Here is a 46,351-nt window from a genome sequence, read left to right on the forward strand (position 1 = left end):
TGAAACATCTGACGAGAATTTTCATTCTCTATTTTGGAAGTCACTTTCGTGATTTCCCACTCACTCGTTGTTCAGTTTTCAAAGATCAAGCTCGTTGTCAGCGCCGCTTACCGCGTCACCAGCAACTCTTATAATATATCACATTCATTCGAGTAATGCAAGCTTTATTTTGAAATCACTTATTTAAGTCATTTCTTATTAAGTTTGCCGCTCCAACAACGCTTATTTATAATACCCTATCTCTCTACCAAAAAGCAACCTTTTCCAAAATAAAAATAACCCGCTTAGTTACTAAGCGGGTTATCCTCAATGAAACTATGAATGCATCTGTGCTCTTAGTAGAACTTAGCTGCAGTATATTTACTTGCCACTTTAACCAGATCTGCTGTTTTGCTGTTCTTGGCAAGTCCAGCATCAACTGTAGTATCAATAGTTACCCATTTGCCATTAAGGAACACTTCATTCCAAGCGTGGTAAGACGTCACATAACTTGTGTTACCCATAACCAGTTTGGTAGGAATGCCTTCACTGCGAAGCATAGTAGCGAACAATGAAGCGTAATCGTAGCAGATCCCCTTCTTGGTAGCCAGGGTACTGTCGTTGTTAGGGATGTAATCTGTAGTTACACTGGAAGCCAGGGAATAATCATATTTCACATTGGCTACGATATAATTATAGATAGCCTTCACTTTGTCTTCATCTGATGTCAAACCTTGTGTAAGCTGTGTTGCTTTCAGAACTGCTTTATCGGAAGAACTCCATTTAACATTCTGTACGGAGCTCAGATATACGGCGTTGGCGTTGCTCAGGCTAAGATCTACTGTCTCGGAAGAGATTACTTTGTATTTGTTGCCGGTAGTGTTCTCAAGTACAGAAACCTTGTATGAACCGTTACCTTGTTGAAGCGGGAATGTTTCAGTTGGTTTGGAAGTGTATAAGTTGTAGGTGTAGCTGTTATTATCTTTGGTGATCATCAGCTTAATCTTCTTATCCTTAGGAACATTATAAGAAACTCCGATAACACCCTGATCAAGTTGACCTATGTTCAACCAGCTTGCATCTGCATTAGCAGCTTGAGCTGTACCTGTCTGCACCGACGTAACCACTACGAATAGTGTAACCAACATTAAATAGAACTTCTTCATTGGATAAAACCCCTTTCGGTAGCTGGCTGCCATCCTTACGGGAAGGCCCTTTAGCTTTGCGTCCCTACCTTTCGATAGGTTTGCCGTTATCGTATAAGCTTTATCTGTCCTTGCTTCTACCATAAAATGCTAGATTCACAATAAGAACAAACAAAAAAAGCCTCTTCATTCGGTAGCTGGCTGCCATCCTTACGGGAAGGCCCTCTAGCTTTGCGTCCCTACCTTTCGATAGGTTTGCCGTTTATCGTGTATTAGCTTTGTATAGTTATATCTTACCATATCTATTTCTATTATCAAGACCTAAATCACTAGATTTCCGCGAAAACAAATAAAAATTTTAAGTATTTTAAGTTTTTCCGTCATTATTCTACAAACATCACGATAACTTTGCGTGAATGATAAGTCTATGCGTTGGATTCACCAGCGGATCACAAGTAATGAGTGTTAGAATCTTGTCATCCTTATTCCCTTTCAATACGGATACATCGGTTGGTTCCACAATAGTCACATCATAAACTACATAATTGTATGCCTGCTTGCCGGTTGTAACGGAAATAGTGTCCCCGACTCCGACTTCATTCAATCTGTTGAACAGCCTTCCCGTAGTTCTTGATCTATGCGCTGCAATTGCAGCATTGCCAGCAGAGCCAAGCGGAGCCGTCTCCTTCATATGCGCAGCAGCATGCTTCATATTCGCCTTGGTGGCGCCTTCCAGCACAGGCAGCTTCAGATCTATTTTGTCGATTTCGATAATCGCCATCACCTTGCCTCCGACTTCAATCTCAGGCGCAGCAGAGGGTTCTGGCTCTTCCGCAGCCGACTCATCCGCCAGCAGCTGGGTTACTTCCGCATAAGGCTTACTTAGATCAGCACTGGCCGGAGCTGAGGCAGACGGAACGATTTCACTGTAGGCCTGTTCAGCCTCTTCCAGCAGCTTTTGCTGCTGACGGTCATTGTACCATTCGCTTCCTTTGGGATAGAGCATAATCAGTACCCCGGCAAGTATAATCAAATAGGATAATTTCCGCATGACAATCGCCTCCGTAATATAGAATAGATGTTACCCTCCCGGAAAAAATTAAGAAGCAATGCTTCTTAATTTTTAGAATACCCATTTCCGGCTTCCGAAGAAATTAATGATCACCGTAACAAATGTGACCAGCACTTTGGCGATCAGCACTTGAATACCAAGGGAATCGGTCAATATATGAATCAGCAGCACCGATATACCCAGCACCACCAGGTTCAGCACGATAAACCTAACCAGCTGCATCCGGTCGAAGCCCTCTTTATTACCTCTGTCCCGGTCGCGGAAGGTCACCTTTTTGTTCCAGAAGAAGCTGTTGGCCGTACCGGCGCTATAGGAAATAATCTGCGCAGGGGTGTTGATCATCCCAAAGGAATGCAGCAGTGTGAATACAGCAAAGTCAATCAGTGTATTCAGCAGGCCTACCGCATTGAATTTCAGGAACTGGATGAACCCCGCACTCCATCTCTTATCTGGCATAATCGCTTTCCTTCCGCGTGTCTTCTATTTCCGCATCCGGATAGCCTTTGGTCTCACGTACAATATAGAGCGGTCTGTCCTTCGACTCATCATAGATCCGTCCGATATACTCACCAATTACCCCCAGCAGCATCAGCACAATCCCGTTGAAGAGCAGATTCACGCCGACTATAGATGCCCATCCGGGTACAGTCCAGGAGGTAAAGACCTTTTGGAACAATACCAGGAACAGATAGATGAAGCTGGAAAAGGACAGAAAGAATCCGATATAGGATGCGATTTTGAGCGGTTTGTGGGAAAAGGAGGTGATGCCGTCGAGCGCAAACCGGATCATTTTTTTGAGCGGATATTTCGTTTCCCCGGCAAAGCGCTCCTCCCGCACATATTCTACCATGGTCTGCCGGAAGCCTACCCAGCTCACCAGACCCCGTACGTACCGGTTCTTCTCCTTCAGACCGCGCAGCACATCACAGACTTTACGGTCGATCAGCCGGAAGTCACCGGTATCGGTAGGGATTTCAACACTGGTCATACTGCTGAGCAGGCGGTAAAAGATCTTAGCGGTGACTTTCTTGAAGAAAGTCTCCCCGTGACGCTTCAACCGCTTAGCATACACGACTTCGTAGCCTTCTTTCCACTTCGCAATCATCTGCAGAATTACCTCAGGAGGATCCTGGAGGTCTGCGTCAATCACCACGACTGCCTGGCCTTCGGCATAATCCATACCAGCTGTAATCGCCACCTGGTGGCCGAAATTACGGGAGAAGTCGATCAGCTTGACATGCTCATCCCGGCTGCTGATCTCGCGCATGATCTCCGCCGTGCGGTCCCGGCTGCCGTCATTGACGAAAACCAGTTCATAGGAATCGCCGCAACCATCCATTACTTTTTTGAGCCGCTCATAGGTTATTTGAATGACTTCCTCCTCATTGAACATGGGGATAATTACACTGTATCTGGCTTTCACCTTAGTTCCTCCTATAAGTTTCTACGAGATACCCCGCAATAAAACTGTCTTCTGAAACATATGACTTCTTAAATAGTGCCCCTAGAATACCCAGGAAGGGAACCAGCGCAGTACAGTATTGATATAACTGCTGTTAACCTGCATTCCGGATAACACCGGATAGAACATTACAAACAGGATGGCTGCAGCAGCCACATAGGCATACCGCAGGTATTTGGTGTCGCCGAATCTGCTGTCAAGCAGCTTCAGGACATAGACAACCGACAGAATCATAAATGGCACCATCGCAAAATAATGGTACAGGAACGTCTCACGCGGCACAAGCATCCACGGAACATACTGTGAGAAGAACCCGATCCAGATCATGTACAGATTCTTGTCCCTGCGTTTCACGGTAAGCCACACGGCTGCCAGCATAGCGAAGATTCCGGTCCACCAGATGAGGGGATTCCCCATGGTCACGATACTGCTGGCCTTGCCTTCCGGCAATCCTTCACCGCCGCTGAAGAACCATACCGGACGTTTCATGAACGGCCACTCCCACCAGGAGGAGGCGAACGGATGCGTTGCTACAAGCTGGCTGTGATAGTTGTACATATTTTTCTGGGCATCAATCAATCCCTTAATGGTGAAGCCTTCCGCCGAAGCAGAGAGCGCCGGGACAAAGGACAGACTATAGATGATAACCGGGATCGCAATGAAGAATATGATGCAGCTGGCCAAAGTGATGATGGTGTTCTTCCAGAAGGATTGGTCCGCTGTCCGGCAGGCAGCTTTGAGCTCCTGACCGGTCAGCTTGCCTTCAGCCAGCAGACGGCCTGCGGCCTTATACTCCCTATACCGCTCAAACAGCGCCAGCGCCAGCATCACCGCAAGTCCTGCCCCACCGTAGAGAACAATCCACTTGGAGGCCACTCCGATTCCGAAGAACAGTCCGGACCAGAAAAGCGGAACCAGCGTTGTGCGCAGCGGCATACGGTAGAAGTTCATCGTATAATACCGCTGCATGAAATAGAACATCAGCATAATGAAGAATACGCCGTATACATCAATCGTCGAAATGCGCGTCTGGGTGAAATGCATGAAGTCCAGGGCGAACAGTCCGGCTGCTAATGCAGCATAGGTAGTCTTCCGGAACAGCCGCATCGCCATGATATAGATCAGCGGCAGCATTGCAATGCCGAACAGGGTGCCGATGATACGCCAGCCGAACGGATTGACGCCAAACAGCTCCATGCCGGCACCGATCAGCAGCTTGCCAAGCGGCGGGTGCGTATTCTCATAAGGAACAATATCATGATAATGTTCATAAGCCGTCCGTGCATGATAGATTTCATCAAAATACGTACTGTTCATGAAATTCGAGTTTTCCGGGATCATCGGCTGCTCATCGAACAGATTGGCCGGCGTCCCTCTTTTGGAGGCCGCAGCGGCATCCGGTGTAACACCGGCAATTGGCAGAGGCGTCTTCGGTGCCTCCTGGTCATAGAACGCCACTTCGTTCAGGGTGAAGCCCGGAGAGGTGACTGTCAGCTTGACGTATCTTGCCGATACGTTCAGCGGCTGGCTTTTCCATATGAAGACATTGCCGACATCCTCGCTCACATCAAGCGGGCTGCTCCAATTATCCGGCGTCTGGCTGAACTCCAGCTGAAACTTGCCTGTGCCGACACCGCCGAAGATATTTACCCGCTCCAGCTGGTGGGCCTGCCCCAGATCCACATAGAAGCTCTCGCCGCTGGCGGCAGGCTCCCACAGGGTCTCAGGCGACTTGGTATCCCCCAGATGATAAAGCGCAAGCGCTCCATAGAGTACCGTGATCGCGATCATCCAGATCCAGTCTCTGCGCTGCAGCTTCAGCGGGGAACGACGTTCTTGCTTGGCAAGGGGCTGAATCCCCTCTGCAAGCCGCATATCTGCTTCAAATGCAGCCTGCGTTGAAACAGGCTCTGGCAGGTGCTTTGTTGCTTTGCGGATATATACATCGTACCCAACATACAGCAGATATAACGCCAGAACTACGGTAGTAATCGCTGTAACCAGGACAATCCCGTCTGTCGGCGGATTGCTGCCGGTATTGAGATAGGCCAGCGTATAGCCTACATTAATATATTGAGTCAGCGAGAATCCGAGAAACAGTGTCAGGAACCGCCGGTCCTTGCTCTCAATGAAGGTGAATAGAGACAGGAGCAGAACTGGATACAGGTAGCGTTCATGCATTTTGGTGCCAAATACAAAGACAACGGTGATCAGCACCATGCCGAGGAAATACGATTTAGATAGATCCTTGCGGTCCTTGGTATTAAACGAATAATAAGCAGCAAGAGCTACTGCTACAAGTATGAAAATAAAGCCCCATATGCGGTAGGGTATGCCGAGCCAGGTGACATCAAGCGCCGACCACATCGGATCCGTCAAAGCATAAAGATTGAATGCATTAACCGTAGAATACGGATAAGAGGATAAAGTGCTCTTATATAAATCAATCACTCCGGCAAAACCGCCGTTATTCCAGAAGAACGGGGCTGCGAGCAGAGCAAATATCCCCAGTCCGTAGACAGCGCCCTGAGCAAGCTGCTTCCAGGCACGGTGATGATAGAAGGCAAAGAGCAGGACCGGTGTGAAAATCAGCGCCTGCGGTTTGATCAGTGTGGCAATGGCGAAAAAGATTGCTGCACGCACAAAGGTTCTATCCACTACTCCCATTATGCTGAGCAGCAGGAAGATAAGGAAGAAGGAGTCTGCTTGTCCCCACGCCGCAGAGTCCATCAGCACTGCCGGGTTAAACAGGAACAGCATCATCAGCCCGATCGCAAGTCCGGAGCCGATCTTGGCACGCGCGCCTTTGTAGATGATCCAGCCGAGCACGAGGTCGGAGATGATGGCCGGCAGCTTATATAGCACAGTCTCTGCGCCTGATCCGCCCGCAAAATTAAACAATCCGCGGAGCAGACTCAGCAGGTACAGCACATACAAGTAACCTGGGGGGTAATCCGCGAAATAGCCTTCTTCATAGAACTTGCCCGGACCAAGGTCAGTCAGACGATGGCTCCAAGCCATGAATGTATTCATATCATTCTGATAGCCCTGCGCAGTCAGGCCAATCCAGATCCGCAGAATGAACGCTACCCCAAACAGGACATACAGCCAGCGTGTATAGATCACGTCCTGCTGGTTCAGCAGGCGTTTACTGCTGAAGGCTCTGTGATATAAAAGAGCAAAGAACACACTGAATACTGCCGATATCAGCAGCAGCTTGGCAGGTGACACCTTATGCGGTGTTTCTGCCGGCTGGCTCCCGCCGCCCGCATCCGCCCCGGCCACCGGCGCCCCGCTGTCCAGCGATACAATGTTCGCGCCTTCCGGAGCTGCATCCAGCTGTTCTACGGACAGATCATCGAAATAGGCCTTGCCTTGAATCAGGTTGGCATATCCGCCCAGGGCAGCACCTATCCCGATCTCGGTCTGCTCTTTGCCGGTCTGGCCGATGAACTCGAGATACTGCCATTCGCCGGCTGTATCCTGGGTGGCGGGATAACCGCCGCCAATCCCGACCGGGAATATATTAGCACCCATTCCCCCGCCTGCTGTACTGACTATTTTGACATAACCCGAGATCTTATAGTAGCTGTCCGGCGAAACGGCAACCGTCTGTACCCACTTCAGGTGATTGGGTTCAAGGTTCTCAATGACTGCCGCTTTGCTGCCGGAGTGAACATCCTCGGACTGAACGGACAGCAGACCGGAGGCATCGCCCGAGATCCACATATCTTTGCTCCAGCTGGCAGGCGCACCGTCCTCCCCATCCTCAAAACCCGGATTCTGCAGTAAATTCCCCTCAGCATAAACGTTTGTTACAGGAAGAATAAATAATAAGAGCATCAGTATAACGGTTGCCGCCGCGCGTGTATTCTTGGTCATCGTTCTACCCTCACCTCGTCAATGTTAATCCAGCCGTTACCGCCGGTTATGAAAACTTCTGCCTGCATTCCCTGCTCCAGCGTGACCGCAGGAAGTGTAACCTGATGATAATCTTCCCCTGCCTGCAGTTCGGCTTCTGCCAGCACAGTGCCGGCTGCACGGATTCCGATCTTCCCGCCGCCGCTGCCGCCTGCACTAACCATGGCGGATAGCTTGTAGTCACCGGCTGCCGCGGCAAAAACCTGTGACACGCTTCTGTCAGCTCCCGCATCAAGATAAGCCAGCCTAGTTCCGGCGTAAGGCTTATTGTCAGCCACTCCCGTTCCCGCAGAGAATGTCCAGCCCGAAGTCCCTTCTTCAAATCCCCCGTTCCTAAATTCAGCAGCAGGAACCTCCGGAGCTGCCGGAAGCCCGTCCGCTTTGTCTTTAGTAAGCATTACGCTGTAGTTGGCGAAACGCTTAACTGTATATTCTGTACTTGCCGCAGGAAGCGGAGAGCTATTCCCAAAGATATATGCGGCATTTGCAGGCACCATGTTCAAATCATCAAATCTGTATCTCCCAAAGGAGGATACACGCTGGAAAGCTTCTCCCGGATTGGCATAAACGGCGGAATCCTGGAAGTCATGCGGATTGATCCGCTCATAGAACAGCACATAAATGTAGGGCATATTCACATTATTGGTAATATAGATTTCTCCCGGGCTGTGTTCGGAGGCATACTGCACCGCCTCGCCGAAAGAATCATAAAAATCCGGTCCGATCCGGCCGGGGAACTCACGGAAATAATCATTAGAGAACAGGGCAAAAAATATTGTAAACACTGCAGCGGCCAATACGGCAGCCCCCTTGACTCTCCCCGCAAGCCACACAAATCCGGCGCTTACCAGCATGATGAACGGATAAAAAATAATATTGATCCGGTTGATGTTTACACTTGTAATAAACGCCATCAGCACGGCAATCAGGAACCAGAGCAGCAAGACTCCATACCCTGCGTTCTCCCGCCGTCTGGTCCACCAAGAATGTATGAGGACAACCAGCCCCAGCAGCGCAAAGGGAAGCGCGATCGGGTACGCATAGCCGTAAGGAGAAATTGAATTCCATGGCAAGCCGTCAGTCCCGCTAAGCATAAGCTTGCTGAATGCACTGAAGTTATCCGCAGCTGCCCTCCCCAGCTGTCCGCTGAACACGGAGGAGATTTCCTCCACACGCGGCATCGTAAGCCTGGGAATAGTGAACAATGGAGTGGCTATGTCCTGCATGGAGTAACGGTTAATAACAATAAATAATAGTATAGGCAGGGCCATTACTGCAAACAGCAGGCTGTTCCACACAAGAGTCCTGAGCTTAAGTATCTTGCTATACAATAGAAGAATTGCCGTACCAAGTGCAAATAACGGGACAAAAAAGTAAGCTGTTCCATAGGCATACAGCGAGAGGGCCAGCATGCCGGTAAACGCATAAAACCATCTCGGATTGTCGAAGGATCTTAGCAGAAGGTACACAGCTATCAGAATCATCGTGGGAAACAGATTCGATTCCAGCGCCCACCTGGACATCATAATATGCCAGGGATTGATTGCAATAAAGAATATGGCAGCGATTCCTGCTCCGGATGAGGCGGACAGCCGTTTCATAATCAGGTAGAAGACAATCATGGCCAGTAAGCCCATGACCAGACTAAGTGCCCGCACAGACAGCGGCGTCAGGCCGAACAGCAGAATAAACGGCATGGACAAGTAGGCATACAGCGCATTCTGTCCGCTGCCCCAGGCGATAAGATGAACGGGCAGATGTACACCATTGCGGTCCATCCCGTAGTGAAGAATGGCGTAGGCATCATAGCCGATAGATGCTTCGTCCTGGTTCAGTCCCGGAGGAATAGAATTTATGTATATGATACGAACGATTGCCCCCAGCAGAAACAATAGGTACGGCCAGGGATTGTTACTGCAGGACTTGTAAGCTCTCGTAAGTAAGCCGGACAACGTTTATCACCTCTTCAACAATATAATCTAAATACTGGATGAAGAAAAGGGTAAAGCAGAGGTTAACCCCGGCTGCAGCCTCCTTATGAGGGATTCTCAAGTGAAACCTGTACATTTCTATAACAAGTAGAAACGGCTTTGCCGTCCTTTTATAAGGACGGTACCGTTTCAGCGAGAAATAGAAGGATAATTGATAGCGTGAAGCAAATAAATTCTTATATTTTTATAAAAAAACGGCCCCTTCATATTAATGAAGGAACCGTATACTTAAAAATGGATGTCGTTCGTTCTCTCTTAGCCTTGGCTGCCGATCAGAACATAACGCAGAATAATCAGAACAGCCAGTACCCACATCATCCAGTGGATATCATATTTCTTCTTGCCGGCCAGATTCGCTACGCAAGCCAGAATCACATAAGTGACAATCCCGAACGAAATACCGTTAGCGATGTTGTAAGTGAAAGGCATAATAACAAAGGTCAGGAATGCCGGGATCGCCAGGACCATGTCCTGGAAATCAATGTCACGGATGGATTGAGCCATCAGGACACCGACAATAATCAGTGCAGCGGCTGTTGCAGGGCCGGGAATAAGCGCTACAATCGGAGCCAGGAACAATGCGAGCAGGAAGCACACACCTGTAGTTACTGCAGTCAGACCCGTACGTCCGCCTTCAGCTACACCGGCAGCACTCTCAACATAAGCAGTGGTTGTGGAAGTACCCAGCATCGCACCACCGGCAACGGCTACTGCATCTACAAACATGGCGTTACCAACACGTCTTTTGCCTTCTTCAGCATCCTTCATGATTCCTGCACGTTCAGCAGTACCTACAAGTGTACCGAAGGTATCAAACAATTCTACAAACGTAAAGGTAGCAATTGCGGAAACGATACCGGTGTGCATAATGCCTTCCCAGTCGAATTCCCAGAAGTTGAGCTGCGTGAAGTCCGGAATCCAATGGGCTTGTGAATCATTAATAGAACTGAAATCTACAGCGCCCATCAGGATCGCAGCCAGCGTAGTACCCAGAATACCGAACAGGATTGCGCCGCGTACGCGCAGCACCATCAGGATGGAGATCAGCAGCAGGCCGATGATTACGAGCTGAACATCGGTGTTCTCCAAGCTGCCCATATGAATTACAGTCTCGAAGGAAAGAACATCCGTGAATTTATTAGCGGCAATGTCATTACCGGCTTCAACGCCGATCGTCATCAATCCGCTGTTCTTCAGACCGATAATAGTGATGAACATCCCGATACCGACCGTGATGGCATGCTTCAGGCTGTCAGGAATTGCGGTAAGCAATATTTGCCGGACCCGGGTAACGGTCAGCAGGATGAAGATGATACCGGAGATAAATACCGCAGTAAGACCCATTTGCCAGGTAAACTCATGTTCGGTGGTTGCCGAAGACAACACTACGGAAGCAAAATATGCATTAAGGCCCATACCAGGTGCCAGAGCTACCGGGAAGTTAATGAATAAGCCCATGGCAATTGTGAAAATACCTGCTGCAAGTGCTGTAGCCAGGAATACGGAATACCAGCCCATATCAATGCGGCCAAAGGCAGTCAGGGTATTGGGATTAACCGATAGGATATAAGCCATTGCCATAAACGTGGTCAAACCGGCCATGATCTCTGTGCGTACTGTGGTGCCGTTCTCTTTCAACTTGAAAAAGCGATTCAAATTGTTCTCCCCCTAAGGTGTATGTTATGCCATCACAGCAACAGAAAAGCCGGCATCTGGGAAGACACCGGCCCGAAAAAAGAGATTCTTGTCCGGCATATCCGGTGTTAACCGGACTTCCAGCTAAGCTGCTCTTCTTAATCGTAGCCAGGTCATTACGGTGACCTCGTAGAGACTTCCGGGCCAATCCCCGGAATTATACGAATATGTATTTGCTGTAGCGCTTTATCATTTTAGGTGTATATGACATGAGTTGTCAATGGTAAATACGAACATTAAGCGTAAGGTTCATACAATTGTTCGTAAATCGAACATTTTCATGACAAATTCCGCTTGGTACAGGGATGATCCGCCAAACCTCGCGGTATAAACGCGGACGGTACTGTACTCAAGCCAGGTTATACACGTATGGTGGAGCGCTAAGCCGGATAGCCGGGTGGCATCATTTTCTGTGTATAGCATTTGACTGTCCTTGTGTTTGTATGCGGAGCAGAAAAGAGAAGTTTCTCAAATAGAAACGGCATGCCCATATATCAACAAAAAAAGCCGGAAACGCCAAGGTAGGCGTTCCGGCTCCGGAATTTGATAGTCAGCTGTTACTGAGACCTACTCCCACTCAATCGTTGCAGGCGGCTTCGAAGTAATGTCGTACACGATGCGGTTCACGTTATCGACTTCGTTGACGATACGCACGGAGATTTTCTCCAGAATATCCCACGGAATACGTGCCCAGTCTGCGGTCATTCCATCTACGGAAGTTACAGCGCGGATACCTACGGTATAGGAATACGTACGCTCGTCACCCATAACGCCAACACTCTTCATGTTAGGCAATGCGGTGAAATACTGCCAGATTTCGCGGTCGAGACCGGCTTTGGCAATCTCTTCACGCAGGATAAAGTCCGAATCACGAACAATAGTCAGCTTCTCTTCGGTTACTTCACCCAGTACACGGATGGCCAGACCCGGACCCGGGAAAGGCTGACGCCAAACGATGGCATGCGGCATGCCGAGTTCCTCACCCAGCTTACGGACCTCATCTTTGAACAGGGTGTTCAGCGGCTCGATCAGACTGAATTTCATATCTTCAGGCAGCCCGCCTACATTATGGTGGGACTTAATCGTCTGAGCCGTTGCTGTACCGCTCTCCACGATATCTGTATACAGCGTGCCTTGCGCCAGGAATGAGAAATCACCCAGCTTGGCCGATTCTTCGTCGAAGCAATAAATGAATTCATTACCGATGATCTTACGTTTCTGTTCGGGATCGGAAACACCGGCCAGCTTGCCGAGGAAGCGGTCACGGGCATCGATTTTGACCACATGGATATCGAATTTGCCGACAAAAGTCTCCATAACGCTCTCCGCTTCACCTTTACGCAAAAGGCCATGGTCAATGAACATACAAGTCAACTGGTCGCCGATGGCACGGTGAATCAGCATAGCCACAACAGAGGAATCTACACCGCCGCTGAGTGCGCAGAGCACTTTTTTGTCGCCGACTTTGTCGCGGATATCCTTAATGGCATCGTCAATAAACGACTCCATCGTCCATTTGCCCTCGCAGCCGCAGACCTCATACAGGAAGTTCGAAATCATCTCATTCCCGTTCACAGAGTGGCGCACCTCAGGATGGAACTGTACGGCGAAGAATTTGCGTGCATCGTTGCTCATAGCTGCGATTGGAGCGCTCTCTGTCCCGGCATCCAGCTTAAAGCCTTCCGGAAGCTCCACGACATGGTCCCCGTGGCTCATCCATACGGTCTGATTGCTCTCAAGACCCGCTGCAAGCACGGACCCTGGCGAGAATTCCACATCCGCTTTGCCGTATTCCCGCTTGGATGCGCGCTCTACCTTGCCGCCCTGCTGCTGGGCCATCAGTTGCATCCCGTAACAGATTCCGAAGATCGGAAGTCCGAGTTCATAAATCGCCGGATCTACATGTGGTGCATCCTCAGCGTACACACTGCTTGGCCCGCCTGAGAAAACAATCCCTTTTGGCGACAGTGCCTTAATCTTCTCCATTGGTGTATTGTACGGCAGAAGCTCGCTGTATACCCCCAGGTCCCGAATTCTGCGCGCGATAAGCTGGTTATACTGTCCCCCGAAATCCAGAACAACGATAATTTCATTTGGCTTGTTCATTACTTGCCTCCCTTGATTATTGGATTCATTATACTCATGGTTAATTCTCAGCGTCAAGGAAAGGAGACGTCTCATGGACAAGGATTCTTCCTATATGTGGCGGGGGCTGGGCGATTCGGAAGAGCATGGAAAATCACGAATCCAGATCTTGGAACCGGTATCCGCTTCCACGTTTGCATAGTGAGGATAGGTGTGACGTTACCGCTGCTAACAAGTGATTTTCTCTTTCATGATTGCCGTCATATGCTGGACAAAACAGAGGGCTGGCCGGCGGGCGTACATCAGGAAAATTACTATGAACTAACTAATACGCCGAACTCACTAATACGCCGGAAAACCAACTAATACGCCGGAGCTATACTTTTGCAGCCCTCCAGGGTCACGATGTACTCTCCGGGGCGCCGCACAGCAGCAAAGTGAGCTCACTTAAGTTCCCCTGTAAAGAAAGGGCTAAATGTTGTAAGTATTACAACATGGATTCATGAATACTGAGCGATTTGTAACAATTGTTGTATGAAATGCAGGAATTGATGCGCTTAACCGCCTGATTACGGGGAAATGCTGCTTTTTATACAACAATTTCTGATTAGGCTCGTTATTATGAGGAGATTGTTGTATTTCGTGCAAGATTTCAGTTGGCATCCAAGTTCAGCTTAAATATTGATGTAAATGAAAGGCGCTCGCTGCATTAGCAGTGAACGCCTTTTCATCTTATCGGGTCAGACGGAATGTAATCGTCAAACATCTGGCAATGAACGCGGCAGCGTCATTGGCTTCCGCATCCTTGGCAGGAGCGCAGGAGCGCAAGGGCGGGACCGGTACGGATGCGCCGGGGCGCGGGGAATGCGGGACCGCGCCGGATGCGCCGGGGCGCGGCGATTGCGGGACCGCGCCGGATGCCCCAGGACGCGGGGGATTCGGGACCGCGCCGGATGCGCCGGGACGCGGGGGCTGCGGGTCCGCGCCGGATGCGCCCCGGCGCGGGGGATGCACGCGGGCGGCAAGCCCGCCCGCGCATCCGCTGTACGCCAGGGTTTCCCACTGGCGTACGAAGTCCCGGACGGCGGCGCGCAGCCGCCCGTCCTCAATGGCCAGGGAGTCTGCGTACTCCCTGGCGGTAACCCCGGGCAGCGGCGGCCCATACCGCGCCGCCAGCCCGTGCCAGGCCAGAGCGGCGGCGCGAAGCTGCCGCTCACGGCTTAATCTGCCGGCGCGGCGCACCGCCGGCAGCAGGGCCAGGCAACGCCGCCAGCGGATGGCGGCGGCCAGCCCCAGCGCCGCAGCGGCAAGCGGCGCCGGAGCTGTGCCGCCCGCCTGCGGCAGGGCGGCGGACAGAGCGTCCGCGAGCTGCGCAGCGGACATGCGGGCTCCCGGCGGCGCGGATGCAGCCGCCGGATTCGTCTCCGCCGCGCCTGCGGCAGCGGCGGAGGCAGCAGGCGTGGGGTCGAAGGGGACCCAGCCGGCGCCGGGGAAATAGACCTCGACCCAGGCGTGGGCATCGCCGCCGGTCACATTGTAGCGCTGCGGCATGGAGCCGGCCACAAGCGTCCCCGGGCCGTAGCCCTGGACGTAACGGGCCGGTATGCCGCTGCTGCGCAGCAGGACCGTCATCGCCGTGGCGAAATGCACGCAGTATCCCTGCCGGGTCCCGAAAAGGAAATCGTCGGCGAAGTCCGCACCGGGCGGCGGCACTCGGGTCTGCAGGGTGTAGGTGTAGCCGGTTTGCAAATAATCTGCAACCGCAGCAGCGGCATCATAACGGTTAGCCGCAGCAGCAGTAAGCTGCTCTGCCAGAAGCTTCAACCGCTCCGGCACGGCTGCGGGGAGCTGCAAATACAGATTGCTCACCCGCTCAGGATCAATCCCCTGCAGCTTGCGCAGCACAACCGGATCACTTTCCGGAAGCACGGACTTCACCGTATATTCCGTTAACTTGGCGGACCCGGAGACCTCCGGCAGCCGGAAGCTGCTCTTCTCGCCGTTCGCAAGGACATAACCAAGCTGGCTCCCATCAGCCAGCCGGATATTCTGTACATCGACTGCCGTGCCTGCGCTGAAGAGAGGAAGCCCGCCGGATGAAGGCTTGGCGAACTGAATCCGCTGAATGAGCGGCGCTGGCCCGGCCGCTTCCGGCTCCGCAACCGGGAGGCTCGTTAAATTAAGCGGTTCATAGGACACCCCGCTTCTGATCCAGCGGCGGCCGTCATAATAAGCTATGCTTTCTCCCTGCCAGTAGGACGGACGGGCAGCCGTTACGCTAAAGACGGCCTCTCTGCTGGGCGACAAGGGCATTCCCAGCTCCCCGTCTCCCGCACTGTAACCGGTGCTGGCCGCCTGAGGTCCGGCAGATTCTCCGGGCCTTTGCGTTTCCGCCCAATTCTCCAGCTTGTTTAGAACCGGCTGCAGTGTAATGGGAACCACTGGCCGGGCACCAAGTCCCTGCCCGCCTATCCAGGCTGCCACCGTCACGGCCACCGCTGTAGAGAACGCCCATATTCCCCAGCGGGCGTAAGGAAGAGCGTGGCTTCCTGTCCGCTCCTGCAGACGGAGCAGTCCGCTTAATGACCGCATCCAGAGAATCAGCCCCGCTGAGACCAGTACATCACCGGACGTATCGACAGCATAGACCATATCTAGCGCCAGCAGATATACCAGGGTTACACCTGTAAATAAGGTGATACTTCCCCTGTAAAGAGCCAGCTGCTGGACAGATGACACTAACAGGCCCCAGCCAAGCACCAGAATCAGCAGCCGGCTGTTCTCACTTAAGGCAGAAATCCGGCCTGACAGGAGCAGGAGGGCATCCTCACGGATATCTGCTGCATAGAGCCGCAGCCAAGCTGCCCCCTCCTGTGCCGCGCACAGGTAGAACCAGGTCAGGAAGATCAGGAGGAACTGCCCGCAGGCCTGCAGAAGGCGGGGAAGCTGAATGCATCCCCATAACAGCAGTCCGGCAGCCGAGAGCATCAGGAGCTTCAGAAGCTCGGCGGTATCCGCCGATGCGGCCAGCCGCTTGAGCGGCAGCAGCCACAGGGTGAACATCCCCATAATAGCCAAAGAGAACAGCCCGCGATAATACAGGGGACTGCTCTCCCTTTTATCGGCGAAGCTGTTCTCCGTACTTTCCGCTTCCGGCTGCCGGCTGCCCCCTGGAGAATTCATAGGGCCCCCTAAGTCTGCTGGCGTAACCCTAGTGGGATGTCGGTTGGCCCGGATATCCATAATACTCCGCCCCCTTGTACCCTTGTGCAGGAGAGACATCGTTCAGACAATGGATCCGCGCACCGAGCCGCATCAGACTTCCGGCTATAGTGCCCGATGTACGCTGCTTGCCGCCGGAACCCGGGCTATACTTAACAGCCGGATAACTCTCTATTGGCTCAGGGAATCCTTCCCTGGCCTCCTTGGTTCCGGTTGAACTCCGTACCGGATCTTCCGCCGGTCCTCCCCCCGGAGAGGGCTGATCCCAGACATAATACAGCTCGACCTTAATTCCCTGGACCAAAAAGCGGGCAAGCGTCCGGGCAGACTCTTCTTCAAGCCGGCCGGTAATGACAGACACCGTCATGCCGGGAATCCAGCCCCGCGAAGCATCCTCCAGCAGCCGGCTGAGACTCTGTGAGCCGGATGGGGATATTTCCGTCAGCAGGTCTTGTACCCTGCCGGGGATTTGACCCAGGCCTTCATGTCTGGCCATCCCTTCCGGCCAGCCGCCGCTGAAGAGCTGCAGGTAACTGCTGGAACGTTCGGCAGAGAGAAGCAGTCCCATTGCCGCCGACACCGCCCGTTCAAAAGCAGGCATAACCGTTCCGCGCTGCCCGCGCGGTACCAAGGCACCGTAAGGAACCTCATAATCCTCCGGAGAGTTCGCAAGCACGATACAGGTCATTTGCCCGGCTTCCCGTTCAGGTACTCTGCTCTGCAGGGTTCCCTTGCGTGCGCTGTTCTTCCAGTGAATCCGGCTAAGCGGATCACCGGGAGCATAGTCACGGATATCCGCTGCTTCTGCACTGCCCTGCTTCCCCCGTCCGGGAAGCATCCGGTCTCCCGGCATTACACGGTTATCCGGCAAGCTGCCGGCCAGATACAGCGCCTTCGGGAGCACCTTGAAGCTCTCCTTGCCGCCCGGCTGACAGCCGCCTGTGAACAAACCAGGCAGATCCCCCCAGGTGACACCGCAGCCGTAAAGCTGGTGGACCCCTCTGGGAACAGACTTCAGTTCATACGAATAAGTGAAGGAGCGCCGGAATCCGGGAAACAGCAGCTCCTGATGGCTGCCTTCACTCCAGTAATCGGCAACAACTATCCACGGAAGCGGGATCTTGGAGACAAAGCTGATCTGTACCTTAACGGTAACGGTATCCCCGGCCGACGGGCGTGCAGGAGTTATTGTGCGGAGAACGGCTACCCGCCGTGGACCGCAGAGATGCATAAGCAGCCCGCCGGACATTACAATTATGCCAGCCGTCAGAAGCAGCAGCAGTGATTCTCCGCCCCGCCACAGATATAACCCTAAGACTGCTGCGGTTAAAAGCAGCATCCGCGCCCACTCCTGTACAGTGCTGCGGACACGCCGGCGGGACAGGAACCCAGCCGCAGATTTTCCGGAACTATTCCGCTTTTCATGCTCATATTTGATCTGATCTATCAATGATGAAGAGGACAAGGATGACACCCTTCTTTCGGTCATAGACTAGCTCCCCCGCCTGCCCGCAATATCACTGGCTATTCGGCTTCCGGGAGCCTATTACTATCTATTCTTCCCATCAAAAAGGGTGCCCAGACATTCAGCGAATTCTTTTTAGCCCCGCCTCTCCCGGCTATTTATATCAACGGCTGACACATCGGTTCAAAGTGCCTTCACTCTGCGTTCTTCTACGTTTACACTGGCCGCAAGCGGCGGATGTCCTGTAGCTTCGAGCAAATCCCGCAGGGATACCCATAGGGAAGAACCAATGAGCTGTATCTCTGCAGTCTTGAGCTCCACCGCACCGTCCGGCTGGACGACTTCCATCTGCTGTTTCTTTGAATTTACAGTCACTGTCCGCCCATTCCAGCTTACCAGTCCGCTGCGGGTAGCCGTATCCCAGCCGACTTGCCCGCCCAGCCGCTCCACGGCGGTACGGAGAGGCACGAAATATTGCCCGTTTCTAAGGTTGTACTCTCCAGGCTTCAGGATGGTTTCCAGCCTGCCTACCTCCAGAGCAAGCGGTTTGCCGGGTGCAAACAGTTCAGCATTCGGAACAATATTCGCCGAGATCCAGGCTTTGGACGGCTTCACCCGCTGCAGTGCCGCTGCCTGAGCCGACACTCTGAACTGTACCGGCTCACTCTGCGCATTAAGTAAGCCGAATTCATAACCGGCGGCTTTGTAGCGTTCAATAATGGCGGGCAGCGCCTTGGCACTCTGCTCATGGCCCGACCCGTCATGCAGCAGCAGGACAACACTCCGGGAGTCCAGATCAGCAACCGAATGCTGCAGGATCTCTGCGGCGGGCACTCCCCGGCGGCTGGAGTCTCCGCTGTCTACAGTCCAGTCCATCACCTCATAGCCCGCCTGCTTCAGCAGATAAAAATAAGTATTGTCAAAATGGCCAAAGGTACCTCCCGGTGCACGGACCAGCTGCGGACGAACCCCTGTAATGCCTCTGACCGTTTCCTCTGTCTGTTTGATCTGACGCCAGAACTCCGTGAATCCGCTATAGAGATCATGATAATTATGGTTATAGGTATGATTGCCGATGGCATGCCCCTGCTCCCAGATGGCATTGACCAGCTCGGGGCGGCTGGCAGCTTGCTCCCCCAGCACGAAGAAGGTAGCCTTCACTCCCTGCTCCTGCAATATCTGGAGCACCCGGGGAGTAACCGCACTTGGCCCGTCATCGAATGTAAGGTAGACGACCCGTGTTGCCTTGCTGCTCTTGGCTTCCTGATTAGATGTGCCCGCAGCGGCGGATACTTTCTGTAGGGTAGAAGCCTGCGGATCGGTGGCAAGTGTATAAGCTGAACCCCCTGAACCGTGGGGCTGCAGCGGCTCTGCTTCAGCATTCTTGACTGCAGCCGGCGGCAAATCTTGCACCGGGACTTCCGGAGGATTATTCTTAGAGAGTAAAGATGCTGCACTGCCTGCTTCAGCCTGCAGGGAGAAGGTCCTCCATGAAGCCGGGGATTGCCCCTTGCCCCCAAGGGCTGACATACTTAGAAGCACTGCCATAACAAGCAACCCGCGGATCATAACCCGGCGGATAGGATTTTCCCGGCTTTCCTTCATCTTCTCTACCTCCAGCATTCTATTGGCGCTTTCACGCCATTTGGTAGATTGTATGAAGACAAGCTTCAGAATAGAATCAGGCGCGCCGCCTTCGGAGAGTGATGAATGTATGGAAATGCTGAAATGGATACAGGAATTGTTCGCCAGCTATGGATATAGCGTATTGTTCTTTGGGCTTTTGCTGGAATTCATTGCTCTTCCCTTTCCCGGAGAGACTACCATGGCCTTCGCCGGGTTTCTGTCCTATACCGGGAGGCTGGATTTCTTCACGCTGGTTATCGTAGCTTTTGCAGGGACCACAGTTGGCATGACCATTACTTATTTCATTGGGCTTAGGGCCGGGCTGCCCTTCATCCAGCGTTACGGCAAATGGTTCATGTTCTCTCCGGCCAAGCTGGAAAAGACCCAGCGCTGGTTCGAGCGGTACGGCAGCGTGCTGATCTCCATCGGTTACTTCGTCCCGGGCGTCCGCCATTTCACCGGCTACTTCGCCGGTATTATCGCACTGCCTTTCCGCAAATTCGCAATGTACGCCTATGGCGGCGCCTTGTTCTGGGTACTGTTATTCCTGGGTATCGGCAAAATCTTCGGACCGCAGTGGATGGGCATTTTCCACTTAATCGAAACCTACGCCCTCTGGATTGCCCTCTTCGCCGCAGCCATTGCTGCGCTGATTGTGATATACCGTTACCGGAATGCCATCCTTCTCCGGCTGTCCCGGCGCAAATCCGCTGCTGCGCTGGAGACGAAGGTCAAAGTCAAGGTCAAGGTCAAAGAAACCTCCAAGAGCCGCTGATTCTTTCAGATCATTAAGGCCGGGACTCCCTGTACCGCTTATTCCATTTGCTGCGCAGCAGGTAATAACCTCCCAGCAGCAGCGCAATCGCAGCAAAACCTGCCCCGCCCGCGAATCCCAGCATTCTGGGCTCCACATCATCAAGCATCCAGCCTGCCCCTAGCATGGACAGACCCAGCAAGGTTCCGCTTACTGCCGCCAGCAGGCCGAATACGGCCGGCTGCAGCGCAGGCGGCGTTTCTCTCATCACCAGCGTATCCAGACAGGCATTGCCAATCCCTCCGGCCAACGATAACAGAATGTACAGCAGAAATGCTGCAGCGAAATGACCGCTGCTGCTAATCATCATGAGCAGAATGCCCTCGAGCAGCAGACCGCCCAGTGCTACCGCTAAGAGCCTTTTGCGGAATAAACGCCCGGCAAAGAAACTCAGGCTGAGCCCGATGCCAAGTGCTGCGTAGAACGCCCCCACTCCGCTGTCTCCCGCATGAAATACCTGCACAGCATATACGCTGATCAGCACATTATCCCAGCCATTGATCACCGGCACCAGCAATTCATAACAGAGCACAATCTGCAGTGCCAGACTGCCTCCAAGGACTGTGCGCAGCGCCCGCCGCCGTGTCCTTTTGACAGACAAGCCTATGGTATGGTTTCCGCCTTCAGCATGCGGTGTTGACTCCCGGCCGGCGTCTCCGGCAAGTGCCTGCTTGGGATAATGAATCCCCCTTATCAGCAGTCCGGCCGCCAGGAACGACACAGCATTCATAACAAAGGCCATGTCCGGACCGAAATACAGCGAGACAATCCCTCCCGTAAAGGCGCCAAGAATCAGCACGCAGCCGTTCAAAAGCTGTTCCAGCCCGTTGATCCGCAGCAAATCCTCCGGCGCTGCCAGCAGCGGGATGGAAGATTTGCGCACCGGACTATAGATGGCTTCACCCGCTGCCATCACAAAGCTGCCGGCATACACCAGCCACAGCATATGCTCCCCGTCTACCCAGAGCAAGGACAAGGCTACCGGGACACGCAGGAAATCCACAGCCATCATGATTGTTGTGCGCGGCAGTCTGCCAGCCAGTAACCCTCCAAGCGGTGCCATGAACAGATAAGGCAGCACCCGCACGCCAAGCGATATCCCTACGGCCATACCCGACCCGGTCAAATGAAGAACCAGGGCCAGCATAGCAATACTGCTGAAACGGTCGCCGATACCATTGATTAACCCGGCTGCAAACAGCCTTTGATAGCCTTTATTGCATCCCGCAAGTGATCCTGCATTTGTGCTCATAATATTAGCCCCTCATTAAATTATATAAATATCTAATTAGATGATAATATAACATGCAATTTGGAGCAATGCTTTATTTCAGACAATTTGCTAAGCTTAGACCATTAACCTGAAAGAAAGCAGGTGCATTTCTGTGAAAATAGACCGTCTCCTCTCCATTGTCATCCTGCTGCTGAACCGCCCGCTGATTCAGGCCAAGGAGCTGGCCGATATGTTCGAAGTCTCCGTACGCACCATCTACCGCGATATAGACAGCATTAATACCGCAGGTATTCCCGTCGTCACATATCAGGGGGCCGGGGGCGGTATCGGCCTTATGCAAGGCTACCGGCTGGACCGCAATGTTCTGTCTGAGCGTGAGCTGGCCGATATCTTCGGCGCACTGCAAAGCGTCTCTTCTTATGGCGGTGAAGGGCACCAGCTGTTAATGGAGAAAATCAGCAGTGTGATCCCGCCTTCCCAGACTGCCGCCTTCCGCAGCAAAACCACCCAGATGATCGTTGATCTCTCCCCTTGGGGACTGATGGGCCCTTTGGAGGAGCGGATCAGCCTTCTTAAAGAGGCGCTGGAGGAAAATACCGTCATCGCCTTCGAATATATCTCGGCCGAAGGCCGGGCAAGCACGCGTACCGTTGAACCCTACACCCTTGTACTCAAAGGACAAAGCTGGTACTTATACGGCTTCTGCACAGAACGCCGGGATTTCCGGCTCTTCAAGCTGCTGCGGATGAAAGCGCTGGTGAAGGAGAAGCGGCATTATACCCGCCAGGATCTTCCGCTGAAGGAGCTGCCCTGGACGGACGGCTGGAAAGAACCGCAGCATATCCAGCCGATCCGGCTGCACTTTGCACCGGAAGGCAGGCATCTTGCGGAAGAGTATTTCGACTCTGAGGAGCTTCAGCAGGATAGCAGCGGCGGGTATACCCTTACCGTAAGTTATCCCGAGAACGATTGGCTGTACGGCTTCCTGCTAAGCTTCGGAACCGTGCTGGAGGTGCTTGAGCCGGAACATATCCGCCGGAGAATAGGCGAGCTGGCCGGAGGCGTTGCTGCCAAATACGCCTCCAGCCTCCCGCAGCCGCAGCCGGCACACCCTGCTGAATAAAGAAGGGAATGCTATCTTTTTTCCATAACCCGCACATGAACCTGAATCTATGCTGTCAGGTTTGCCGGCTTATACTGGACCGGAAAAGGCGGCAACACCGCCTGAACCAGAACCCTGAGGAGTGTGCACTATGGAAACGGCGTCAACGAAACAAACGGAGGGCTTGTTCTGCCAAAGCTGCGGAATGCCGGTTAACGAAACTGAGCTGCAGGGCAGCGACAAGGAAGGCAACAAAACGGAGGAGTATTGTATCTACTGTTATGAGCACGGTGAATTCAAGCAGCCGGACATCACTCTGCAGGAGATGACCGATCTCTGTGCCGGGTACTTGGTGGAGGAAGGAATGGATGAAGCTGCCGCCCGCCAGATGCTGGGGTATTCCCTGCCGCAGCTTAAGCGCTGGAGCACGGGAGCCGGGGTTAGCTGAGGCTGTAAACGGACAACAAAAGGACTACCCGGCAAAACCTTTACGGCTTTGCGGATAGTCCCTTTTTTAAAATAATAGCTTGTTCATTAAATTAAGCTCTTTGCGATTTCACCTTGTTAGGCTGCGGCTGTACTGCATCCTCTTCTTCCGTCTTCAGGAAATCCGGCTGCGGAGAAGTCTTTCTGATGAACAACGCCAGCACCAGGGCAAGAACTGTCACCCAGGTAGCTACAGTGAACGCATGAGTAATCCCGTTAATCGTTGCTTCCTGCGTAAGCTTAAGCATCGCCGCCTTATCGGTCTGCGATACCGCACCGCTTGTCAGTGCATCGGTAATGTTGCTCTTCGTACGGTTGGTCATCAGGCTGACGAACAGCGCCATACCCAGTGCACCGCCTACGGTCCGCAAGGTGTTGGACATTGCCGTACCGTGCGAAGCCAAACGCTGCGGCAGCTGATTCAGGCCGGCAGTTACGATTGGCATCATCAGCATGGACATCCCGAACATCCGCGCAGTATAAGTCAGGATCAGATGTGTATAGGTTGTGCTGTCGCTGATCTGGCTGAATTCCCAGGTCGTAATAGCTGTAATGGCAAGGCCGATAACCGCCAGCCATCTTGCACCGATTTTATCAAATATAATTCCGGTGATCGGAGACATAATACCCATCAGGATCGCACCCGGCAGCAGCATCAGTCCCGATTCCATAGGTGTAAATCCGCGGATCGTCTGCAGATAAATCGGCAGCAGGATCATACCTGCGTACATAGCCATAGTCACAATAATGTTAATTACTGTAGTGAGTGAATACATGTTGTAGCGGAAAATGCGGAATTCAAGCAGCGGCTTATCCGCTGTAAGCTCACGCCATACGAACAGCCCCAGGGAGACAATACCCAGGATCAGACAGAGGATAACCGTGGTGCTGCCCCAGCCGTCCGTTCCGGCGTCACTGAAGCCATACAGCAAGCCGCCAAAGCCCAGCGTCGAAAGAACCACACCCGGCTTATCCAGCTTCGGAGAAGTCAGTTTGCCTACATTCTGCATCGTCTTCATGCCAAGCAGCATCGAGAAGATCGCCAGCGGAAGCACGATGTAGAACAGCACGCGCCAGGAGTAGTTCTGAACCACCCAACCTGACAAGGTAGGTCCGACTGCCGGAGCAAAAATCATCGCAACCGCCATAAGTCCCATGGCCTTGCCGCGTTCTTCAATCGGGAAGATGCGCAGGAACACAATGTTCATCAGCGGCATCAGAATCCCGGCACCTACCGCCTGGATAACTCTGCCGACCATAATCATTTCAAAGCCTGATCCTATTGCACAAACCAGTGTACCTATGGAAAATAGCATCATCGCCGTCGTAAAGAGCTGGCGGGTCGTAAATTTCTCTACCAGATAAGCACTGATTGGCACCAGTACACCATTAACCAGCATGAACCCTGTAGTCAGCCATTGTGCCGTATTGGCGGCGATCTTCAGGTCCTCCATCATTTTGGGCAGCGCCACATTCATCAGTGTCTGATTCAGCAGCGCCACGAAGGCGCCGATCAGGAGCGCTGCGATAATCGGGCCTCTGCGGATCGTCTTGGACGATGCAGTGTCTGCAGTAATTGTACTCATAGCTTCTTTTTGTCTCTCCCTTGTTCTAGAATTTTGATGATTTCACCATGCAACCGCAGCAGTTCTCCGGCATCCTCAGCAGGTATATTAGCCAGTGGCTGCAGATACCTGCGCAGAGACTGTTTGCTTAACTCCCGGATTTCCTTGCCCTTATCGGTCATCGCCAGCTTAAATATACGTCTGTCGCTCTGCGAGCGTTCTCTGGTAATCAGTCCAGCCTTCACCATCCGGTCCACCACTCCGCTTGCCGCGCTGTTGCCAAGATGCAGCAGGTCTGCAAGCTCAGTGATACCGATATCGGGATGTGCCGATAACTTACGCAATACCATTAGCTGGGTGGATGTAATCTTCAGCTCTTCTGCGTCCTTCCACAAAAGCTGCTGGAAATTATGGTTGATGCAGCGGAAAGAGGACAGAATATCGTCCAATTGCTTTTCCTTTTCCTCCAACCCCAATCCCTCCAATCGCCCAATATAAAATAATACTTCGCATACGAACTATTTTACTATTTACCTATTTATTCGTCAATAACTTGCAGAAATTTTCTGAAAAAGTAATTATTCTTTCACTCCTACCGGGATGCCACCGGCAAAAGTTTGCGTTTATTGTGGACTTCCCGGGTCCAAAATATGAATTACACGGAAAGCGGGGAAAACAAATGAGTCTGGAGCAACAACGTAAGAGCTGGAGCGGGGACCATAAGCTTTTGTCGGGGATCATCGTAAAGCCTGAAGCGCATGCTGAAGCTGCCGCTTTATTCCTGAGGCTGCATTCAGCCCTGTATGCTGCAGACATAAGCAGCGGGGAACAGCCTAGTTTCGAGGATTCCTTATGGAACAATCTGTTAGAGTCTACTTTGCGCAGCTATCCTGTTCATACGCCCGGCAGCCGTAATTCTATAGTCTGGCATATATGGCACAGCGCGCGGATCGAGGACATCACCATGAACATCCTTGGTGCAGACCGTGCGCAGGTGCTTCAATCAGAGCACTATGCAGAGAGCCTGCAGACCCCTCTCATCCACTCCGGTAATGGAATGAGTGATCAGGAAGTGGCTGCATTCAGTGCAGAGGTGAATATCGGGGCATTAGCGGCATACCGGCGTGCTGTAGCAATCAGAACACGCTCCATCATTTCCGCTGTGCAGCCGGGGCAATTCGGGCGCAAAGCCACTCCGGCGCAGTTCAGCAGGGTGCTGGAGGAAAAAGCCGTCCTGGAAACCGAGCAGTGGCTACTCGATTACTGGGGCGGCAAGACCCTTGCCGGACTGGTGCTGATGCCTGCCACACGGCATAATTTAGCAGCCGAATGGAGACTTCTTAGGAAACTCTGTAGACATAAATGTTGTACGTTTTGCAACTTTGATTCATGGATTGCGGGGTGATCGGGAGAATTGTTGTATGAAATGCAAGAATAATCCTGCTGAACTGCTTGAAAAAGGTGAAATGCTGCCTTTTATACAACAATTCTGGTTTTGAGCCGATAGGAGGAGGGAATTGTTGTATTATGGGCAGGAATTTATGAAGAGTTACGGGAGTTCCGCCACAGAAAGCGGATGAATCTAAAAAGAGCGGGCCGGAGGTTAATCCAGTCCGCTCTTTGGCATATGAAGAACTTTACAGCATCACTGGGCTTATATCCCGCAGCCCACAGTGCCAGTTAAAGTAGGCTGCAGCCGTGCGATTTCCTCTGCTGACGGTTGTTTGCCGCTCGCAAGCCCGCTGGCAATTGACATCATCAGCTTGATCCGGTTAGCCTGATTAACGACGCTGACCCCGGCATCATAGTCGATGGCAACGATATTCGCGCCCGGATACAGCTCCTTCAGACCTTTAATCATGCCCCGGCCGGTAATATGATTCGGCAGGCAGGCAAATGGCTGAATACAGGCGATATTGTTCACGCCATTATCCAGCAGATCCATCATCTCCGCTGTCAGGAACCAGCCTTCGCCCATCTGGTTGCCTACAGAGACCAGGCGGCTTGCTTTCTCGGCCAGCCCATAAATATTCTCCCGGCCTTTGGCCAGTCCGGCTTGCTCAAGCGCCACTTTGACCGGCTTGCGGTAAATCTCCAGATACGAGATCAGCATGGGATTAATATATCCCAGCCGTTTGCTTTTGCCGAATTGCTCGGCTTTGTAGATCGGATTATAGACACAATAGAAAATGAAGTCCAGGAAATCCGGCATTACAGCCTCTCCGCCTTCTGCCTCAATCATATCGATAATGCGGTTATTGGCGTCCGGATGGAATTTGATCAGTATTTCACCGACAATGCCCACCTTCGGCTTCACTGCCGGGTTAACCGCAAGCCGTGAGAACTCAGCGACGATCTCACGGCATAGCCGCTTGTACTCACGGAACGAGAAGTTCGACAGGCTTTTTTTGCAGCGCTCCATTCCGCTGCGGAATAAGGCTTCCGCGCTTCCCGGAACGGTCTCATACGGTCTGAAGCGGTGCAGAAGACGCATCATCAGATCACCGTAGCAGGCCGCAGCAATCAGGCGGTTCGCCAGCTTCAGGCTGATCCGGAAGCCCGGCTGATTCTCCATGCCGGATGCATTCAGTGAAATAACCGGAATCTGCCCCAGATTCGAATCCTTCAGTGCCTTGCGCAGCAGGGAGATGTAATTGGTCGCCCGGCAGCCGCCGCCGGTCTGTGACATGATTACGGCAGTCCGGTCCGGATCGTATTCCCCGCTCTTCAGCGCGGACAGCATCTGCCCGATGGTTACAATCGCCGGATAACAGGCATCATTGTTCACGTACCTTAGACCTTCCTCGGTCTCCTGCGGTCCGGTTGATTCCAGGATCTTCAGACGATAGCCTGCATCCTGGAACACCCGTTCAAACAGCTCGAAATGGATCGGTGACATCTGCGGAGCCAGAATGGTATAGGTTTCCTTCATTTCCTTCGTGAACGGCACATTTGCCTGCGTCTTATACAGCAGCTGAGGCTGCACATCCCCCTGCTCCCGCTCACGCATAGCTGCCAGCAGGGAACGCAGACGGATACGTGCGGCCCCCAGATTGCTGATCTCATCAATCTTAATCAGCGTATAGACCTTATTGTGGCGTTCCATAATCTCCTGAACGGCATCGCAGGTGATCGCATCAATACCACAGCCAAAGGAAGTCAGCTGGACAAGCTCCAGATCGTTTCTTCCCGCAGCCAGCCGGGCCGCACGGTACATCCGCGCATGGTAGGTCCATTGGTTGACTACGCCAACGTCTCCTTCACTGTGGTCCAGATGGCAGACCGAATCCTCGGTCAGCACTGCAAGACCCATGCCGGTGATCATATCGGCAATGCCGTGATTGATCTCCGGATCAGCGTGGTACGGATGTCCGCAGAGCAGAATCCCCTTCGTCCCTGTCTCCGTAAGGAAGACCAGCGTTTCTTCACCCTTCGTACGCACATCATTCTTCGCCTGATCGGCTTCCGCAAGTCCCGCCTGTACAGCTGCAGCGATCTCCTCCTTGGGAACATCGGCAAAGGTCTTCACCAGCACCCGCGTCAGCGCCGGAATATCATCGAAGGTCAGGAACGGACTGACTAGAGGAACCCCCTGCTCCTTCAACCCATCCATATTGTTGCGGATTACCTCCGGATAAGAGGCAACCACCGGGCAATTGAAATGATTCTGGGCGGCTTCATCCTCCTTCTTCTCAAAGACAACCGCCGGATAAAAGATGAAGTCGACACCTTTGCCGATCAGACTCTGCACATGCCCGTGAGCCATTTTGGCCGGATAACAGATGGATTCCGACGGAATGGTATCCATTCCGCTCTCATACAGCTTCTTGGTGGACTTCGGCGACAGTACAGTCCGGTAGCGCAGAGAGGTGAAGAAGGTATGCCAGAACGGATAATTCTCGAACATATTCATCGTCCGTGGAATTCCGACCGTGCCCCGTACCGCCGCTTCTTCAGGCAATCCCTCATAGTCGAAGAAACGTTCATATTTATACTGCATCAGATTCGGCAGCGTATTCTTCTCTTTCTTGCCGCCTGCCCCGCGCTCGCAGCGGTTCCCGGTCACGTGGAAGCTCTTGTCCGGGAAGCGGCTGATGGTCAGCGCGCAGTTATTGGCACAGCGGCTGCAGCGGCCGGGAGAGACTGAATATTGGAATGTCTCCAGCTCTTCGGGTCCCAGAATAGTGCTAATCCCTTCCGGGCCAGCCTGTTCTTTGGCAATCAGCGCACAGCCGTAGGCGCCCATAACGCCGGCAATATCAGGTCTGACCACGGTTCTCCCGGTCAGCTGCTCGAAGGCCCGCAGTACGGCTTCATTGTAGAAAGTGCCGCCCTGAACAATAATGTTGCGGCCCAAATCCTCAGGATTGCGGATTTTGATTACCTTTTGCAGGGCATTCTTGATAACTGAATAGGCAAGTCCGGCCGAGAGATCCGCCAGAGACGCGCCTTCCTTCTGTACCTGCTTCACCTTGGAATTCATGAACACGGTGCAGCGGGAACCGAGATTCACCGGCTTGACGGATTCGAGCGCCGATTGGGCGAACTCCTCAATGCCAAGCTCCAGCGCGGAAGCGAAGCTCTCCAGGAAGGAGCCGCAGCCTGCCGAGCAGGCTTCATTAAGCATCAGGCTGTCGATAGCGCCGCCGCGGATCTTGATGCACTTCATATCCTGGCCGCCGATATCGAGGATAAAGTCTACTTCCGGCATGAATTTGGAGGCCGCTTTATAATGCGCTACCGTCTCCACTTCGCCGCCGTCTGTCCGCAGTGCGGCCTTGACCAATCCCTCGCCGTAACCGGTAGCATAAGCTCCGGCGATGTAGCAGCCCTCCGGCAGAATCCGGTAGATTTCCTTCAGCGCATCCGTGACAGACTGCAGCGGGTTGCCTTTATTGCTTCCATAGGAAGTGTATAGAATCTCATCCGCCGAACCGGTAATCACCAGCTTTGTCGTTGTAGAGCCGGCATCAATGCCGAGATAAACAGGTCCGCGATAGGCGGATAGCTCGGAACGCGGTGCTGTCGCTTGGCCGTGGCGGAGTCTGAACTGCGCCAGATCATCCGCAGTCTCAAACAGCGGTGCCAGCTCGGCATCCTCCGCACGGTCCAGCGAGAAGTCCACGGAAGCAATCCGCGAGATCCAGCTAGACAGCGGCAGGAACAGGGGATCCGACTGCGCAAGCGCCGAACCGATCGCTACAAAATATTGTGAATGCTCCGGGAACAGTATGTCGCCTTCCTTAAGTCCCAGCGTATCCGCAAAACGGTCGCGGAGTGCAGACAAGAACGTCAGCGGTCCGCCCAGAAAAGCCACACGGCCGCGGATCGGCCGTCCGCAGGCAAGTCCGCTGATCGTCTGGTTCACAATGCTCTGGAAGATGGAGGCCGCCACATCCTCGCGGCGTGCCCCTTCATTAAGCAGCGGCTGCACATCACTCTTGGCAAATACCCCGCAGCGTGAAGCGATCGGATAGATCCGCTCATGCTTCACTGCAAGCTCATTGAGCCCGCCGGGATCGGTCTGCAGCAGCGAGGCCATCTGATCGATGAAGGCTCCGGTACCGCCAGCACAGGCAGTATTCATCCGCTGCTCAATCCCGCCGCTGAGATAGATAATCTTGGCATCTTCACCGCCAAGCTCAATCGCTGTATCGCACTGCGGAATCCGTTCGCTGATCGCCTTGGTGCAGGCAATGACCTCCTGGACAAACGGAATCTCCCCCAGTTTGGATAGTGATAAACCGGAGGAGCCGCTTACAGTGAGTGCTGCTTCGCTATCCGGGAACCGGTCCTGTACATCGGACAGGAGAGATAGCGCTGCTTTTTTTATATCGCTGAAATGACGCACATAATCTTGATAAATAATTGTATCCCGCTGCATAACAACCAATTTGGCCGTAGTTGATCCGACGTCAAGCCCAATACGCAGTATTTTCATGCTATCCCCCATGCCTTGCTCCAAATTTGAAGTAATATGAGGCAACTATATCATGAGAGAGGCTGACCAAAGCTGTTAAAAAAGTAACAGACAAATACAATTAACTCCTAGCATACTTAATTATTTCACGATTTGTTCTAATGCGGCCTCCACATGGCCCTTGACCCGGACTTTTCTCCATTCCGCGATCAGAATTCCTTCTTCGTCAATCAGGAAGGTGGAGCGCACAATGCCCATAAATTCTTTGCCGTAGAGCTTCTTCAGCTGCCACACTCCGAATAATTCGCTTACCTTATGCTCCTCATCGGACAGCAGGGGGAATGGCAAACCGTTCTTCGCGATAAATTTGCCGTGTGAGGCCAGATTATCCGAGCTGATTCCCAGCAGGACCGCTCCATGGGCTGTAACCCTGTCATGGGCATCACGGAAATCGCAGGCTTCCTGCGTGCAGGCGGGTGTCATATTCTTGGGATAGAAGTAGAGCAGGACTTTCCTGCCGCGATACTGGCTTAAGCTGATTTCCTGCCCTGTGGAAGCGGGGAGCGTGAAGTCCGGGACCGCTTGCCCAAGCTTGATATTCATTTAATGTTCACTCCTTATGGATATGGCTGATGATTCGGAAATTGCGTGTATTCCCAAAAGAAATTATAATGTAGAGAATGTGAACCGGAAAGGACGAACGAAATGCCGCCAAGAAAGAACCGGCACGCAAAAGCCGGCAAATCAAAAAAGAAGACGTTGCTCTGGACTCTGGCAATCATACTCCTTCTAATTATCGGAGGTCTGGTTTATTATTTCACCGCGATCTACAACCAGCTCGACAACCTGCACAAGACAGGTGAAGATTCTCCGTTTGCCAATGTGCCAACAGCCTCGGCGGAAACTGTTCAGCCCCCCGAATGGGAAGGTACAGAGCCAGTGAACATCCTGCTTATGGGTGTCGATGCGCGCGGGGTGAAGAAAGGCGAGGTTCCACGTTCGGATACCATGCTGGTTGCCTCATTAGACCCGGTCAAGAAAAAATTCTATGTGTTCTCCATTCTTCGCGATACTTATATCCCTATCCCTGACCACGGGACACAGCGGATCAATGCTGCAATTACCTATGGACCCAATACGGCGATGCAGACGGTAAGCGACCTGCTCGGCATCCCGATTCAATATTATGTGTATACCGATTTCCAGGGCTTCATGAAGCTTGTAGATGCCGTTGGCGGTGTCGACTATGAGGTTGAGAAAGACATGCACTATACTTCCAAGGCGGACGGGCCTGAGTTCGATATTGATCTCAAAAAAGGCTTCCAGCACCTGGATGGCAATATGGCGCTGCAGTACGTGCGCTTCCGCCATGACGCCACTTCCGATTTCACCCGGACGGAACGCCAGCGCGGATTCCTCAAGGCTGTAGCGGACAAGGTGATCAGTACCACTTCTATTATTAAGCTGCCCACGATTCTGTCAGAGGTTACGCCTTATATTGATACCAATCTTACCTTAAGTGATATGTGGAAGCTGGGGAGCGTTGGCTATGACAGCTCCATGGGCGGCAGTGCGCAAATCCCGCCGATGGAGCTGATCAGAGAGAAAACCACCAAGGATGGCTCCCAGGTCATCGGCTTCACCAGTGATGAAGATCTGAAGCAGTTCGTGCAGGATACAGTCACTGCGCCGGATCCTACTCCGACTCCTGAAGCAGAGGCTTCCCCGGGCAGCAGCCCTTCGGCTACACCGGGATCTAACTAGAATACAATATAACCATGCTTGGCACACAGGGGCGGGCGGACAGCGGGATACACCGCCAGTTCGCCCTTTCCCTTGCGCCTCCGGCATACGAAAGGATGTTATTCCATGAACCGCAGCACATCAGAACATTTATACCAGGAAGCTCTGCAGCATATCGTTGGGGGCGTCAACAGCCCCTCCCGTTCCTTCAAGGCCGTAGGCGGCGGCGCTCCCGTATTCATGAAACGCGCCGGAGGCTCCCGCTTCTGGGACGAGGACGGCAATGAATATATTGATTATCTGGCCGCCTATGGCCCGATCATTACCGGACATGCCCATCCGCATATCACCGCTGCCATTACAGAGGCTGCACAGAATGGGCTGCTCTATGGCACGCCAACCCAGCTTGAAATCAGGCTGGCCAAAATGCTGAAGGAAGCTATCCCCTCCATGGACAAGGTACGTTTCGTCAACTCTGGTACAGAAGCCGTTATGACGACCATCCGCGTGGCCCGTGCCTACACGAAGCGCAGCAAGATCATCAAGTTCGCCGGCTGTTACCACGGCCACTCCGACCTTGTGCTTGTAGCCGCAGGCTCAGGACCGTCTACGCTGGGCATCCCTGACAGTGCAGGCGTTCCGGCCAGCATCGCCCAGGAAGTCATCACTGTACCCTTCAATGATCTGGATGGGCTACGCGCGGCGCTTGAGCAGTGGGGCGAAGATGTGGCTGCCGTTATGGTCGAGCCGATTGTCGGCAACTTCGGCATGGTCATGCCGCACCCCGGTTTCCTTGAAGGCCTGTGTAAGCTGACGCATGAGAACGGCTCACTTGTCATTTATGATGAAGTCATCACCGCTTTCCGTTTCCATTACGGCTCCACCCAGACCTATGCAGGTCTTGCGGGCCATGAGGATATCATTCCCGATCTGACCGCACTGGGCAAAATCATCGGCGGCGGGCTGCCTATCGGCGCTTACGGCGGACGTAAGCATGTCATGGAGCAGGTCGCTCCGCTGGGTCCGGCATATCAGGCCGGAACGATGGCTGGTAACCCAGCCTCGATCTCGGCAGGGATTGCCTGCCTTGAGGTGCTGAGTGCCGAGGGTGTGTATGACGAGATGGAACGGCTCGCTATCCGCCTGACTGAAGGGCTGCAGGAATCTGCCGGACGGCACGGCATTCCACTGACCATCAACCGGATACGCGGTGCATTCTCGACGCATTTCTGCAATCATCCGATTACCAATTACGATGAAGCGCAGTATACCGACGGTGAAATGTTCGCCAGCTTCTTCCGCCATATGCTGAACCGCGGCATTAATCTGGCGCCTTCCAAATATGAAGCGTGGTTCCTGACCACTGCCCATACGGACGCCGACATCGATATTACGCTGGAGGCAGCAGAGGCCTCGTTCGCGGCTATGGCAGCGGAGCAGCAACAGCTGTAAGAAACTCTAGATAAAGAGGCTGGCCCCAATGGGGCCAGCCTCTTTTCACACCCAATATACCGTGCAGGTTCCTTAGAAATCAATCCGCTTGTCCAGAGTGACTTCCTTATGGCGCGGACGTCTAAGTCCTCTGCCGTCAGGGACCAGTGAGAATTCAATGGAATCCAGCGCTTCCGACAGCGGGGGCCAAATTAGAAACCGCATCTCTACCTGGGCACCGCCGCCACGGCCACCATGCATCTGCACCTCATATTCAGCCTCTCCCAGAATTGCGAGTGTAAGAGGGGCTTCGATGCTGACGCTTTCTACGGTCGCTGTCAGGCACTTGATCTCGACCGAGAGAATACTCAGGTTCTCATATTGCATGGAATGAGTAAGAGCATATTCGAAATCCCCATCCCGTGTTGTCTTCATGATCGGAAGCACTCCGCGCAATTCACCCGGCTCTTCCCAAAAGTGGCGTCTGGGCACCGATTCATTCAAGCTGCCCAGTACAAGCGATATTTCCGAAAGCTCCAGCCCCAGTTCATCGGACCATTGCTGTATCATCTCCGGATCCGGAAACAGCTGTTGTCCTTCCGCGACCGACTTCCTCTGCTGTACTAATCTTAGAATCTGCTCATCAATCTGTTTCGCTTCATCGTTGTATACATTCTGCAACCCTCTTATCGCTATTCTGTTCCACTCCAAACCGCTTCACTCCCGATTTCAGGGTTGAGATGATCAGCTCCCGCCGCTCTTGCGCTGTCCATACATGAACAGCGCAGCAACCGCGAGCGGGGTCACCAGCCTTACAGCGAGCGGCATACTGCCTCCCGCAATAGCGACAACCACATAACTTACAACGATGGCCGCTTGCGCCATGATGTGCTTGTGGAATGTACCTTTTCTAATCCTGTAGACAAAAACCAGCGCAATGACTAGTGCCAATCCTGTATATAGAAGGGTTAGCGGCAATCCTTGAATATCCATCATTACCCCTTGCTCTTCTGTTCATACAGGCTGCGGATTTCCACATCCTGCGGAAGCTTGAACGGATTCTGCTGATTGATCCGGTCATAGAACATGATCCCGTCCAGATGATCCATCTCATGCTGAATCACGATCGCCTGATAACCCTTGAATTTCTGGGTAATCACCTGACCGTTCAGATCAAACCCCCGAACCTTCACGGTCTCATACCGCGGCACAAAGCCGTGTACAGGCCGGTCCACGGACAGGCAGCCTTCGCTCTCCGGTAAATACACCATTGCCAGAGAATGGCTGATGATCTTGGGATTCACCCAGGTATACTCTACATTCTTGCCGTTATCGTCCTTCAGGCACATCACGAACATCCGCTTCTTCAGCCCCACCTGATTGGCGGATAAGCCTACCCCTGAACGGAGCTTATGTTTGGCAGACATTTCGGCATCCTGGCTGTTCTTCAGGAACTGCATCATACACTTCAGCGCCTCGCGGTCTTCCTCCTGCAGCGGCAGCTGCACGGGTTCTGCTACCGCACGGAGTACGGGATCCCCTTCACGCACGATATCATCCATCGTGATTATATATTCGGCATTATATTTTGTACTAGACAACTGCGTTCATCCACCTTTGCCTTACGGGCCTGATTTTATTATGCAATATTGATATATTATGCTGGATTATGGATTAATGAAAGCTGTCCGCAGCTTGCTGCTGTAATTCACATCGAAGCCAAGCCCGGTAGCAAGCGCAGCGAGCGGCAGGTACGTTTTATCCTCTTTGCCGACCTTGTGCAGGAATGCCGGGGTATCAATCGCCACATCCGTTCCGTTCACCTTAATCGTCTTCGAGCCAATCGTAATCACCACGGTTCTTCCGCCGTAAATAATCGTCGCGCTGGAGGTTTTGTTATCCCATTTACCGGTTGCGCCTACCGCATTCAGAATGTCCTTCAGCGCCAGGAAATTCTGTCCATTCTTCAGAATGGGCTTATTGGGCGTGTTAAGCGTGGTCCCTTTCACTACAATTGACATCGGTGCGGAGGCTGAAGTCATCACTGCCGTTGCCGGAGTAAGGTACTCCCCCCACTGCAGCTCTGCGAACACCGAGGCAATCCGTTCATAGCCCAGCTGCGTCGGATGGAAGTCTGCCGCTCCAGCCCCGATAATATGGGTGAGCGAACCCTCTACACCGGCAAACTTGGCGGCTACATGGGCTGCCTTTACAGGCGCTCCCGCCTGGTTCAGGGTAGCTGCGATATTCTCAGCGGCTACTGTAAACTGCGCAGCGGCACTCATCAGCTTGTCATACGAAGCGCCCAGGGCAATTCTGGGAGCAGGCTGATATTGATCGGCCAGCAGAATCGTTGCCAGGGGATTCACGGCCCGGATGTTGTCCAGCGCCGATTTCACATTGCTGCTGTACGCCGCGAGGCGTTCCGCAAGCTGGGCTGTGAAGTCAGCCTCCGTTAGTGTCTTAACATTCAGAAACAGACTGCTGACATCATTGCCGCCTATAGTGATCGTAATCAAATCCGCTGCAGCAAGCTCCGTTCTAATCTGCGGCGTCATAGCGGCAAACTGGGCGATGCGCGGATCAGGCAGCCCCGGCTGGATTGCCTCTGCCGTAGTTGCGATGCCGTCTTTGATGGAGGCGGTATACTGAAGCAATCCGGATGTCTTCAGACCTAATATACCGTAATTGCTTAGCGTGCTTCTGCCGTGATACCAGCCCTGCTCCAGTAATCTCTCGGCATATCCGTACGGCTTCACACTGGAATCAGTCATCCCCGGCTCATATCCGGCAGTAATGGAATCTCCAAGTGCCACGATGCGAAAGACATCCTGCTCCGAGTCCGGCGTAACGGCTGCTGCAGCGGCACCGGCAGGGCCTGCATGCACATTAATTAATACAGCGAACAGCAGCAGCCCGCTAGTTCCGGCTGATATGAATCTTCTCCATGTCTTCAGCATCGTATTCCCCCTAAATTAGTATAATTCCATTCTAACACCCAGCCACGCTACGCAAAAGAGCGGTTTCCCGATTGTTCGGAAAACCGCTCCTGAGGCCCGCTGCGGCTTACTGCTCTCCGCTGCCGGATTCTGTAGAATTCTTATGGCCGCCCGTGCTAGACGGGCCGCTGATTTGTTCAGAACGCTGTACATATTTATCATACCGGCTGTCCAATTCGTAAGCGATTTTGCGGTATCGGCGCGTTTCTTCAACTATAGGATCGAGCGTAGTCTGTATCCGGATCTCATACTTGGGCGAAATCTGGCGGATTTCCTTGGCCTGCCGGTCATCCGGCTCCATCTCGCCATCCTCCAGAAGCTCACTCAGTCTGCGCTCCAGATCATCATTGTCACTCATGGCAATGCCGCCTCCTTACTGCTGCTTGAATCCCGTGGCATCAGCTGCTTGCAGGGAGTTCACCAGATAATCATGTATCCGTCCATTACTCGCCACCACATGGCGTGTACTGATATCGTAGGGATTGCCCTGGGTATCAGTGACTTTCCCGCCGGATTCCAGCACCAGCAGCACGCCTGCCGCACAGTCCCACGGACTCAGGCCCACTTCCCAGTAGCCGTCCACCCGGCCTGCCGCAACATACGCCAGGTGCAGCGCTGCCGAGCCACCGGCGCGAACGCCGCGCACCTGCGGCAGAATCTGCTGCAGTCCGGCCATATTGGCAGGCTGGGCGAATACACGGTCCGGCGGGAAGCCCATGGCAATCAGACTGCTTCCAGGCTCCGTCTCCGCTGACACAGCGGTTGGAATCCCGTGCATATACGCACCCTTGCCCTTCTCGGCAACGAACATTTCGTCACGGATCGGATCATAAATGACACCAACTGTCAGCTCCCCCTTAACGACGAGGGCTATTGAGACACAGTAGAAAGGAAAGCCGTGTACGAAATTGGTAGTCCCGTCAATGGGATCAACGATCCACAAATACTCATGCTCCCGCGCTTCATCCAGAGCGGCAGTCAGCGCGTCCGCTCCCGGCTGAACGCCTTCCTCCCCAAGGATGGCATGGTCGGGATAATGGGTCAGGATCAGCCGGCGGATCATTTGCTCCACACCTTTATCGACCTCCGTAACCAGATCCTGGGCGGATGTCTTGCTGCCCAGCTCCTTCACCTGGCCTTGTCTGCTCTTGATCCATTCCCCCGCTTTAGCTGCAGCATTAATTGCCGCCGCCGTATGTCCCTTGCTTGTAACTACATAGGGTTCCCGTTCATTTCGGTTATCAGGACTTACAGGACTCATCTCTTCACTCCGCTTTCTTTGAGCATGATCGTTCTCCCATGGAACTCTGTTACGCGCAGGACGTCAAATTGCTGCTCAACTTTCATTCAACGTACCCTATTTCAGCCCACTTATCAAGTCAATACTGGCACCGTAATAAGGCCTAATCCCCTTGTTTGTTGCCTGTTATGCTTGTATATTCACGCTGGCTCCGTTTAGTACCGTAATTCCGTTCCCGCCCTGTGCAAGCTCCGTCATGGCCTCCATCAGGCCAAACAAGGCTCCGTCCTTAAGCTTCGCTTCGATCATGACATCCACTGCCGGAGTACCTTCGGCGATCCGCTTCAGAAAAGCAAACAGCGGAGCCGGCTCCACGCCGTCGGCATGGCTACGCGGATCGGACGGGCTGCGCGGGCTGGAGACATGAATCTTCGGTGGCAGCACTTCCCCGGGCAGGACATCCTTCAGGGCAAGACTGCTTGTCCATGTCTTCTGGATCTCCGGCCACAGCTCCCAGGGGAGCTCACCTTCGTTGTTGACCCATTGATGATGGATATCCAGCACCATCGGCAGTCCCAGGCTCCGGCTAACCTCCAGTGTCTCCACCGCATTGAACGTCTTGTCGTCATTCTCCAGCGTCATCCGTTCCCGCAGTGCAAGCGGCAGCGCGGAGCATTGCTCACAGAAACGCGCCGCAGACAGAGGCTTGTCCCCATAAGCACCGCCAATGTGAATATTGCTCTTGGCGGTTGCCGGCAGCCCCATGGCTTCAAGCATATCGGCATGATGCTGCAGGTCGCGGATCGAGCTTGCGAGCACCTCGGGGCGCGGAGTACTCAGGACCGTGAAATGGTCCGGATGAAAGCTGACCCGCATGCCGTGCTTCTTCACATAAGTGCCTACCTCAGCGAACTCCTCCGCCAGTGCAGACAGCGGATGCCAATCCGCCAGATCAGGATGGGTCGCCAGCGGAATCAGCTTGGAGGTCAGGCGGTAGACCATAATATCCGAGCCCGCATTATGCTTCAGCAGGCGGAGTGTATTATGGAGATTGATCCGTGCGATTGACTCCAGCTTACGCAATCCGGCTTCCCGGTCGCCCAGCTTGTTAAAGCTTGCCATAGTCATTGTCTTAGAGGGTGAGCAGTCCGGGATGACGGTAGACATGGCGACATAGCCGAAGCGGACAATCATCCTTCTTCTCCGAAGAACATTTCGTAGGCAAGAGCCGTCTGTACCCGCGACTCTTCCTCATTCAGCTTGCGTACCAGATCCATCTCCACAGCTGTAACCTCATTGCCCTGGAAGTTAATTTCAGCAATGGAAGCCGAAATTTTGACGATCGCTACAGCAACATTCTCCGGATTGTAGGCGATGACCTTCTGGCCGGTCGGGTATACACGGAAGCCCTGCTTCACCATTTTGGTTCGTCCGTACTCCAGCAGCTCATATAGCTCCTGTTCATTCTTGAATTTGCACACTGAATTGAATTCTGATTGAAACCCCATGCTTCTCTCTCCTTCCCGGCCGGAATGCTCCCGCCGATCACCATATGTTATTCGTTATCGTACTTAAGCCCTTGTCTGAACTGGTACCGCTCCAGCGCCAGCCCGATCATCCGGTCCAGCAGCGCCTGGTAGGATACACCGGTCTCGCGCCACAGCAGTGGATACATGCTGAACGGGGTGAAGCCGGGCATTGTATTCACTTCATTAATGAGAATTTTGCCGTCAGACTTCCGCAGGAAGAAATCGGCCCGGGTAATCCCGCTGCCCTCAATGGCCTTGAAAGCCAGCAGTGCCGATTCGCGCAGGCGGTCTGCCACCTCGGGATCGACAGGTGCCGGGATCAGCATCTGCGATTTACCGTCTGTGTATTTGGCCGCATAATCATAATATTCGCCGGAAGAGACGATTTCACCCGGAACTGAGGCTTCTGGCTCTTCATTGCCAAGTACGGCAACTTCTACCTCACGGGCATCGATGAATTCCTCGATGATGACCTTGGTATCATAACGGAAGGCATAATCAACAGCCTTGATCAGACTTTCTTTGTCGGCTGCTTTGGAGATGCCTACGCTGGAGCCAAGGTTGGCCGGCTTCACGAATACCGGATACCCCAGCTTATCCTCTACACCAACGATCAGCTCATGGCTTTTGCTTTTCCAGTTCGCAGCATTGAAATAACAATATTCACATTGCTCGAGCCCTGCCTCGCCGAACAGCTTCTTCATGACAACCTTATCCATACCTGCCGATGAAGCCAGCACGCCTGCGCCAATGTACGGAATATTCGCCATTTCGAACAGCCCCTGGATGGTGCCGTCTTCCCCGTTCGTGCCATGCAGCAGCGGGAACATCACATCCACAATGGAATCTCCGCCGCCGAGACCGCTGAACAACGCGTTCAGGGCCATCCCCATATCACCGGAAGCTCCGGACAGCTTAAGCTCTTCAATTCCGCTGAATGGAGCCTCCAGGGCTGCCCCTACCTTCCACACTCCCTGTTTGGAAATGTAGAATGGAATAATTTCATATTTATCGTAGTCAAAAGCGTTCATAACCGCATAAGCCGTCTGGAGCGATACCTCATGCTCTCCGGATTTGCCGCCGTACACCAGTCCTACGGTCAATTTAGCGTTCCCCATGCCCTAACCTCTTTCTGAATTATAAGTAGTCATTAATATGAAAAAAACGGTAGGCCGTGCGGTCCGTCCAGGCGTAGGAATCCTTGTAATCCCAGAAGCGGTGGCGGCTGCTGACCGTCCGGGCGTTCACCAGCGGCATGCCTCCCGCATCAAAGGCGGTAACAATCGTGCTGTGCTGGTAATGTCCGTTGCCGTCCCAGTCGTATTGGATCACATCGCCTAACATCAGCTGCTCCGGCCGCTCGACAACTTCAGCGCGCAGACCGCTGCTGCGGCTGCCGCTCAAATAACGCTGCAGACTGTCCGAGACCGCCCAGCTGAAGCTCCACCATTCCTGTGCTCCATTGTAGCCCTTGTACCACCAGCCCGTTTCTCTTTTACCAGTATAGTTGATAGGTGCTCCCCCTGCAAAGAGACATTGGGAGACATAATTGGTGCAGTCCACCTCGAAAATCTCGAACTCCGGATTGCCGTCCTTCCACCAGCGGTCGGCATATGCCGCCGCCTCTTCACGGCGGTAGCGGACCTCCCTTGCGCTGCTCACTCCGCGCAGGACCCTGCGGTTCAGCAGCGGCTGGGACGGCCGTGGTGCAGGCAGCACCTCCCCCCACTGCGATAACCGCAAGGCAGGCTCAGTCTCCACCACTTTGCGCACTGCATTCCGCTCGGGAACACTGCGCTCCACGTTGATTATCTCCCAGTCTCCACCCTTCCGCACAAAGGTCAGCCGTTCGGACTCAATCACATCCTCGCGGTGCGTCATTCCGCCCTTCTCATAATAGAATGCGCTGTGCAGTGCCACATCGGCGACCACCTCGGCGGGATTCTGCCGCACGGTACGCAGCGTCCTGACGCCTGTTTCCCCGCGCAGCGGAGTGATCCCCCGCCGGCTGTACCACTGCGCAATACGGCGGAAGCGTATTCGCTGTTCGTCCAGGAACCGCGGATCCTTGATTGTGGTCTGGCGCGGTTCAATTCCAGGTGCAACCCGCCCCTTGTTCAGCTGATCCACATAGACATAGAGACTTTTCTTCCACTGCTGCTCCATTCATTCTCCGCCCTTTCGTTCAAATATAAGAATTTATAGGCTCTGGCACTATAAATTATCCTTCTATTTCTCGCTGAAGCTGTGCTGTCCTTTTGAAGGGCGGCCTGCCGTTTCCCTTTGCCATTTTGGCTGCTGTCCTATGTAGTCCTATGTATATGAAGGATTGCCTGCCGCTATACAGGACGGGAACGATTTAACTACAATTGAATCCGGGAGACCATCCGCTCCAGGCATGGCTGGAAATATGAAGAAACGGCTTTGCAGCATGTAGCATATAAATTTCTGAATGAACGGAATTTTCGCTAATTCACCGCAGTTTCAACCTCTTACAAACCTGCCATGAAGAAGGAAAAAAAACTTTACTCCCCTCTTTGCAACCGTTATACTTAGAGTATAGGAATTATGAAATGTAGTTTCACCAGATGAAACGAGGAGGCGCATATATGCCAAGCAAGGACCATTTCTCACTGGCTAAGAACCTGGAATCAGGCGGCAAAACTTATCGCTACTATCATTTGAACTCGCTGGAAGAACAAGGCGCGGGCGACATTTCATCCCTGCCATTCTCCATTAAGGTATTACTTGAAGCTGCTGTCCGCCAGTATGACGGACGGGCAATTACAGAAGAGCATGTGAAGCAGCTGGCCGGCTGGTCCGGCGGCATTGACCGTAATAAAGAAATCCCTTTCATTCCGGCCCGGATTGTACTGCAGGACTTCACCGGTGTACCGGTAGTCGTTGATCTTGCCGCCATGCGCGACACCGTCAAGAAAGCCGGCGGCGACCCTAAGAAGATTAATCCGCTTGTGCCGGTTGACCTGGTTATTGACCACTCGGTTATGGTCGATGCCTTCGGAACTGCCGACGCACTGGAATATAATATGAACGTTGAATTCGAGCGTAACGAGGAACGTTACCGCTTCCTGCGCTGGGCGCAGACTGCCTTTAACAACTTCCGCGCAGTTCCCCCGGCAACAGGGATTGTGCATCAGGTTAACCTGGAGTATCTGGCTTCTGTAGCCACTACCAAGACTATTGACGGCGAAACGGTCGTATACCCCGATTCCCTTGTTGGAACGGACTCCCACACCACAATGATCAACGGCCTTGGCGTGGTCGGCTGGGGTGTCGGCGGGATTGAAGCGGAAGCAGGCATGCTCGGACAGCCGCTTTATTTCGTGACACCGGATGTCGTTGGCTTCAAGCTGACCGGCAGTCTGATGGAAGGCGCCACTGCTACCGACCTGGCCCTGACCGTTACCCAAATGCTGCGCAAGAAAGGCGTAGTCGGCAAATTTGTTGAATTCTACGGTCCTGGCCTGGCTAATATCAGTCTGGCGGACCGCGCGACCGTAGCCAACATGGCGCCTGAATATGGGGCAACCGTCGGCTTCTTCCCGGTAGACGACGAGACGCTGGCCTATCTGCGCAGCACCGGACGCCCGGATGAGCTGGTTGAGCTGGTAGGCGATTACTACAAAGCACAGGGGATGTTCCGCACCGCAAGTACGCCGGACCCTCAGTTCAGCGATATCATCGAGCTGGATCTTGCCTCTGTAGTGCCCAGCCTGGCTGGACCGAAACGCCCGCAGGACCGGGTCGAGCTGACCCATATGAAGGAGAATTTTGAAGGAATCATCCGCACACCTGTCGACAAGGGCGGCTATGGACTCAGTGATGAGAAGATTGCCGAAGTCGTGGAAGTGCAGCACAAGAACGGCAGCACCAGCAAGCTCAGCACAGGAGCCGTTGTAATTGCCGCCATTACCAGCTGTACGAATACCTCCAACCCAAGCGTTATGCTGGGAGCAGGACTGCTCGCCAAGAAGGCTGTGGAACGCGGACTGACCAAACCCGGTTATGTCAAAAGCAGCCTGACGCCCGGATCGCTGGTCGTTACGGAATATCTGCAAAAGGCCGATCTGCTGAAGCCGCTGGAAGCGCTGGGCTTCTATCTGGCCGGATACGGCTGCGCCACCTGTATCGGCAACTCCGGCCCGCTGCCGGATGAAGTCAGCCAGGCCATTACAGAACATGATATGACCGTTGCCGCTGTTATATCCGGCAACCGTAATTTCGAGGGCCGCGTACATGCCCAGGTCAAAGCCAACTATCTGGCTTCACCGCCGCTTGTGGTAGCTTATGCGCTCGCTGGTACCGTTAATATTGACCTGAAGACGGAGCCGCTGGGTTACGATCCGCAGGGCGAGCCTGTCTTCCTGGCCGATATATGGCCTACTACTGCAGAGATCCGCGAAGCTATAGGACTCTCGCTCAGTCCGGAAATGTTCCGCAGCAAATATGAGAATGTCTTCACGGCTAATGAGCGCTGGAATTCCATTCCGGTACCGGAAGGCGAATTGTATGAATGGGATGATAATTCCACTTACATCCAGAATCCGCCATTCTTCGAGCATCTGGCAGACGGTATCGGCGACATCAAGGATATCCGCAGCTCACGTGTTCTGGCGCTGCTGGCCGATTCCGTCACCACCGACCATATCTCACCAGCCGGGAATATCTCCACCTCCGGTCCGGCCGGAGAATATCTGCGTAACCATGGCGTAGAACGTGCGGACTTCAACTCCTACGGCTCGCGCCGCGGGAACCATGAAGTGATGATGCGCGGTACCTTCGCCAACATCCGGATCCGCAACGCCGTTGCTCCGGGAACAGAAGGCGGGGTAACCACCTTCCTGCCGAGCGACGAAGTGATGTCGATCTATGACGCATCCATGCTGTATCAGTCGGCCGGCCAGAACCTGATCGTCATTGCCGGCAAGGAATACGGTACCGGAAGCTCGCGTGACTGGGCCGCCAAGGGTACGCTGCTGCTGGGAGTCAAAGCCGTCATCGCCGAGAGCTTCGAGCGGATTCACCGCAGCAATCTCGTCGGCATGGGCGTACTGCCGCTGCAGTTCCAGGAAGGCCATGGCTGGAGCAGCATGGGCCTGACCGGACGTGAGACCTTCGACATTACCGGTCTCGACAACTATGTACTACCCGGTCAGGAACTGACCGTCACCGCCACCCGCGAAGACGGAACCCAGTTCGACTTCCCGGTCATTGCCCGGCTCGACAGCACCGTTGACATCGACTACTACCGCAACGGCGGTATCCTGCAGACGGTGCTCCGCCAGATGCTGGCTGATGCCACAGCTTCGGAAACGGCTCTGCCGGTAGAATAACTTTGTATACACAAGCTTAAATATTACAAAAGCTGCGCTGGTATCAGATATTGATCTGACACCGGCGCAGCTTTTTATATGCAGATTTGCAGATAGCTTCCTTATTTCAATAATGGATTATTTCACGGACAGCAGGCTTGTTGTGATGAAATCCAGCTGTGCCTCCAGGGACACCGGATCATTATACGTGTCTGCATCCGGGTTAAGCTGGAATACGTTGCCGGCTTTGACCGCAGGCAGGCCTGCCCAAAGCGGATTGTCATATACAATCTTAGGATCTGTAGTATCCCCTGACCATGGACAAGTGAAGATAATATCACCGGCAAAGTCCGGAAGCTTCTCCAGAGAGATGGAGGCCCAGCCCGTGCCGCTGTCGATTGCCTCTTTCTGGGCCTCTGCCGGAGCCTTCAAACCGAATTCTCCATACAGAATTTCGCCGCCCCGTCCATAGTTATGACCGAATACAAACAATCCCTTGGCGTATGGATTCAGGATGGATACGGTTCTGTCACCCACGGCAGCTTGTACCTGCGGCTTCAGTTCAGCAATCTTCGCTTCCCACTGATCTACCCAGGCTTTGGCTTCATCATTCTTGTTCGTTAGCTTACCGAAGTCCATCATCTGGTCCTTATAGTTCTTGGAGCCGTATTGAATCTGCACCACCGGAGCGATCTCCTTCAGCTTGTCGATGCCTTCCGTGCCGGTGTATACAATAATCAGATCAGGATCTAAGGCAAGGATGTTCTCCGGTGTTACATCATTACTGAGCGACTCCACGCCATCGAGCATTCCGGCCAGATATGGATTGCCCATTGCCCCCTCCATGGCGCCTACCGGCTTAACGCCTAATGCCAGGAAATAACCCGTGTAGAAAGCGGTGGTATCAACGATTCTCTGCGGATTCTTGGGTACTTGAACTTCTCCTACACCGTCTTGGAAAGTGACCATTTCTACATCAGCGGTTGAATCCGCACTGCCGGCTGTTGCAGCAGGAGCCGCCGTAGAAGAGGCTACAGGAGAAGCAGCGGAGCCATCAGCTGCCGCAGCGGAATTGTTTGCAGAGTTATTAGCAGACTGGCCGCAAGCTGCCAGCAGCAGAGCCAGAGCCAAGGTGAAAACGATAAGCACCAGACTTTTATTAGAATGTCGCAAAATAATCCCCCTATGTATATGATATTGATAATCATTATCAATTAAAATATAACACAGCTCTTTCTCTCTGACAACTTCATTTTATTAAATTTTAAAATTGTGCACCGGCCTTCCTGCTG

34 protein-coding genes and 3 riboswitches are annotated in these 46,351 nt (G+C 53.2%); of the genes, 7 read left to right on the forward strand and 27 right to left on the reverse strand.

The features are described from left to right. Window positions 1–335: 335 nt before the first annotated feature. The 11 genes from GC101_RS27455 to GC101_RS27505 all read right to left on the reverse strand — a co-directional run bounded on the left by GC101_RS27455 (window position 336) and on the right by GC101_RS27505 (window position 19,642). A complete protein-coding gene (locus GC101_RS27455) occupies window positions 336–1,127 on the reverse strand; it encodes a transglutaminase-like domain-containing protein (RefSeq protein ID WP_246354543.1) in 792 nt (263 codons plus the stop codon). A gap of 32 nt (window positions 1,128–1,159) precedes the next feature. Further along, a riboswitch (cyclic di-GMP riboswitch) is annotated at window positions 1,160–1,240 on the reverse strand. Between the two features lie 73 nt (window positions 1,241–1,313). Beyond that, a riboswitch (cyclic di-GMP riboswitch) is annotated at window positions 1,314–1,394 on the reverse strand. A gap of 127 nt (window positions 1,395–1,521) precedes the next feature. Then, window positions 1,522–2,175: a class D sortase gene (locus tag GC101_RS27460; protein WP_042133377.1), complete on the reverse strand. Its 654-nt coding sequence runs from the start codon at window positions 2,173–2,175 to the stop codon at window positions 1,522–1,524. 72 nt (window positions 2,176–2,247) lie between these two features. Then, a complete protein-coding gene (locus GC101_RS27465) occupies window positions 2,248–2,652 on the reverse strand; it encodes a GtrA family protein (protein WP_171719921.1) in 405 nt (134 codons plus the stop codon). After that, on the reverse strand, window positions 2,642–3,619 hold the full coding sequence (locus GC101_RS27470; RefSeq protein WP_171719922.1) for a glycosyltransferase: 978 nt from the start codon (window positions 3,617–3,619) through the stop codon (window positions 2,642–2,644). The genes GC101_RS27465 and GC101_RS27470 overlap by 11 nt, the downstream gene beginning before the upstream one ends. 81 nt (window positions 3,620–3,700) lie before the next feature. After that, on the reverse strand, window positions 3,701–7,540 hold the full coding sequence (locus tag GC101_RS27475) for a phospholipid carrier-dependent glycosyltransferase (protein ID WP_171719923.1): 3,840 nt from the start codon (window positions 7,538–7,540) through the stop codon (window positions 3,701–3,703). Next, entirely contained in the window at window positions 7,537–9,531 is a 1,995-nt protein-coding gene (locus tag GC101_RS27480) for a carbohydrate-binding protein (RefSeq protein WP_171719924.1), read from the reverse strand. Before GC101_RS27480 ends, GC101_RS27475 begins: the two co-directional genes overlap by 4 nt. 294 nt (window positions 9,532–9,825) lie before the next feature. Beyond that, entirely contained in the window at window positions 9,826–11,226 is a 1,401-nt protein-coding gene (locus GC101_RS27485; RefSeq protein ID WP_039309746.1) for an NCS2 family permease, read from the reverse strand. A gap of 124 nt (window positions 11,227–11,350) precedes the next feature. Beyond that, a riboswitch (purine riboswitch) is annotated at window positions 11,351–11,450 on the reverse strand. Between the two features lie 382 nt (window positions 11,451–11,832). Continuing rightward, window positions 11,833–13,371, reverse strand: coding sequence for a glutamine-hydrolyzing GMP synthase (guaA, locus tag GC101_RS27490; RefSeq protein ID WP_171719925.1), 1,539 nt, complete (start codon window positions 13,369–13,371; stop codon window positions 11,833–11,835). A gap of 711 nt (window positions 13,372–14,082) precedes the next feature. After that, window positions 14,083–16,533, reverse strand: coding sequence for a transglutaminase domain-containing protein (locus GC101_RS27495; protein ID WP_171719926.1), 2,451 nt, complete (start codon window positions 16,531–16,533; stop codon window positions 14,083–14,085). Window positions 16,534–16,561: 28 nt separating this feature from the next. After that, window positions 16,562–18,061, reverse strand: a complete 1,500-nt coding sequence (locus tag GC101_RS27500; protein ID WP_171719927.1) for a DUF58 domain-containing protein — start codon at window positions 18,059–18,061, stop codon at window positions 16,562–16,564. Window positions 18,062–18,220: 159 nt separating this feature from the next. Then, a complete protein-coding gene (locus GC101_RS27505) occupies window positions 18,221–19,642 on the reverse strand; it encodes a polysaccharide deacetylase family protein (protein ID WP_246354544.1) in 1,422 nt (473 codons plus the stop codon). A gap of 109 nt (window positions 19,643–19,751) precedes the next feature. Between GC101_RS27505 and GC101_RS27510 the strand changes: the two genes are divergently transcribed. Beyond that, a complete protein-coding gene (locus GC101_RS27510; protein WP_171719928.1) occupies window positions 19,752–20,438 on the forward strand; it encodes a DedA family protein in 687 nt (228 codons plus the stop codon). Between the two features lie 13 nt (window positions 20,439–20,451). On the opposite strand, the gene GC101_RS27515 is transcribed toward GC101_RS27510, so the two are convergent. Then, window positions 20,452–21,729 carry an MFS transporter gene (locus tag GC101_RS27515; RefSeq protein WP_171719929.1) on the reverse strand — a complete coding sequence of 426 codons (1,278 nt, stop codon included), beginning with the start codon at window positions 21,727–21,729 and terminating at the stop codon, window positions 20,452–20,454. 133 nt (window positions 21,730–21,862) lie between these two features. Between GC101_RS27515 and GC101_RS27520 the strand changes: the two genes are divergently transcribed. After that, window positions 21,863–22,834: a WYL domain-containing protein gene (locus GC101_RS27520; protein WP_171719930.1), complete on the forward strand. Its 972-nt coding sequence runs from the start codon at window positions 21,863–21,865 to the stop codon at window positions 22,832–22,834. A gap of 130 nt (window positions 22,835–22,964) precedes the next feature. Next, window positions 22,965–23,261: a zinc ribbon domain-containing protein gene (locus GC101_RS27525; protein ID WP_171719931.1), complete on the forward strand. Its 297-nt coding sequence runs from the start codon at window positions 22,965–22,967 to the stop codon at window positions 23,259–23,261. Window positions 23,262–23,352: 91 nt separating this feature from the next. Here the strand turns inward: GC101_RS27525 and GC101_RS27530 are convergent, their stop codons facing one another. Then, a complete protein-coding gene (locus GC101_RS27530; RefSeq protein ID WP_171719932.1) occupies window positions 23,353–24,885 on the reverse strand; it encodes a DHA2 family efflux MFS transporter permease subunit in 1,533 nt (510 codons plus the stop codon). Beyond that, the gene (locus tag GC101_RS27535; protein WP_039310060.1) at window positions 24,882–25,334 is read right to left on the reverse strand and encodes a MarR family winged helix-turn-helix transcriptional regulator; all 453 of its coding nucleotides are present in this window, start codon (window positions 25,332–25,334) and stop codon (window positions 24,882–24,884) included. Before GC101_RS27535 ends, GC101_RS27530 begins: the two co-directional genes overlap by 4 nt. 209 nt (window positions 25,335–25,543) lie before the next feature. Here GC101_RS27535 and GC101_RS27540 point away from each other — a divergent pair, with 209 nt between their 5' ends. Beyond that, the gene (locus tag GC101_RS27540) at window positions 25,544–26,269 is read left to right on the forward strand and encodes a DinB family protein (RefSeq protein WP_216626770.1); all 726 of its coding nucleotides are present in this window, start codon (window positions 25,544–25,546) and stop codon (window positions 26,267–26,269) included. Window positions 26,270–26,518: 249 nt separating this feature from the next. Here GC101_RS27540 and GC101_RS27545 read toward each other — a convergent pair whose 3' ends face one another. Together GC101_RS27545 and bcp are read right to left on the reverse strand one after the other, a co-directional pair. Beyond that, complete coding sequence (locus GC101_RS27545) at window positions 26,519–30,805, reverse strand: 2-hydroxyacyl-CoA dehydratase (RefSeq protein WP_171719933.1); 4,287 nt, start codon at window positions 30,803–30,805, stop codon at window positions 26,519–26,521. Between the two features lie 120 nt (window positions 30,806–30,925). After that, the gene (bcp, locus tag GC101_RS27550; protein ID WP_039308628.1) at window positions 30,926–31,387 is read right to left on the reverse strand and encodes a thioredoxin-dependent thiol peroxidase; all 462 of its coding nucleotides are present in this window, start codon (window positions 31,385–31,387) and stop codon (window positions 30,926–30,928) included. A 102-nt stretch (window positions 31,388–31,489) separates the two neighbouring features. Here bcp and GC101_RS27555 point away from each other — a divergent pair, with 102 nt between their 5' ends. Both GC101_RS27555 and GC101_RS27560 read left to right on the forward strand, forming a co-directional pair. Beyond that, window positions 31,490–32,548 carry an LCP family protein gene (locus GC101_RS27555; RefSeq protein WP_042133356.1) on the forward strand — a complete coding sequence of 353 codons (1,059 nt, stop codon included), beginning with the start codon at window positions 31,490–31,492 and terminating at the stop codon, window positions 32,546–32,548. Window positions 32,549–32,653: 105 nt separating this feature from the next. After that, on the forward strand, window positions 32,654–33,979 hold the full coding sequence (locus GC101_RS27560) for a glutamate-1-semialdehyde 2,1-aminomutase (RefSeq protein WP_171719934.1): 1,326 nt from the start codon (window positions 32,654–32,656) through the stop codon (window positions 33,977–33,979). A 72-nt stretch (window positions 33,980–34,051) separates the two neighbouring features. On the opposite strand, the gene GC101_RS27565 is transcribed toward GC101_RS27560, so the two are convergent. The 10 genes from GC101_RS27565 to GC101_RS27610 form a co-directional block, all read right to left on the reverse strand. Beyond that, window positions 34,052–34,669: a hypothetical protein gene (locus tag GC101_RS27565; RefSeq protein WP_171719935.1), complete on the reverse strand. Its 618-nt coding sequence runs from the start codon at window positions 34,667–34,669 to the stop codon at window positions 34,052–34,054. A 33-nt stretch (window positions 34,670–34,702) separates the two neighbouring features. Then, a complete protein-coding gene (locus tag GC101_RS27570) occupies window positions 34,703–34,954 on the reverse strand; it encodes a hypothetical protein (protein WP_171719936.1) in 252 nt (83 codons plus the stop codon). Continuing rightward, window positions 34,954–35,520 carry a peptide deformylase gene (def, locus tag GC101_RS27575; RefSeq protein WP_042140716.1) on the reverse strand — a complete coding sequence of 189 codons (567 nt, stop codon included), beginning with the start codon at window positions 35,518–35,520 and terminating at the stop codon, window positions 34,954–34,956. The genes GC101_RS27570 and def overlap by 1 nt, the downstream gene beginning before the upstream one ends. Window positions 35,521–35,625: 105 nt before the next feature. Continuing rightward, on the reverse strand, window positions 35,626–36,918 hold the full coding sequence (locus tag GC101_RS27580) for a stalk domain-containing protein (protein WP_171719937.1): 1,293 nt from the start codon (window positions 36,916–36,918) through the stop codon (window positions 35,626–35,628). Window positions 36,919–37,024: 106 nt separating this feature from the next. Continuing rightward, window positions 37,025–37,315 carry a hypothetical protein gene (locus GC101_RS27585; protein WP_171719938.1) on the reverse strand — a complete coding sequence of 97 codons (291 nt, stop codon included), beginning with the start codon at window positions 37,313–37,315 and terminating at the stop codon, window positions 37,025–37,027. Between the two features lie 15 nt (window positions 37,316–37,330). Then, window positions 37,331–38,218 carry an inositol monophosphatase family protein gene (locus GC101_RS27590; protein ID WP_171719939.1) on the reverse strand — a complete coding sequence of 296 codons (888 nt, stop codon included), beginning with the start codon at window positions 38,216–38,218 and terminating at the stop codon, window positions 37,331–37,333. Window positions 38,219–38,383: 165 nt separating this feature from the next. Then, window positions 38,384–39,391, reverse strand: a complete 1,008-nt coding sequence (gene uvsE, locus GC101_RS27595) for a UV DNA damage repair endonuclease UvsE (protein ID WP_171719940.1) — start codon at window positions 39,389–39,391, stop codon at window positions 38,384–38,386. Beyond that, window positions 39,388–39,705 carry a hypothetical protein gene (locus tag GC101_RS27600; RefSeq protein ID WP_039308646.1) on the reverse strand — a complete coding sequence of 106 codons (318 nt, stop codon included), beginning with the start codon at window positions 39,703–39,705 and terminating at the stop codon, window positions 39,388–39,390. Before GC101_RS27600 ends, uvsE begins: the two co-directional genes overlap by 4 nt. Before the next feature lie 47 nt (window positions 39,706–39,752). After that, a complete protein-coding gene (locus GC101_RS27605) occupies window positions 39,753–40,844 on the reverse strand; it encodes a D-alanine--D-alanine ligase (protein ID WP_171719941.1) in 1,092 nt (363 codons plus the stop codon). Between the two features lie 19 nt (window positions 40,845–40,863). Next, on the reverse strand, window positions 40,864–41,892 hold the full coding sequence (locus tag GC101_RS27610; protein WP_171719942.1) for an amidase domain-containing protein: 1,029 nt from the start codon (window positions 41,890–41,892) through the stop codon (window positions 40,864–40,866). Between the two features lie 443 nt (window positions 41,893–42,335). Here GC101_RS27610 and acnA point away from each other — a divergent pair, with 443 nt between their 5' ends. Then, window positions 42,336–45,080, forward strand: coding sequence for an aconitate hydratase AcnA (gene acnA / locus GC101_RS27615; RefSeq protein ID WP_171719943.1), 2,745 nt, complete (start codon window positions 42,336–42,338; stop codon window positions 45,078–45,080). Between the two features lie 117 nt (window positions 45,081–45,197). Here the strand turns inward: acnA and GC101_RS27620 are convergent, their stop codons facing one another. After that, window positions 45,198–46,232, reverse strand: a complete 1,035-nt coding sequence (locus tag GC101_RS27620; protein ID WP_171719944.1) for an ABC transporter substrate-binding protein — start codon at window positions 46,230–46,232, stop codon at window positions 45,198–45,200. Between the last annotated feature and the right edge of the window lie 119 nt (window positions 46,233–46,351).

Origin of the sequence: Paenibacillus phytohabitans, assembly GCF_013141775.1 — a bacterium.
Lineage (GTDB): Bacteria > Bacillota > Bacilli > Paenibacillales > Paenibacillaceae > Paenibacillus_AQ > Paenibacillus_AQ phytohabitans.

Bases quoted from the DNA above. Each gene is read 5' to 3' on its own strand.
- GC101_RS27455 (WP_246354543.1), bottom strand. From the start codon at position 1,127: ATGTTGGTTACACTATTCGTAGTGGTTACGTCGGTGCAGACAGGTACA.
- GC101_RS27460 (WP_042133377.1), bottom strand. From the start codon at position 2,175: ATGCGGAAATTATCCTATTTGATTATACTTGCCGGGGTACTGATTATG.
- GC101_RS27465 (WP_171719921.1), bottom strand. From the start codon at position 2,652: ATGCCAGATAAGAGATGGAGTGCGGGGTTCATCCAGTTCCTGAAATTC.
- GC101_RS27475 (WP_171719923.1), bottom strand. From the start codon at position 7,540: ATGACCAAGAATACACGCGCGGCGGCAACCGTTATACTGATGCTCTTA.
- guaA (WP_171719925.1), bottom strand. From the start codon at position 13,371: ATGAACAAGCCAAATGAAATTATCGTTGTTCTGGATTTCGGGGGACAG.
- GC101_RS27495 (WP_171719926.1), bottom strand. From the start codon at position 16,533: ATGAATTCTCCAGGGGGCAGCCGGCAGCCGGAAGCGGAAAGTACGGAG.
- GC101_RS27500 (WP_171719927.1), bottom strand. From the start codon at position 18,061: ATGACCGAAAGAAGGGTGTCATCCTTGTCCTCTTCATCATTGATAGAT.
- GC101_RS27505 (WP_246354544.1), bottom strand. From the start codon at position 19,642: ATGAAGGAAAGCCGGGAAAATCCTATCCGCCGGGTTATGATCCGCGGG.
- GC101_RS27510 (WP_171719928.1), top strand. From the start codon at position 19,752: ATGGAAATGCTGAAATGGATACAGGAATTGTTCGCCAGCTATGGATAT.
- GC101_RS27515 (WP_171719929.1), bottom strand. From the start codon at position 21,729: ATGAGCACAAATGCAGGATCACTTGCGGGATGCAATAAAGGCTATCAA.
- GC101_RS27525 (WP_171719931.1), top strand. From the start codon at position 22,965: ATGGAAACGGCGTCAACGAAACAAACGGAGGGCTTGTTCTGCCAAAGC.
- GC101_RS27530 (WP_171719932.1), bottom strand. From the start codon at position 24,885: ATGAGTACAATTACTGCAGACACTGCATCGTCCAAGACGATCCGCAGA.
- GC101_RS27540 (WP_216626770.1), top strand. From the start codon at position 25,544: ATGAGTCTGGAGCAACAACGTAAGAGCTGGAGCGGGGACCATAAGCTT.
- GC101_RS27545 (WP_171719933.1), bottom strand. From the start codon at position 30,805: ATGAAAATACTGCGTATTGGGCTTGACGTCGGATCAACTACGGCCAAA.
- bcp (WP_039308628.1), bottom strand. From the start codon at position 31,387: ATGAATATCAAGCTTGGGCAAGCGGTCCCGGACTTCACGCTCCCCGCT.
- GC101_RS27555 (WP_042133356.1), top strand. From the start codon at position 31,490: ATGCCGCCAAGAAAGAACCGGCACGCAAAAGCCGGCAAATCAAAAAAG.
- GC101_RS27560 (WP_171719934.1), top strand. From the start codon at position 32,654: ATGAACCGCAGCACATCAGAACATTTATACCAGGAAGCTCTGCAGCAT.
- GC101_RS27570 (WP_171719936.1), bottom strand. From the start codon at position 34,954: ATGATGGATATTCAAGGATTGCCGCTAACCCTTCTATATACAGGATTG.
- def (WP_042140716.1), bottom strand. From the start codon at position 35,520: ATGGATGATATCGTGCGTGAAGGGGATCCCGTACTCCGTGCGGTAGCA.
- GC101_RS27580 (WP_171719937.1), bottom strand. From the start codon at position 36,918: ATGCTGAAGACATGGAGAAGATTCATATCAGCCGGAACTAGCGGGCTG.
- GC101_RS27585 (WP_171719938.1), bottom strand. From the start codon at position 37,315: ATGAGTGACAATGATGATCTGGAGCGCAGACTGAGTGAGCTTCTGGAG.
- GC101_RS27590 (WP_171719939.1), bottom strand. From the start codon at position 38,218: ATGAGTCCTGTAAGTCCTGATAACCGAAATGAACGGGAACCCTATGTA.
- uvsE (WP_171719940.1), bottom strand. From the start codon at position 39,391: ATGATTGTCCGCTTCGGCTATGTCGCCATGTCTACCGTCATCCCGGAC.
- GC101_RS27600 (WP_039308646.1), bottom strand. From the start codon at position 39,705: ATGGGGTTTCAATCAGAATTCAATTCAGTGTGCAAATTCAAGAATGAA.
- GC101_RS27605 (WP_171719941.1), bottom strand. From the start codon at position 40,844: ATGGGGAACGCTAAATTGACCGTAGGACTGGTGTACGGCGGCAAATCC.
- GC101_RS27610 (WP_171719942.1), bottom strand. From the start codon at position 41,892: ATGGAGCAGCAGTGGAAGAAAAGTCTCTATGTCTATGTGGATCAGCTG.
- acnA (WP_171719943.1), top strand. From the start codon at position 42,336: ATGCCAAGCAAGGACCATTTCTCACTGGCTAAGAACCTGGAATCAGGC.